The sequence below is a fragment of the Streptomyces sp. NPDC040410 genome (genome assembly GCF_055595715.1).
In genome coordinates this window covers 1-57,671 of record NZ_JBVIVK010000021.1, presented here as the reverse complement: position 1 = coordinate 57,671, position 57,671 = coordinate 1, and the positions used below count along the sequence as shown (strand labels likewise).

The 57,671-nt window shown below is 68.8% G+C and carries 48 protein-coding genes and 8 pseudogenes (1 of these 56 running past the window's edge); 44 read left to right on the top strand and 12 right to left on the bottom strand.

The features are described from left to right. Together ACZ562_RS31450 and dapE are read left to right on the top strand one after the other, a co-directional pair. Positions 1–18, top strand: partial view of an amino acid permease gene (locus tag ACZ562_RS31450; protein ID WP_471186056.1) — the 3' portion only. The gene continues 1,383 nt to the left of window position 1, outside the view; 18 of the gene's 1,401 nt are visible here — the last part of the coding sequence; its start codon lies beyond the left edge, outside the window; its stop codon occupies positions 16–18. Then, a complete protein-coding gene (gene dapE, locus ACZ562_RS31445) occupies positions 15–1,070 on the top strand; it encodes a succinyl-diaminopimelate desuccinylase (protein ID WP_471186053.1) in 1,056 nt (351 codons plus the stop codon). The genes ACZ562_RS31450 and dapE overlap by 4 nt, the downstream gene beginning before the upstream one ends. On the opposite strand, the gene ACZ562_RS31440 is transcribed toward dapE, so the two are convergent. After that, on the bottom strand, positions 1,048–2,592 hold the full coding sequence (locus ACZ562_RS31440) for a PucR family transcriptional regulator (RefSeq protein WP_471186050.1): 1,545 nt from the start codon (positions 2,590–2,592) through the stop codon (positions 1,048–1,050). The genes dapE and ACZ562_RS31440 overlap by 23 nt on opposite strands. A gap of 126 nt (positions 2,593–2,718) precedes the next feature. Here ACZ562_RS31440 and ACZ562_RS31435 point away from each other — a divergent pair, with 126 nt between their 5' ends. Both ACZ562_RS31435 and menC read left to right on the top strand, forming a co-directional pair. Beyond that, positions 2,719–3,483: a chorismate synthase gene (locus ACZ562_RS31435; RefSeq protein WP_471186048.1), complete on the top strand. Its 765-nt coding sequence runs from the start codon at positions 2,719–2,721 to the stop codon at positions 3,481–3,483. Beyond that, entirely contained in the window at positions 3,480–4,589 is a 1,110-nt protein-coding gene (menC, locus tag ACZ562_RS31430; RefSeq protein WP_471186045.1) for an o-succinylbenzoate synthase, read from the top strand. The genes ACZ562_RS31435 and menC overlap by 4 nt, the downstream gene beginning before the upstream one ends. A 673-nt stretch (positions 4,590–5,262) precedes the next feature. On the opposite strand, the gene pdxR is transcribed toward menC, so the two are convergent. Next, positions 5,263–6,672 carry a MocR-like pyridoxine biosynthesis transcription factor PdxR gene (pdxR, locus tag ACZ562_RS31425; RefSeq protein WP_471186043.1) on the bottom strand — a complete coding sequence of 470 codons (1,410 nt, stop codon included), beginning with the start codon at positions 6,670–6,672 and terminating at the stop codon, positions 5,263–5,265. Positions 6,673–6,790: 118 nt separating this feature from the next. After that, positions 6,791–7,127: pseudogene (locus tag ACZ562_RS31420) on the bottom strand (amino acid permease C-terminal domain-containing protein); the annotation flags it as partial. Between the two features lie 1,018 nt (positions 7,128–8,145). On the opposite strand from ACZ562_RS31420, the gene ACZ562_RS31415 reads away from it, so the two are divergent. The 3 genes and pseudogenes from ACZ562_RS31415 to ACZ562_RS31405 form a co-directional block, all read left to right on the top strand. After that, positions 8,146–8,472, top strand: a complete 327-nt coding sequence (locus ACZ562_RS31415; RefSeq protein ID WP_471186040.1) for a hypothetical protein — start codon at positions 8,146–8,148, stop codon at positions 8,470–8,472. A 265-nt stretch (positions 8,473–8,737) separates the two neighbouring features. After that, the gene (gene ddaH, locus ACZ562_RS31410) at positions 8,738–9,586 is read left to right on the top strand and encodes a dimethylargininase (protein ID WP_471186038.1); all 849 of its coding nucleotides are present in this window, start codon (positions 8,738–8,740) and stop codon (positions 9,584–9,586) included. Between the two features lie 281 nt (positions 9,587–9,867). Beyond that, positions 9,868–10,218: pseudogene (locus ACZ562_RS31405) on the top strand (transposase); the annotation flags it as partial. A 74-nt stretch (positions 10,219–10,292) separates the two neighbouring features. Here the strand turns inward: ACZ562_RS31405 and ACZ562_RS31400 are convergent. Both ACZ562_RS31400 and ACZ562_RS31395 read right to left on the bottom strand, forming a co-directional pair. Further along, complete coding sequence (locus ACZ562_RS31400; RefSeq protein ID WP_471186183.1) at positions 10,293–10,673, bottom strand: hypothetical protein; 381 nt, start codon at positions 10,671–10,673, stop codon at positions 10,293–10,295. A 12-nt stretch (positions 10,674–10,685) separates the two neighbouring features. Then, positions 10,686–11,603 (bottom strand): annotated as a pseudogene (locus ACZ562_RS31395) (IS701 family transposase); the annotation flags it as partial. Positions 11,604–11,804: 201 nt separating this feature from the next. On the opposite strand from ACZ562_RS31395, the gene ACZ562_RS31390 reads away from it, so the two are divergent. The 5 genes from ACZ562_RS31390 to ACZ562_RS31370 are packed head-to-tail and all read left to right on the top strand — an operon-like array spanning position 11,805 to position 15,972. Then, positions 11,805–13,202 (top strand): ATP-binding protein, encoded by a 1,398-nt coding sequence (locus ACZ562_RS31390; protein WP_471186037.1) that lies wholly within the window; start codon positions 11,805–11,807, stop codon positions 13,200–13,202. Further along, positions 13,199–13,633: a roadblock/LC7 domain-containing protein gene (locus ACZ562_RS31385; RefSeq protein ID WP_471186034.1), complete on the top strand. Its 435-nt coding sequence runs from the start codon at positions 13,199–13,201 to the stop codon at positions 13,631–13,633. The genes ACZ562_RS31390 and ACZ562_RS31385 overlap by 4 nt, the downstream gene beginning before the upstream one ends. Beyond that, on the top strand, positions 13,630–13,992 hold the full coding sequence (locus ACZ562_RS31380) for a DUF742 domain-containing protein (protein WP_471186031.1): 363 nt from the start codon (positions 13,630–13,632) through the stop codon (positions 13,990–13,992). The genes ACZ562_RS31385 and ACZ562_RS31380 overlap by 4 nt, the downstream gene beginning before the upstream one ends. Then, positions 13,970–14,566 carry a GTP-binding protein gene (locus tag ACZ562_RS31375; protein ID WP_471186028.1) on the top strand — a complete coding sequence of 199 codons (597 nt, stop codon included), beginning with the start codon at positions 13,970–13,972 and terminating at the stop codon, positions 14,564–14,566. Before ACZ562_RS31380 ends, ACZ562_RS31375 begins: the two co-directional genes overlap by 23 nt. Further along, positions 14,563–15,972, top strand: coding sequence for a cytochrome P450 (locus tag ACZ562_RS31370; protein ID WP_471186025.1), 1,410 nt, complete (start codon positions 14,563–14,565; stop codon positions 15,970–15,972). The genes ACZ562_RS31375 and ACZ562_RS31370 overlap by 4 nt, the downstream gene beginning before the upstream one ends. Positions 15,973–16,824: 852 nt before the next feature. Here the strand turns inward: ACZ562_RS31370 and ACZ562_RS31365 are convergent. Next, complete coding sequence (locus tag ACZ562_RS31365; RefSeq protein ID WP_471186023.1) at positions 16,825–17,097, bottom strand: hypothetical protein; 273 nt, start codon at positions 17,095–17,097, stop codon at positions 16,825–16,827. A gap of 804 nt (positions 17,098–17,901) precedes the next feature. On the opposite strand from ACZ562_RS31365, the gene ACZ562_RS31360 reads away from it, so the two are divergent. From ACZ562_RS31360 to ACZ562_RS31345, 4 genes are read left to right on the top strand one after another with little or no spacing between them, the layout of a single operon-like run. Then, positions 17,902–19,122 carry an aminotransferase class I/II-fold pyridoxal phosphate-dependent enzyme gene (locus ACZ562_RS31360; protein WP_471186020.1) on the top strand — a complete coding sequence of 407 codons (1,221 nt, stop codon included), beginning with the start codon at positions 17,902–17,904 and terminating at the stop codon, positions 19,120–19,122. Further along, positions 19,119–20,564 (top strand): class I SAM-dependent methyltransferase, encoded by a 1,446-nt coding sequence (locus ACZ562_RS31355; RefSeq protein ID WP_471186017.1) that lies wholly within the window; start codon positions 19,119–19,121, stop codon positions 20,562–20,564. The genes ACZ562_RS31360 and ACZ562_RS31355 overlap by 4 nt, the downstream gene beginning before the upstream one ends. After that, a complete protein-coding gene (locus tag ACZ562_RS31350) occupies positions 20,561–21,016 on the top strand; it encodes an MMPL family transporter (protein WP_471186015.1) in 456 nt (151 codons plus the stop codon). Before ACZ562_RS31355 ends, ACZ562_RS31350 begins: the two co-directional genes overlap by 4 nt. Positions 21,017–21,021: 5 nt before the next feature. Continuing rightward, positions 21,022–21,741, top strand: coding sequence for a lysostaphin resistance A-like protein (locus ACZ562_RS31345; RefSeq protein ID WP_471186013.1), 720 nt, complete (start codon positions 21,022–21,024; stop codon positions 21,739–21,741). A gap of 138 nt (positions 21,742–21,879) precedes the next feature. Here the strand turns inward: ACZ562_RS31345 and ACZ562_RS31340 are convergent, their stop codons facing one another. After that, entirely contained in the window at positions 21,880–22,653 is a 774-nt protein-coding gene (locus tag ACZ562_RS31340; protein ID WP_471186011.1) for a hypothetical protein, read from the bottom strand. A gap of 175 nt (positions 22,654–22,828) precedes the next feature. On the opposite strand from ACZ562_RS31340, the gene ACZ562_RS31335 reads away from it, so the two are divergent. The 18 genes and pseudogenes from ACZ562_RS31335 (at position 22,829) to ACZ562_RS31250 (ending at position 37,990) form a co-directional block, all read left to right on the top strand. After that, on the top strand, positions 22,829–23,761 hold the full coding sequence (locus tag ACZ562_RS31335) for an arginase family protein (RefSeq protein ID WP_471186009.1): 933 nt from the start codon (positions 22,829–22,831) through the stop codon (positions 23,759–23,761). A 207-nt stretch (positions 23,762–23,968) separates the two neighbouring features. Further along, the gene (locus ACZ562_RS31330) at positions 23,969–24,913 is read left to right on the top strand and encodes an ABC transporter substrate-binding protein (protein ID WP_471186007.1); all 945 of its coding nucleotides are present in this window, start codon (positions 23,969–23,971) and stop codon (positions 24,911–24,913) included. Between the two features lie 186 nt (positions 24,914–25,099). After that, complete coding sequence (locus ACZ562_RS31325) at positions 25,100–25,267, top strand: hypothetical protein (protein WP_471186004.1); 168 nt, start codon at positions 25,100–25,102, stop codon at positions 25,265–25,267. 117 nt (positions 25,268–25,384) lie between these two features. Beyond that, the gene (locus ACZ562_RS31320) at positions 25,385–25,567 is read left to right on the top strand and encodes a hypothetical protein (RefSeq protein WP_361764094.1); all 183 of its coding nucleotides are present in this window, start codon (positions 25,385–25,387) and stop codon (positions 25,565–25,567) included. A gap of 285 nt (positions 25,568–25,852) precedes the next feature. Then, positions 25,853–26,152, top strand: a complete 300-nt coding sequence (locus tag ACZ562_RS31315) for a transposase family protein (protein ID WP_471186001.1) — start codon at positions 25,853–25,855, stop codon at positions 26,150–26,152. Between the two features lie 115 nt (positions 26,153–26,267). Beyond that, complete coding sequence (locus ACZ562_RS31310; protein ID WP_471185999.1) at positions 26,268–26,738, top strand: ISAs1 family transposase; 471 nt, start codon at positions 26,268–26,270, stop codon at positions 26,736–26,738. A 422-nt stretch (positions 26,739–27,160) separates the two neighbouring features. After that, positions 27,161–28,129 (top strand): endonuclease/exonuclease/phosphatase family protein, encoded by a 969-nt coding sequence (locus ACZ562_RS31305; RefSeq protein ID WP_471185997.1) that lies wholly within the window; start codon positions 27,161–27,163, stop codon positions 28,127–28,129. A gap of 75 nt (positions 28,130–28,204) precedes the next feature. After that, positions 28,205–29,809 carry a hypothetical protein gene (locus ACZ562_RS31300; protein WP_471185996.1) on the top strand — a complete coding sequence of 535 codons (1,605 nt, stop codon included), beginning with the start codon at positions 28,205–28,207 and terminating at the stop codon, positions 29,807–29,809. Positions 29,810–29,987: 178 nt separating this feature from the next. Next, a pseudogene (locus ACZ562_RS31295) lies at positions 29,988–30,310 on the top strand (helix-turn-helix domain-containing protein); the annotation flags it as partial. A 594-nt stretch (positions 30,311–30,904) separates the two neighbouring features. Next, positions 30,905–31,063: a hypothetical protein gene (locus ACZ562_RS31290; protein WP_471185995.1), complete on the top strand. Its 159-nt coding sequence runs from the start codon at positions 30,905–30,907 to the stop codon at positions 31,061–31,063. 1,372 nt (positions 31,064–32,435) lie between these two features. After that, positions 32,436–33,437 (top strand): beta-ketoacyl-ACP synthase III, encoded by a 1,002-nt coding sequence (locus tag ACZ562_RS31285; RefSeq protein WP_471185994.1) that lies wholly within the window; start codon positions 32,436–32,438, stop codon positions 33,435–33,437. 892 nt (positions 33,438–34,329) lie between these two features. Beyond that, positions 34,330–34,602: a methyltransferase domain-containing protein gene (locus ACZ562_RS31280; RefSeq protein ID WP_471185992.1), complete on the top strand. Its 273-nt coding sequence runs from the start codon at positions 34,330–34,332 to the stop codon at positions 34,600–34,602. Next, positions 34,569–35,219: a spore germination protein GerW family protein gene (locus ACZ562_RS31275; protein WP_471185990.1), complete on the top strand. Its 651-nt coding sequence runs from the start codon at positions 34,569–34,571 to the stop codon at positions 35,217–35,219. The genes ACZ562_RS31280 and ACZ562_RS31275 overlap by 34 nt, the downstream gene beginning before the upstream one ends. 6 nt (positions 35,220–35,225) lie before the next feature. Continuing rightward, a pseudogene (locus tag ACZ562_RS31270) lies at positions 35,226–35,499 on the top strand (transposase); the annotation flags it as partial. 97 nt (positions 35,500–35,596) lie between these two features. Next, a pseudogene (locus ACZ562_RS31265) lies at positions 35,597–36,070 on the top strand (IS110 family transposase); the annotation flags it as partial. 549 nt (positions 36,071–36,619) lie between these two features. Further along, positions 36,620–37,003, top strand: a pseudogene (locus ACZ562_RS31260) (IS110 family transposase); the annotation flags it as partial. Between the two features lie 13 nt (positions 37,004–37,016). After that, a complete protein-coding gene (locus ACZ562_RS31255) occupies positions 37,017–37,274 on the top strand; it encodes a hypothetical protein (protein ID WP_471186188.1) in 258 nt (85 codons plus the stop codon). Positions 37,275–37,519: 245 nt separating this feature from the next. After that, on the top strand, positions 37,520–37,990 hold the full coding sequence (locus tag ACZ562_RS31250) for a signal peptidase II (RefSeq protein WP_471185988.1): 471 nt from the start codon (positions 37,520–37,522) through the stop codon (positions 37,988–37,990). 876 nt (positions 37,991–38,866) lie between these two features. Here ACZ562_RS31250 and ACZ562_RS31245 read toward each other — a convergent pair. Further along, positions 38,867–39,667, bottom strand: a complete 801-nt coding sequence (locus ACZ562_RS31245; RefSeq protein WP_471185985.1) for a hypothetical protein — start codon at positions 39,665–39,667, stop codon at positions 38,867–38,869. A gap of 143 nt (positions 39,668–39,810) precedes the next feature. On the opposite strand from ACZ562_RS31245, the gene ACZ562_RS31240 reads away from it, so the two are divergent. Both ACZ562_RS31240 and ACZ562_RS31235 read left to right on the top strand, forming a co-directional pair. Continuing rightward, positions 39,811–43,197 carry an ATP-binding protein gene (locus ACZ562_RS31240; protein ID WP_471185983.1) on the top strand — a complete coding sequence of 1,129 codons (3,387 nt, stop codon included), beginning with the start codon at positions 39,811–39,813 and terminating at the stop codon, positions 43,195–43,197. A 158-nt stretch (positions 43,198–43,355) separates the two neighbouring features. Next, the gene (locus tag ACZ562_RS31235) at positions 43,356–44,363 is read left to right on the top strand and encodes a 3-oxoacyl-[acyl-carrier-protein] synthase III C-terminal domain-containing protein (RefSeq protein WP_471185980.1); all 1,008 of its coding nucleotides are present in this window, start codon (positions 43,356–43,358) and stop codon (positions 44,361–44,363) included. Positions 44,364–45,019: 656 nt separating this feature from the next. On the opposite strand, the gene ACZ562_RS31230 is transcribed toward ACZ562_RS31235, so the two are convergent. The 3 genes from ACZ562_RS31230 to ACZ562_RS31220 all read right to left on the bottom strand — a co-directional run bounded on the left by ACZ562_RS31230 (position 45,020) and on the right by ACZ562_RS31220 (position 49,904). Further along, positions 45,020–45,922 (bottom strand): hypothetical protein, encoded by a 903-nt coding sequence (locus tag ACZ562_RS31230; protein WP_471185979.1) that lies wholly within the window; start codon positions 45,920–45,922, stop codon positions 45,020–45,022. A gap of 1 nt (position 45,923) precedes the next feature. Continuing rightward, positions 45,924–46,970, bottom strand: coding sequence for a 3-oxoacyl-ACP synthase III family protein (locus ACZ562_RS31225; protein ID WP_471185977.1), 1,047 nt, complete (start codon positions 46,968–46,970; stop codon positions 45,924–45,926). Positions 46,971–47,123: 153 nt separating this feature from the next. Continuing rightward, positions 47,124–49,904 carry a helix-turn-helix transcriptional regulator gene (locus tag ACZ562_RS31220; protein ID WP_471185974.1) on the bottom strand — a complete coding sequence of 927 codons (2,781 nt, stop codon included), beginning with the start codon at positions 49,902–49,904 and terminating at the stop codon, positions 47,124–47,126. A 209-nt stretch (positions 49,905–50,113) separates the two neighbouring features. Between ACZ562_RS31220 and ACZ562_RS31215 the strand changes: the two genes are divergently transcribed. The 8 genes and pseudogenes from ACZ562_RS31215 (at position 50,114) to ACZ562_RS31180 (ending at position 55,547) form a co-directional block, all read left to right on the top strand. Continuing rightward, complete coding sequence (locus ACZ562_RS31215) at positions 50,114–50,326, top strand: hypothetical protein (RefSeq protein ID WP_471185972.1); 213 nt, start codon at positions 50,114–50,116, stop codon at positions 50,324–50,326. Positions 50,327–50,610: 284 nt separating this feature from the next. Next, on the top strand, positions 50,611–51,681 hold the full coding sequence (locus ACZ562_RS31210; protein ID WP_471185970.1) for a hypothetical protein: 1,071 nt from the start codon (positions 50,611–50,613) through the stop codon (positions 51,679–51,681). Positions 51,682–51,979: 298 nt separating this feature from the next. After that, positions 51,980–52,134 (top strand): annotated as a pseudogene (locus ACZ562_RS31205) (NF041680 family putative transposase); the annotation flags it as partial. Between the two features lie 95 nt (positions 52,135–52,229). Beyond that, positions 52,230–52,682 (top strand): redoxin domain-containing protein, encoded by a 453-nt coding sequence (locus ACZ562_RS31200; protein WP_471185967.1) that lies wholly within the window; start codon positions 52,230–52,232, stop codon positions 52,680–52,682. Between the two features lie 203 nt (positions 52,683–52,885). Beyond that, positions 52,886–53,380 carry a hypothetical protein gene (locus ACZ562_RS31195; RefSeq protein ID WP_471185964.1) on the top strand — a complete coding sequence of 165 codons (495 nt, stop codon included), beginning with the start codon at positions 52,886–52,888 and terminating at the stop codon, positions 53,378–53,380. Between the two features lie 319 nt (positions 53,381–53,699). Continuing rightward, a complete protein-coding gene (locus ACZ562_RS31190; protein WP_471185962.1) occupies positions 53,700–54,290 on the top strand; it encodes a TetR/AcrR family transcriptional regulator in 591 nt (196 codons plus the stop codon). Continuing rightward, positions 54,280–54,915, top strand: a complete 636-nt coding sequence (locus tag ACZ562_RS31185; protein WP_471185959.1) for a hypothetical protein — start codon at positions 54,280–54,282, stop codon at positions 54,913–54,915. The genes ACZ562_RS31190 and ACZ562_RS31185 overlap by 11 nt, the downstream gene beginning before the upstream one ends. A gap of 116 nt (positions 54,916–55,031) precedes the next feature. Beyond that, complete coding sequence (locus ACZ562_RS31180; protein WP_471185957.1) at positions 55,032–55,547, top strand: transposase; 516 nt, start codon at positions 55,032–55,034, stop codon at positions 55,545–55,547. Between the two features lie 108 nt (positions 55,548–55,655). On the opposite strand, the gene ACZ562_RS31175 is transcribed toward ACZ562_RS31180, so the two are convergent. Further along, complete coding sequence (locus ACZ562_RS31175) at positions 55,656–57,122, bottom strand: FG-GAP repeat protein (RefSeq protein WP_471185954.1); 1,467 nt, start codon at positions 57,120–57,122, stop codon at positions 55,656–55,658. Positions 57,123–57,671: the final 549 nt, after the last annotated feature.

Sequence of the window (57,671 nt, the reverse complement as noted above, 5' to 3'; positions counted from 1 at the left end):
GGGCAGGTGCAGGCGTGAGTGCCCTCGATCTCACCTCCGACGTCGTCGCCCTCACCCGCGCCCTCGTCGACATCCCCTCCGAGAGCGGCCAGGAACACCTTCTGGCGGACGCCGTGGAAGCCTTCCTGAGTGCCCTTCCCCACCTCACCGTCGACCGCATCGGCAACTCCGTCGTCGCCCGCACCGACCTCGGCCGCTCCCAAAGAGCGGTCCTGGCCGGGCACTTGGACACCGTCCCGGCCGCCGGGAACCTGCTCTCCCGGCTCCACAAGGACCGTGTGCACGGCCTCGGCGCCTGCGACATGAAAGGCGGCGTCGCCGTCGCACTGCGCCTCGCGGCCACCGTCGCGGCTCCCACCCGCGACCTCACCTACGTCTTCTACGAGTGCGAGGAGGTCGAGGGCGACCGCAACGGGCTGCACCGGATCGCCGGCCACCGCCCCGAACTCCTCGCCGCCGACCTCGCCGTCCTCATGGAACCCTCCGACGCGGGCATCGAGGCCGGCTGCCAGGGCGTGCTCACCGCCGACATCGTCGTACGCGGCGAACGCGCCCACACCGCCCGCTCCTGGATGGGCGTCAACGCCGCGCACCTCGCCGCACCCGTCCTTCAGCGCCTCGCCGACCACAGGCCCGAGCGCGTCGTGATCGACGGGCTGGAGTACCGCGAGGGGCTCAGTGCGGTCGCCGTGCACGCCGGGGTCGCCGGGAACGTCGTACCCGACGAGTGCGTCATCACCGTCAACTACCGTTTCGCTCCCAGTCGTTCGCCGCAGGGCGCGGAGGAGTGCGTACGGAAGCTCTTTCCCGAGTACGAGGTCCACGTCACCGAAGTCGTGCCGGGCGCCCTTCCAGGACTGGAGCGGCTCGCCGACCTCGTCACCGCACTCGGCGCCACGCCCCGCCCCAAGCTCGGCTGGACGGACGTGGCCCGCTTCACCGCCCTCGGGACGCCTGCTCTCAACTACGGCCCCGGAGACCCGACGCTCGCGCACACGGCGGGGGAGTACGTCCCGGTGGCCCACCTCAGGGAGTGCGAGGCGAGCCTCAAGCGGTGGCTGAGCCCCTGAGTCCAGCCAGCGTCCTCAACTGCAGCCACAGCACCAGCCGTTCGTCGGGATCGTCGAGGTCGATCCCGACCTGGTGCTGCGCCTGCTTCAGACGGTAGCGGCAGGTGTTCGGGTGCACGGCGAGCAGCTTCGCCGCGCCCCCCATGTCGCAACCCGCGTCGAACCAACTGATCAGGGTGCGCGCGTAGTCGGTGCCGTGCGTCCCGTCGTAGGCCAGCACGCGCCGCCACGCCCCGGCGCTCAACTCCCGCCGCTCGCCCAGCACTTCCGTCAGCCGCAGCAGCGTCACACGCGGGCGCACCTCGTCCACCGTCGCCACTGGCAGCTCTGGCCCGAGCACGCGCAGCACCAGATCGGCGTCCTCCCGCGACCCCACGACCCCCGCCGGCCCGGGAACCACGTCACCCAGTGCCGCCCGCACGGCCACCCGCAAGGCGTGTCCGGCCCGCGTCACGATGTCCTCGGCCAGCCGCTTGTGGCGCGCGCCCGGTGCCGGAAGGACGGCGTACACCACCCCGTCGACCAGCACACACGCGTGCCGCCCGTAACGCGCCTCGCACTGCAGGCGTACGACGTCCAGCAGGCGCAGCGCGGTCTGCTCGGCGTCCGGCAGGCTCGCGGCGTCGAGTACGAACGCGGCCACCCGCGCCGGTCCTTCAAGTCCCAGGCGCTGGGCGGCCGTTGCCGCATCGGCCGTGCCCTCGAGCAGACGGCGCAGCAGGTCGCTGTTCTGGTGGCGGGCCAGCTCCTGCGCCGCGCGGGCCCGCAGGAGGAGCAGCGCCGCCGTGGACGCGCCCTGCGTGAGGGTCTCCTCGGCGTCAGGCGCGAGTGTGCCGTCGTCGACCACCCAGACCGAGCCGAGCGTCTCGCCGCCGGCCCGCACGGCGACCGCGAGGCGCGGCAGGTCGCCGTCGAGCAGCGCGGGCAGCCGTACGGGCCCCGCAGCCGCGAACAGCACCCGGTATTGCTCCGTGTTGGCCGGGCTGACCGGCACCTGGCGGCCGAGGATGCCCTGTCGCCGGTCCTCGTCGACCGGCTGGCCGGGGACGGTGGAGTAAGCGAGGATCCGCTGGCGCGGATCCTCCACGGTCGTCGCCCCGCCGGTGGCTGCCGCCACCGCGCCCGCGAGTGCGAACAGGTCTCCGAGGCCCCCCGCCGTCGGTGCGGGCCGGGCTCCGATCGCCGAGGACAGCAGCAGGTGGACGTGGTGCCAGGCCGCGTCCTCGTCGACCGAGAGCAGCGCGATGCCGTGTGCTTCGGCCTCGTCGGCCGGACCGTCCAGGCCTCGTACGACGAGACCGGTCATCCCGGCCTCCGCGGCCACCCGGACGAGCGGCCCTGCCGCCGCCGCCCGCACCCCGACCGCGAGCAGCAGCGCACCGGGCGCGTGCGGCAGCGGGGCGTGGGCGTCGTACAGCACCGCCTCGGTGACCGGGGCGGCGAGCCCTGCGGGGGCGGTGTGCCGGCGCAGCGAGTGGCCGCCGATGACGTCCAGGAGGTCGCCGAGGGTGCAGGCGTCCATGAGGCTCCTCGATGCGGGGACGGCGGATGAGCCGGCCCGACGGATTGGCCGATCTCGAAACGAAGGTACGCATGCCTTGTCCGTTCGCACAATGTGTGGGCATCACCCGATGGCGAAACTCGACCCATGACGCCCGGACTGAGCATCCGCACCGTGCACGACGTCGCCGGCCTCACGGCCGTAGCCAACTACTTCAGCGACGTCTGGCAGACCCCCCGCACCGCCCCGCCCTACCCGGCCGAGGTGCTGCACAGCCTCGTCCATGCGGGCGGCGCCGTCCACGCCGCCTCCGACGGGACGCGCGTCGCGGGAGCGGCAGTCGCCGTATTCGGACCGCGGCAGGACACGTACTCGCTGGTCACCGCCGCCGACCAGGGCCTCGGGTACGCCGTGAAGCAGGCTCAGCGCGCCTGGGCCCTGGAGCTCGGCGCCGGCACCATGCGCTGGACCTTCGACCCGCTGGTCGGCCGCAACGCCCGCTTCAACCTGGCCAAGCTGGGCGCCGTCGGCACCGAGTACAACATCGACTTCTACGGCCCCATGACGGACGGCCTGAACGACGGCGACGAGAGCGACCGGCTGACGGTGACGTGGGACCTGACGGCGCCGACACCGTCGTACGAGACGGGCGATCGCGAGACCGCGCCCGCCACCCACCAGGCGCCCGACGGCGACCCCCTGGCCCGCCGCGACCTCGCCGACCGGCACCTCTGGTGCCGTGTACCGCACGACGTCGTCAGGCTCCGCTCCGCCGATCCCGTCCTCGCCCTGCGCTGGCGGCACGCCGTGCGTGAGGTGTTCACGGAGGCCTTCGCACAGGGATTCAGGGCCACTGGGATGTCCAGAGACGGCTGGTACACGCTCGCCCGCACTCCGGAGGAAGCCTCATGAAGCTCGAACGCGTGGAGATCGTCCACGTTGCGATCCCTCTCGTCACCCCGTTCCGTACCTCCTTCGGCACGATGACGACGAAGGACACCTTCCTCCTGCACGTCGTCACGGACGAGGCCGAGGGATGGTCGGAGTTCGCCGCCGACCCCGAGCCGCTGTACTGCTCCGAGTTCGTGGCAGGCGCGGAGCTTGTGCTGCGCGACTTCCTGCTGCCGCGTGTCGCCGCCCTGCCACACCTCACCGCGGCCACCCTCGCCCCCGCGACGGCGAAGATCAAGGGCCACGAGCTGGCGAAGGCGGCCCTGGAGACGGCGGTCCTGGACGCGGAGCTACGTGCGTACGGCATGCCTCTCGCCACCTACCTGGGCGCGGTGCGCGAACGGGTCCCCGCCGGCGTGTCGGTCGGCATCCACGAGTCCGTGTCGGCCCTCCTGAACGACGTCGAGCGCTATCTCAGCGAGGGCTACGTCCGCATCAAGCTGAAGATCGAGCCGGGCTGGGACATCGAGCCGGTACGGGCGGTACGCGAACGCTTCGGGGACGCCCTGCCACTCCAGGTCGACGCCAACACGGCGTACACGCTCGCGGACGCCGAGCACCTGCGCCGCCTCGACGACTTCGGACTGCTGCTGATCGAGGAGCCGCTGGAGGAGAACAACCTCCACGGCCATGCACAGCTTCAGCGGCGCAACACCACCCCCGTCTGCCTCGACGAGTCCCTCCACAGTGCCCGGGACACCGCTTCCGCGATCGCGATGGAGGCATGCCGGGTCGTCAATGTGAAGCCCGCGCGCGTGGGCGGCTATCTGGAGGCCCGCCGCGTCCACGACGTGGCGCACGCACACGGGGTGCCGGTGTGGTGCGGCGGCATGCTCGAGACCGGAATCGGCCGCGCCCCGAACCTCGCCCTGGCCGCCCTTCCAGGCTTCACCCTCCCCGGCGACACCTCGGCCTCCTCCCGCTACTTCGTCGAGGACATCACCGAGCCCTTCGTCCTGAAAGACGGCCACCTGCCAGTCCCGACCACCCCAGGGATCGGTGTCGAACCGCTGCCGGAGGCACTCCGGCGCTTCACGAGGGAGCGGCGAGACCTGTACGTGAGCTGACCCGCACCTGGTCGGAGTCACCGCCACCTTGGATTGCTCCCGTGCTCTTGTCTGGCACGCCCCAGGCCCTCGCCGTCTACGCCCTGCCCGTCGGGCGCCGTTCGCCACGGCGGTCTCACGCCGATGCCGTTTTCGCTGGCGCAACCCGGGATGGCGGCGAACGTGCTCGGGGACTTCCCGGGCACACCAGTGATCGAGCAGAGAGCTGTCCCCACGCGGGGGAGCCTTCCGCGTGGGGACAGGTTTAGAGGGCAGCCGTGATGTGTACGGTGACCGTCACTACAGGGATCGCATCGCCTCTTGTCTCTGTTTGGCGGCTGCCAACCGCAGAGGAGGTTCGATGTAGTCGGACCAGCGCCGGCACGTCCTTGGAGTCTCCCTGCAACCGGTTGTCCTGGATCGCAGCCACCCAATTGCCCACGGAACCGGTGATCGTTGCCTGTTGGGCACCGGCCCCTCGCAAGGCTAGGGCGGGTGCCGGGCTGACACGATGTCCACTCGTCACCTCTGTGACGTGGCCACTTCCGGGCGCCGGTGCTGTGGTTGGCGTCCTTGTCGGGCCTGATCGCTGCGGGCCGGCAGTGTCATCCGCTCGGGGGATCAGGGCCGGCCCCCCTTCTCGCGGCCGATGGGACAGCGTGGAAAGGCCTGGCCGGGCTGAAAGGACCCTCTCTCAACTGACGGCTTGGAGCTGTTCGTCGAGAGCCTCACGGATCGCTGATACCGAGGCTTGAATGCCCGTCCTGGGAAGGTTGTGGTATCCGAGGACCAGTGCTGGTGACCGTGATGCACCGTCGAAGTGAAAGTGACTCGCCCCCTGCACGAGCACCGAGCGACGTCGGATGCCTTTCACCAGTGCCGTCTCATCAACAGTGGGCGGTAACTCGACGTAAAGGCTGCTCCCTGACACGGCTCCAAGCACCACGCACTCGGGCAGGTTGTGGCGGACGGCTTCCTGCACCGCCTCCTGTCGTTCCCGGTATTGGGACCGCAAGCGCCGCAGGTGGCGGTCCAAGAGCCCCGAACTGATCATCTCAGCGAATGCCAGCTGAGTGAGGGAATCAGACCCCATATCCCACCGTGACCACGTCTTCTTCGCCACGGGCAGGAGCCCGACGGGCAGAGCCAGCCAGCCGATGCGTATGCCGGGCAGCAGAGAGCTGCCGGCGCAGCCGACGTAGATCACGCGCTCTGGCTGCAGAGGTTGCAACGCCGTCTGTCGTGGACGTTTGTCGTACCAGAATTCTCCTCCGCAGTCGTGTTCGATGACGACGCGGGCACCACTGGCGGCCCACCGCAAGAGGGCCTCTCTTCGATCTCTGTCGAGAGCCACACCTGTCGGGAATTGGTGAGTCGGCGTAACGAGTATGGCTCGGACGTCCATCCGCGACAGTGCTTGCACGTCGAGCCCGTGGCGGTCCACCGGAACCGGCCGGGGGCGAATACCGTTATCTCGGATCGTCTGCCAGTGATTCTTGTGGCCAGGGTCCTCCACGGCGAGCTCCCGGATACCGAGCTCGTTGAGCAATTCGCAGACTACCGCGACGCACTGCGTGACTCCGGACGTGACGAGCAAACAGGATTCGTTCGTCACCCGGATGCTGTGCATGCGTCCGAGGTAACTGGCCAGCGCGTCCTGGAGGATGTGGACTCCGCCGAACGGCGGGACGTCGAAGTCACTTCGTGCTGCCCCCACCAAGACCCGGCGATAGCAATGGAGCCAGTCACGCCGGGGGAAGTTGGCGGTGTCGGCTTGTCCGGTGCGCAGGTCCCAATGGACCGGAGCAACCTTCTCGTCTGCGCGTCCTGGCATCGTGGGAAGTCTCGCCGTAGGGACATGGGCGACGCGTGTTCCCGATCCCCGGAGCGAGCTCAAGTAACCTTCGGCCGTCAGCTGTTCATATGCCAGATAAGTGACGGTCCGTGACACACCGAGGTCGATCGCCAACTGCCGGGTGGAAGGCAGTCGCGCTCCAGGTGCCAGCACGCCCTCCGAGATTTGGCGCCGGATCCCCATTTTGATCTGGTTGGTGAGCGGAAAGCCCGAATCGCGGTCAACGGTGATCGTGAGATGCCACGGCATGGTCTTGATTACTTTCGGCTCTCGTCAGGGTAGCTGCAGACGAAGACTCGCCCCTCCGGAATTCGCGCGGTGGTGTCCTGCTCCGGGAGGCAGAGGTCGGGCGTGAGTGAAAGGGCGGTCAGATTTGCGTGGTTCCGGCTGCGGGACGGGAGCGGTGGCGCCCGTAAAGGATGTAGATGGCCAGGCCGACCACGATCCATCCGCCGAAGGGCAGCCATGTGATGACTTCGAGGCTGAGCATCAACCACTCGCATAGCAGCAGCCCGATGGTGGCCGTGAGCGAGGGCCAGCGGTGCCCGGAACGTTCGCGCCATGTCGGGACGGGTACGTCGCAGAACGATGACCGCAACATTGACGAGGGCGAAGGCGAGCAACGTGTCGATGCTGGTGGCGTCTGCCAGCTGACACCGAGGGACCGGAGCGGCAAGTACGCCGCAGAAGAGCGAGACGATCACCCCGATACTGATCAGCGTGAGCTGCCGTATGCCGAGGGTCTGGACCAGGCTGCCGCCCTCGCCGTGACCGCCGTCAGCGATGAGTTCCTCGACGGGCTTGCGACGCATGAGGGCTGTGAACGTGTTGCGTCTCGGCCCATGGTGTCGCTCGTGACGGGGAGGGCACGATTCGGCTGGTGCGCCGTGGTCCATTGCAGGGCTCCGTAGAATATCGGACGGCCATGCGGCCGCAGAGGTTGCTGCGGTCCTTGCCGTGCTGGCGCCGGGCGGCGCACCGCCGCACCCGGATATCCCCCGATCCCGCGACGGAAGGTCAAGGGACGGATGGGGGCACGGAATTCGCAGGATGATGGACAGGCGATTTACCGGAGGAGCTCGCGGGTTGCGGAGGAGTGAGGTCATCACCTGGGCCCCGACGCCGCACAGCTGTTGATCCGGTGTACGGCAGGAAGCGTACGGGCTGCGAATGGCCACACGTAATGCACAATCGTTGCCTGGTCGGCCCAGATCGCTGCACGAATGCCGAGTATGCGAAGGATCGTTGCGCCGAGAGGCGGGTGGGCCGCCAAAACCGTGCGATCGCCACTCGTGCCACAGGCAGCGCCACGGAATGCCGATGCTGACCACGAACACCGCGTCCCAGAGGCAAGGGCAAGTTGCCGGCCGGACGGCCGGTGCTTCGATCGCAAGGCACGCGAGCGGCACAAGGTCCGATTCTCCGAATCGCATGTGCCCTTCGAAGCACCGCTGATCGGCGAAGCCGAGCAAGGCAACGGCTCGTCCTGCATCGGGTGACGCCTTCGATCACGTGCACATCGGCGCCCCCTAACGAGGCATCACAAATCGGACCGGGCGCGCGCAGCCTCCCACCAATGAATCGGCTACCTTGCACCGCCCCGGTGACGGTGGGCAGCGGTCGCACATATCCCTGCCCCGTCGCCTCGGCTCGCTGCTCACAGGTCCAGACGGCAAGCTGGGAGCGGGATGAGAATCCCAGGTTGGCCACGATGCGTATGACGTGGTTCCCCGCTGTGCACTGGGCTGTCACAGGCTGGCGGCGATCAGGTCCTTCGGCTCCGCGTTGCTTTTGATTCGCCGGTGCTGGGGCGGGCTTGCGCCGATTGCCCGACAGTGGCGGCACACCTGGGAACGGGCCTTCCCCATCTTCAACTGCGAGATCGGCGACAAGGACACGGAGCTGCTGGTCGACGCCCGCATCCACGGTCACGCCGCCCTGCCCTACAGCGACTGGGGCCGTTCGCCGCAGCCCGTGGTGGAGATGTGCTTCGACGTCCAGCCGTCGCCCTACCGACGAACACTGGACGAATCCGGGCGGCCGCCGTGAGCCTCGCACGGGTTGCTGCCGAAGCAAGGCGGTGAAGCGCAGCCAGGTCAGCTGCGGCCCCAGGGCGTGCACTGGTGCTGAACCTGGGTTCGGGTCTGGCGGGGACTGTCTGGCCGCCAGCCACTCAACCACGGCGGGCGACCCTGGATCGCGGCATCGAGCGGCGTGAGGGGCAACAAGCCTCAGGTTCGAGGCGTTCTGCGCAACATATCGTCTGCTGTGCGCAACTTTCAGCGCTTGTCCCGGACTTCGCGGAAATCATACTGTGGTCGGCACGCTCGGTTCCGCGAAAGGAATTACCTTGCAGCCAACCCGAAAAGCTACGCCGCGCCGTTATCTGGTTTGTCCGCCAGAGCACTTCGACGTGGTGTATTCCATCAACCCGTGGATGGATACAGATGAGGCCGTCGACCGCGAACTCGCCCTGACCCAGTGGCACAATCTCGTGTCCATATTCGAGGGACTCGGACATCGGGTGGACCAGGTGGCGCCGGTGGCCGGACTGCCGGACATGGTGTTCGCCGCGAATGCGGCGATGGTCATCGACGGAAGGGTGTTCGGCGCCAGTTTCTGCAACTCGGAACGGCAGCCGGAGGCGGCTCACTACCGGGCCTGGTTCGAGGAGTCAGGATTCCCGGTACAGGCGTCCGCGTCGGTATGCGAGGGTGAAGGCGACTTCGTATGGGTGGCCGGCACGCTGCTCGCCGGCACCGGTTTCCGCACCGCTTCGGCTGCGCACATCACCGCGTCCAGGTACTTCGATAAGCCGGTGGTAAGCCTGACGTTGGTGGACCCGCGTTTCTACCACCTGGACACAGCACTGTTCGCGCTGGACGACAAGAACGTCGCCTACTATCCCGACGCCTTCTCATCGGCCAGCCAGAAGACCCTGACGGAGATGTTCCCGTCAGCGGTGATTGCGACCGAAGACGACGCGACGGCATTCGGACTCAACTCCGTGTCGGACGGCAGCAACGTGGTGATTGCGCAGGACGCCACCGGCCTCATCAAGGCCGTTGAGGAGCAGGGGTACCAGCCGGTCCCAGTGGACATGTCGGAGATGCGCAAGGCCGGCGGCGGCGCCAAGTGCTGCACGTTGGAAATCCGCGAGTAGCGGACCATGTGCCCTGCTCCCTGCCGGGGAGGCGCCGCAGTGTGTGGACTGTGGGCGCCAGCGGTCGGTACCGGCGGGGAGCAGGCAGGCCGGGCGGGCCGCCCACCTGGTCGGGCGGCCCGAGCCGTCTCGGGCAGCGGTCGCAGGCCCATTGCCCTTGAGCGATTCCAACCCGGAGGATCGCCTGGCTCCACCAATCGCCAGCGGGCCCCGCCCCAGAGGCCGGAAGGGCCTTGTGACTGCGGCGTGTGGCGAAAGTGGATCTTGATCGTGAGATGATCTTGGCGCGTGGAGATCTGGCAGACGAGCAATGGGCAGTGCTGGAGCCGCTGTTGCCCACGGGCAAGAATCCCGGCCGACCGCCGATATGGACAAGGCGGCAGCTGATCGACGGCATACGGTTCCGGGTCCGCCCCGGCGTCCCGTGGCGGGACATGCCGCAGCAGTACGGGCCGTGGGGCCGGGTGTACGACTTGTTCCGGCGCCGGCAGCGGGACGGCACCTGGCATCGGATCTTCACCGAATTGCAGGCCCGGGCCGACGCCGAAGACCTGATCACCTGGGACCTCAACGTCGACTCGACTCTGTGTGTGGAACGGGCTGGGAGGGCCACTGCTGGCCACCGCCAGCGGAGGCGGGCCGTGCCAGGCGTGGTTGCAGGCCGTTTCCTTGAGGGCTACTCCGGATCCACTCGTGACTGGGCCTTTCAGGGGCCGTCAAGCTCGGATACTGCGTCCTCAACCATGCCGGGCAGGACGTAGCCCTCGTCCCCGTCCCACGGGATCTCAACGTCCCCTATGTGCACGTGCCACTCGGCTCCTGGCAGAGCACGGCGCAACTCGGTCACAGAGTCCAGTACATGGCCGATCACGGGCAGCACTCGGCTTTCGGTGAGCGGCAATTTGGTGGACCCGGCCACAATCTCGTCCGGCTCGCTCCAATCGCCCCTGTCGTACAGGCAGAGGTCTTCCTCGTCCTGATACGGGAAGGACGACATGCGGGCCGCAGCGATGCGCTCGACGGCGGCTGTCTCAGCCTCCGTCAGTGGCACCGCCCTGCTCGCGCGGTAGTGGAGAGAGATGCTCATGGCCCCGACGTCGGCCGGGCGGATCCGCAGGGCGACGAACCGCGAGTGCATGCGCTTGAGGCCGCTTCGGCCCTTGCCCGGCCGGGAGCCGTCCCGCCAGGACACCGGCACGTGCGGCCGTCCGGCCGGCTTCGATGACCAGGTCCTTCATGGTCTGCGCAGATTCGGGTTCTGCATTTGCGGTGGCCGGCCGGTGCCCGCATGGGCGGGCTGGACCAGCCGGGCACCGGCGGGGTGGGCGGTATGGCGGGAGGAAATCCCCACCGCATAGGGCAAGGCGCCCTCCTCCAGGCCCAGGCGGAAGGCGGCGGCATCACCGTATCCGGCATCCGCGACCACCAAGGGAACCTCGACGCCCCATGACCGGGCCTCGTCGATCATGTCCAGGGCCAGCTGCCACTTCTCCACATGTCCCGCCTGTGCGGGAACGCCGCAGCGTCCGCGGCGGGCGATCTTGTCCACATCGGCGTCCGGCGAGGCGGGATCCCAGGATGCGGGCAGGAACAGCCGCCAGTTGACGGCCGCGGAGGCACAGTCATCGGCCAGGTGCACGGAGACGCCCACCTGGCATTTGGTGACCTTGCCCGCGGTGCCGGTGCACTGCCGCGACACACAAGCCGAGGCATCCCCGTCCTTCAAGAAGCCGGTGTCGTCCACGATCAACGCTTCCACGCCGATCGCGTCCTGCATCCTCCAGGCCAGCCGGGCCCGTACATGCGCGGGATCCCACGGGCTGGAGGTGATGAAGTGGGCCAGCGCCTGCCGGTTGCCGTCCTCGCCCGGACGGGCCGCTATCGGCTCCACCGACTTACGCCGCCCCTCCAGCAGCAGCCCGCGCACAGACGCCTGCCCCCACCGCCGCTGATCCGCACGGATGCAACGGACGGTTACCGGATGGTAGCGCTTTGTTGAGTTCGATTTGTTACACAGGGCACTTGATGGCTCCCCTCGGACCGAGGATGATCGATCATCCCGCGGCCCCGAAGGGACGCGGGAGATCCCTGGCCTCACCAGCGCCACGGTGCCGCGCCCGGCCTGGCCGATCGAAATCCGATGGGCCCCACAGGGCCGACTTGCCGCTTGTCCCGTTCCCTCCGGGAATGCCTTCTCTCCCCCCTGTATGAGGACTTGATGACACGACACATACCGGGGGCGGTGTTCTGGTGCCTCGCCACGGTCACGTTCGTCGGACTGTTGCTGCTGGTTCGCCAGTACCGGATCACCGCCGCCCTACGCCGTCGGCTGAGGCTCCACGAAGCTGACCTGCTCGCCCGCGAGGAGGAGATGCGGCACCTCGCCGAAACGCGGCTCCCCGCACTGGTGGAGGCGTCCCGCGATGCCGGTACCACGCCCGTGCCCGGACCACTCGACGCGGATCTCGCCGCAACGACGTACGGGAAGAACCTGCAGAAAGTCGTCGACCAGCTCTCCGGGGTCGGCGAGGCCGCACAGTTGCGGGCGGACAAGTCCGCGAAGGCAACCCTGAAGGCGACGATGCGCGCCCTTCAGGCCCTGGCCAGTGAGCAGCAGCTGTCGATATCGGAGATGCAAGGCCGGCACGACGACCCCGATGTGCTCCAGGACCTCTTGGAGGTCGACCACGCCAACGCGCAGTTCGGCCGGAGGGCTCAGGCCGTCGCCGTGCTGTGCGGCTCATGGCCCGGACGGCAGCGGGCCGCGTCGCCGTTGCTCGACGTGGTACGCGGCGCGACGTCAAGGATCCGGGACTACCGACGCATCAAGGTCCACTCGCGGGTGGACATGGACGTGGTGAGCAGGGCTGTCGAGCCGGTCGTCCTCGCGGTCGCGGAGCTGTTGGACAACGCAGCGCGGCACTCCCAGCCCAACACGACGGTCGAAGTGAGCATCCAGCCGGCTCACAACGGCGTCAGCATCGTCGTCGACGACGCCGGAATCGGCTTGGACGGGCGCGAGAACGACGAAGCCGCGCGGCGTCTGTCCGGCCGAGAGGACATCGACATCCACCGACTCGGCGACCCGCCGCAGTTCGGCTTCGCCGTGATCGGTGTTCTTGCCGCCCGGTACGGTTTCAGCGTCTCCGTGGACACCCAGTCACCCTACGGCGGCGTGCGCGCCGTGCTGTTCCTCCCCAACGCCCTTCTCAACCGGGTGCGCTTCATGGGGCCGCCGATCCCCGTGCAGGGGGCCGGGACTCCGCCCGCCTCCTCGTCCCACTCCTTCGTCGAACCCGAGGCCGAAGCCGCCGGGGACCCGGCAGCCCGAACGGGTACTGCCGCCGAGGCAGCCGCCCGCCCCGGGCCGTCCGGGGAATCGTCACCCTTGCCCGAAGCGGACGCGGCGGCACCGTCCACCGCGGGAGTCCTGCCCAAGCGCCGCAGACGCACACCGCTGCAGCAGGAGCCCGGTGACCCCACGGCCCCGGCCCGCTCCGGTCCCCTGCTTGTCCGCCCAGTCGCCGAGACCGCCTCCCGTATGGGCGCATTCGCCCGCGGTACCCGCTCCGGCCGTGATGCCTCCACCGACAGCGAAGGGAACACCGAACAATGACCGACCAAGTGACCAACGAACTCGGATGGATGCTCGATGAGGTCCTGAAGGTCCCTGAAGCCCGCCACGCGATCCTGCTCTCCGCGGACGGCATGCTCCGCGCCCACTCCAAGGACATCGACCGCGACGAGGCCGAGAGGCAGGCCGCGGCGCTGTGCGGGTTGCAGTCGATCAGTCGGAGTACGGCCGAGTTCTGTGCGCATGAGACGTCGCCGTGGCAGCAGACACTGATCGAGTTCGTCGACGGGTACGTCTTCCTGGTGGCGGCCGGCTCGGGCGCGTATCTGGCGGTCTCCGCGAGCCAGGACGTCGACATGGAAACCGTCACCTACAGCATGCACAAACTGGTCGACCGGCTCGGCAAGGAACTGGCCTCTCCGCCGCGGCTGCTCTCCGCGGCCGGCACGCCAGACGGCACCGGTACGGAATGACCCCGCCACGACCGGGGCGTGACCGAGGACTCGTCCGGCCGTACGTCGTCACTGAAGGCCGAGCTCACCCGACGCGCAACACGGTGGACCTGGTCACGCTGGTGATGGCGGTGCGCAACCGTCCCCTGAGCGGGCTGAACCCGGAGAAGCGGCGGGTTGTGGAACTGTGCGCAGGAGGGGCCCTGTCGGTCGCCGAGGTGGCCGCCCACCTCGCTCTGGCAGTGAGCGTCACCAAGGTTCTGCTCAGCGACCTCATCGACAGCGGCCATCTCACCGTCCGGCCTCCCGTGCCCAAGGCACAACTTCCCGACGCCAAGCTCCTGCAGGAGGTGCTCCATGGGCTCCGCTCCCGTTTCTGACCCGGTCTACGTCGCCGACACGGTCACGACCGCGGTCAAGATCCTGGTCGTCGGCCACTTTGCCGTCGGCAAGACCACGTTCGTCGGAACCCTCTCCGAGATCCGCCCCCTGCGCACCGAAGAAACGATGACGCAGGCCGGCGAACTCGTCGACGACCTTGCGGGTGCCCCCGACAAGACGACGACAACCGTGGCAATGGACTTCGGCCGCCTCACGCTCAGTGAGTCCCTGGTGCTGTATCTCTTCGGCGCCCCTGGGCAGAAGCGTTTCACCCGATTGTGGAAGGACATGCTGTCGGGCGCACTCGGCGCCCTGGTGCTGGCGGACACCCGAAGGCTCGACCATTCCTTCGACATCATGGGCCTGCTGGAAGAGCACGGCGTGCCGTACGCGGTCGCCGTCAATCAGTTCGAGGGCGCGCCAGTCTTCCCGGATGCGGACATCCGCGAGGCCCTCGACCTGCTTCCGGAAACCCCGCTGGTCGCATGCGACGCGCGGGAAGCCACGTCCTCAGCGGGAGCGCTGATCTCCCTCGTCGAGTATCTGCAGACCCGCACCCCTTGGGAGCAATGATGACGAAACTCCGGCCCACACCCGAGGCGGTACCTCCTCGCGGCTGCCCTGCACACGCAGATGCGCGTCCGGTGGAGCGTTTGTACGGCGTGGAGTTCGCCGCCGACCCCATGGCGTCGTACACCAGGCTGCGCGCCCACGGCTCCGTCGCGCCCGTGGAGATAGCGCCCGGGGTAAAGGCATGGCTGGTGACCGGCTACGAGACGGCGCTGGAGGTGCTGCGCAGTCCGGAGCGCTTCTCCAAGGACCCACGGCGATGGCGGGCCCTCGCCGACGGGACGGTGCCGGCGGACAGCCCGGTCGTGCCCATGATGATGTATCGGCCGAACGCCCTGTGGACCGACGGACAGGAGCACAGCAGGCTGCGTGGCGCGATCACCGACAGCCTCGGCCGCGTCGACCCAGATGCGCTCAGGGGGTACGTGGAGCAGAGCGCCGACACACTCATCGACCGGATCGGGCCCAAAGGTCGGGCGGATCTGCTCTCCGAGTACGGTGCCGTCCTGCCCCTGCTGGTCTTCAACCAGCTCTTCGGCTGCCCACCGGCCATCGGGGACAAGCTGGTCGAAGGCATGTCCGGGATTTTCGACGCCGATGCCGACTCCGAAAAGGCGAACGCGGTCCTGACCGAGGGGGTCGCCGAGCTTGTCGCCCTCAAGCGGAGAGAGCCAGGGCCGGACGTGTCGTCCTGGCTGATGGCGCATCCGGCTCGGCTCACCGACGAGGAGATGATGCACCAGCTGGTGCTCCTCATGGGCGCCGGCACCGAGCCCCAGCAGAATCTGATCTGCAACGGGCTGCGGCTGCTGCTGTCCGACGACCGGTTCGCAGGTGACCTCGCAGGCGGCAGCATGCCCGTCGACGACGCCATCGACGAGGTGTTGTGGACCGACCCCCCGCTGGCGAACTACGCCATTCACTATCCGCTCCACGATGTGGAGCTCGAGGGAAACCTCGTACGCGAGGGCACCCCACTCGTGATCAGCCTGGCCGCCGCGAACACCGGCACCGGTCTCGCCGGCGACCGCCGGACCGGCAACCGGGCGCACCTTGCGTGGAGTGCGGGCCCGCACACCTGCCCGGCGAAAGGCCCCGCCCGGTTGATCGCCGCAGCCGCCCTGGAGAAGCTCCTCGACAGGCTCCCTGACATCGAACTGGCCGTTCCGGTCAAGGACTTGCAGTGGCGGCAGGGTCCCTTCCACCGGGCCCTGGCCGCCCTGCCCGTGCGCTTCCCCACGATCCGCCCCGCCGACCGGCCGTCCGCAGGAGGCGAAGGGACGGCGAACCCGGTCCTGTCGTCAGCGATCCCTCCGGCGTCGACATCCACGGTGCAGGAACCCGGATCCGGGGAGACGCCCCGACAGCGCTGGTGGAACTCCCTGGCAAGGCGGAGGCACGCGCGTTGAACCACGACACCGTCGCCGACGGGCGCCCTCCATGGCGTCGCGGCCGATAACGAGCACTCCTTCGGCAGTGGCTTCCGTCTGGATCGGCACGCGGATCGGCTTCCGCCGGGCGGGTTTCCGGGCCACGCTGCCCTCGTGTTCCATGGGGCCTGCGCTCTAGCGTACGGATTGGGTCTGGCAATGGGCCGTCCCTTTGCGGGCACGACTGGTCGGTGGAGCCGACCGCCGCGCGGGGGAGCGGTTGCGTGCCCACCGTTCGAGGTGGGCGACGCGGTAGAGGAGTTTCGGCGCCGCGCCTGTCGACCGAGCGCGGGAAGCCGGGGTCGTTGGCGCGGGCGTAGCGCAGGGCGGCGAGGGTGATCTTGCGGCAGGTGGTTGTGGGCCTGGCGCAGACCCACCAGCTGGTCGTCCCTGTTCCGGCCAGGTCCGTCGGCACGTCGTCGCGGTGGTGTCCGGGTCTCGGCGTGGTCCTGCTGGGTGGGGAGGGCAGGGTGTCCGGCCGTCGCCGGGCCGGTGGGCAGGGGCGGCTTGGCATCCCGGGACGGCGGTCCTCCTCGAACGGGATGTCGAGATAGTCGATGTCGGTGATGTCGACGTCGGTGATGTCGACGTCGAGGTTGCCGGCGCGTCCGTAGTCGCGGAAACAGATGTCCCATAGCCCTTCGCCGACGATGCCGCGTAGTTGGGTGTCGTCGGCGCCTTGCTGCTGGGCGTCGAGGAGGCGGCGGGCGTACTCCGGCGGCAGGTGGACCGTGAGCCGCGCATGCGGGGTCGTCGGTCGTGCCGATCGGCGCGGTGCAGCCGAACCTCGCCCGGGTGTCGATCGTGAGCCCGGAGCTGGTGGCGGCCCTCTTACGGGCCTGTTGCCGGACACGCGGCTGCCACACCTTGGCGACCTCGCGCTCCAGCGCCGCCCTCAGCGCGGGGCGGGGGGCGGGGGTGCTTGGCATTCCCCACGCGGTAGCGCTCCACCTGCCGCTGAGAGATGCCCAGACGCTGCGCCGCCTTCGTGGAGCCCTTCTCCGCGTTCACCAGCAGCCGCGTCTGGGCGGCCGGGTTCTTCGGGGGCGGCTTGGTGACGTGTTCATAGTCGGCGCGGTCCAGGGCGTCGTCGATGTCCCCCACAGCCCTACTCCCCTTCGTCCAGGACGGCGTCGCCGCCCTTGATGTGGCGGGCGGGGTTGTAGCCCTGCTCCATCAGTGGTTCGCGAGCCTACAGGCTGCGATTCCCACGCCGTAATGGTGAAATCCTGCATGTGGGGGGATATTCACTGCGTGATTCAGCCGGGAGTGGCCGAAACGTGCTTGCGGTAGAAGATTGGCATTAGGACGGCTCGAGCGAGCCACGCGCTGGCCAATGTGAGGCGGGTGTCTTCCTCCGCCGACGGAGAGTTTCGCTGGCTGGTAACACGGCGTATGTGGAGCCAGAGGTCCATATCCGTCTCCGACGTCCCTTGGACAGCTCTCTGAAGTGTTAAATCCAGATGGATTGTAGGTATACATCAAGAGGTCGGTTGACATGATTGGCCGGGCCTGGTTACGGTCCAGCCGTCACGGGGCAACAGTTTTCCGATCAGGGGGTTTGGGCGCTCGCTGCTGACTTCTCAAATTTTGCATTCGAGCGCGAATTGCCGGTCGGGATGCACAATGGCTGCGTTCCCGGCCCTCGCGTGCCGAGAGATCGCATGTGCGCCGTGACCCTGCGTTTGAGGGGTGGCCGGCGCCCGATGCACAAGCTCTTCTTCTCCCTTACGGCGAACAGTCCGTCCATCCTCGCCGCGTGGGCGTATCCGGTTTGGCCATCACCTTCACCACCTCATGCCTGCCTGCCATTTTTGTGAATGTTCTTCACTTTCGCACGGAAAGCCTGCAGCAGGTCATGCCGGTCCGTGTTGTATGCATGCATCCTAAATGTCAGGGGAATTTTTCGTGAATGCGATACCAAGAACGACCGATATATTTTCACGGTTCGAGGCCTTCACCACCGCGAACGACCTGATCGAAACCGGGCTTTACCCCTTCTTCCTGCCGTTCGACGGCCACGAGGGCACCACCGTGCGCCGTGGCTCCCGCGAGCTGATTATGTGCGGCTCCAACAACTACCTCGGGTTGACCGCCGACCCCCGGGTCCGCGCCGCCGCCCGCGATGCCGTTGACCACTACGGCAGCTCCTCCACCGGCTCCCGCTTCCTCAACGGCACCATCGACCTGCACCTGGAACTGGAGGAGGAACTCGCCAGCTTCCTCGGCAAGCCAGCCGCCCTGGTCATGTCCACCGGCTACCAGACCAACCTCGGGGTCCTCGCGGGACTGTTGACCCCGCGCGACTACGTCCTGATCGACCGGTACGCGCACGCCTCCATCGTCGACGGTTGCCGCCTCAGTGGCGCCAAACTCCGCTGGTTCCCGCACAACGACGCCGGCGCCCTCGCCGCCGCCTTGGAACGCCTGCCCGACGCCGCCCCACGACTCGTCGTCGTGGACGGCGTCTACTCCATGGAGGGCGACCTGTGCGACCTGCCGGCGTTCACCGACGTCTGCCACCGCTACGGCGCCCGGCTGGTCGTCGACGACGCGCATGGACTCGGTGTGCTCGCCGGGGGCCGCGGCACCGCCGCCCACTTCGGACTTACCGACGAAGTCGACCTGATCACGGTCACCTTCAGCAAGTCCCTCGCCTCCCTCGGAGGCGCGGTCGCCGGCAGCGAAGAGGCCATCCACTACCTGAAGCATCATGCGCGCAGCCTGATGTTCAGCGCCGCCATGACCCCGGCGAACACTGCCGCCGCCCTCGCCGCCCTGCGGATCCTGCGCGACGAGCCGCACCTGGTCGACTCCTTGAATGACAACGCCGAATACGTCCGCCGTGGGCTGGCCGCCGCCGACGTGCGAACGGGGGAGAGCACCACCCCGATCATTCCCGTGCCCGTTCCCAGTGCCACGGAGACGCTGGCGGCATGGCACCGGCTCATGGACCGTGGCGTCTACGTCAACCCCGTCTGGCCGCCAGCCGCCTCTCCCCGGCTGCGCACCAGCTTCATGGCGACTCACACCAACCGCCAATTGGACCTCGTGATCGACGCGTTCGCCGCGGAAACCCCGCTGCTGCGGCCCCGCGAGGACACCATGGCCGGGTCAGCGAGCGCATGAACCGAATGGACCTGGCAGTGGCGGGAGCGGCCGCGGGCATGTCCCCGGTGGCCCTTACCGCCCACGGCGGCGCACCGAAAGCCTGGCTCACCGCCCTCGTGGTGGCAGCAGCCGTGAGCGGCGGTGTACTGACCGCACGCCGGGCCGGCCCTTGCGGCACACACACCGCCGTCGTGGCAGGTCTGCTGGTCCTCGGCATGGCCGTGCCATACCCCCCTCCGCAGGCCTCAGCCACGGCACTCGCGGTCCTCGCCCTGTGTACCTGCGCAGCCGCTCTGGTCGCCACCTGCCTGCTGCGCCCGGCGCCGGACACCGCCCCTGCCACCGCCCGCCGTCTTGCGGCCCAAAGCAGCGTCCTGCTGCTGGCGGCCTGTGCAGGCTGCCTCGCCGCCACACTCTGGCTCGCCGAGGCGCGCGCCGCCGTCGGCGTCCTTGCCTGCACCGGCACACTCCTGCACCTCGCCCGTTCGGCAACGCCCACCCGTTCTTCCTCACGAAGGAGCCCGCACATGTCCCGCGTACGACTGGCAGCGAGAGCGCTACGCCTGGCGCTCAGCAAGGCACATGCCGACCCCACGGCGGACTATGACGCCGCCAGCTCGGACTACGACACCTTCTTCAGCCCTGTGATGGGGAGGCACTCGATCGCCGCGCTTGCCGCTGTGCCCGTCGGTCCCGGCGACACAGTCGTCGAGCTGGCCTGCGGCACCGGCCACCTGACCGCGGAAATCGTCCGTCGGTTGCAAGGCAGCGGCGCCCTGTACGCGGTCGACAAGTCGCCCGGCATGCTCCAGGTCGCCAAGGACAAGGTGCTGCCGCTCGCCGCGGCCGCAGCGGGCCTGCGGGTCGAGCTCTCCGAGGGCGACATGGAGAGCTTCATACAGTCCCGCCCCGCGGCCAGCGCCGACCTGGTCGTTGTTGGCTGGGCCATCTGCTACACCAAGCCGTCCCGGCTGCTCGCCCAGATCGAACGGGTGCTCAAGCCCGGCGGCAGGGTGGTCGTCATCGAGACGCGCGCTGACGCCCACCGCGCGCTCACCGAAGGGCTGGAACGGATCTTCGCCGACGACCCGTCGCTGCTGACCGCGCTGATCAGGGTCACCCTGCCCAAGGACGCCGCCACAGTGGCCCGTTGGTTTGTCAAGGCGGGACTGTCGGTCGACACGCAGCACGACGGAGCTCAGCCCATACCCGCCCGCACGCCGGAGGAGGCCGTCGAATGGGTCACCCGCTCGGGCGCCGCCGCCGGCTTCAAGACCGCGGTCGACAGCGGCCGGGAGCAGCTCGTCCTCGACCGGATCACCATGGGGCTCGGTGAAATCCTCGCACGTCAGGGAGTCCTCGACATCCAGCACACCTTCGTAGTGGTCACCGGGACCAAGCAGGCCGGCCGTCTGCCCGCCCGCCGCAGGAGCACCGGCGAGGAGACCTCGGTCGTATGACGAGCCAGACCGCTATCCAGCGCTTGCTGTGGGCCGTCGGCCTGACCGTGCTGATCTTCCACCACTGGGGCGGCGAAGCGATCATCGACGACCTCCCGATCTTCCTCTCGGTGCTGATGATGGGGCTCGGCATGGACTACGAGATCTTCCTCGTCACCCGGGTACGCGACCTCGCCCGCAGCGGCCTCACCCAGGAGGAGGCCACCCTTCAGGCGGTCGTGGACACCGGACGCGTCATCAACGCCGCCGGACTGGTTATGGCTGGCAGTCTCGGCACGATGGTCCTGTCCTCCACGCTCATGCTCCTGCGGTACGGAGCGGGCCTGGGCCTCGCCGTCCTGCTCGACGCCACCCTGATTCGGATGCTCTTCGTGCCCGCCATGCTGTTGTTCTGCAAGTACAACTGGTGGCTGCCGTCCTTCGGCCGCGCCCAGCGCAAGACACTCGGGTGACCGCCGTGCCGACACGATACCGGGCCCCTGCTCGCGGCGCGGCGCTGGCCGGACTGCGTCGTCACCATGCCACCTTCCCGCTTGCCTCCGCCGCCGTCCTCTTCGGGGTCCTGGCCGCGGTGCGGGTGGCTGGGGCATTCGCCTTCCCGCTGATGGTGCTCTCGGTCGCGCTGAGCGTGGCCGTACTGCTCGTCCTGCCCCGTGACCAGTGGTCCGCGGCCGGCCTGCGCCGGTTCACTGCCGGATCCGCCTTGGCCTGCACGGCCTTGGTCGCGGTGGTCTACGCGCAGACGTACGTCGCCACCCGGACCGCCTTCGGAGACGGCGACGACAACTGGACCGTCTGGGTCCCCCGGCTGTTCGAGGACCTGGTGCCCGGGATGCCGCTGCTCGGCACCCTGACCATGCTGATCTCGCTGGGCATTGTCGTCCCCCTCGTCGAAGAGATCTGTTACCGGGGCGTGCTGTACCGCGCCGCTGAGCAGCAGCGCGGCACCTACGCGGCCATCGTCGGCACCGCCGCTGCCTGGTCGCTAGTCCATCTTGGGGACTACGGACTCAACCCGCTCAATCTCCGGGTGATCTGCGGAGTCCTGCCCTCCGTCTTCCTGATGGGCCTGGCGCTCGGCGTCTGTCGCGCGCTGACCGGCTCGGCCCTCGCCTGCGCCATCGCCCAGGGGGCCTGCAATCTCCTGCTCCTCGCCGCCGTCACCGGCAGGCTCTAGCCGCGCCGGGCCTCCGGCCACGCCGCCCTAACCACCGCAGCCCCTCCCGTCGATGGGACACGCCATGGCATGCCACCTGTTCACCTCAAAATCAGTCACCGAGTGCCAACTGCGGACTGCCCGTCGCGGCCAGTTGCATCACCCGGTCCCGCTGGGATATCGCGGTGTCCAGCGCCCGCCGGCGGCGTAGGGCGTCCACCCAGCGGGCGGTCTGCCCGACGGTGCCGTAGCGGTCCACCCCCAGCCGCAGGTCCCGTACCCCTGCCGCCAGGCGGTCGTCCAGCAGCATGGGGGCCTCCGGGTGCTGCGCGATGCGCACACCCGGTGCAGCAGCCCTGCCAGTTCACCCCGCCGGTGGCCCAGTGCGCCCTCCTGGCAGTGACCGTCGTAGACCCCGAACAGCCACAGGACGAAGTCCGCGAGCAGGACACGACCTCTGCCCGCCGGGGGATCCGCGGAGAAGGTGCCGATGTCCTGACGGACCAACTTGCCGCGCAGTTCCTCGGATCCGATACGAAACGTTTCGGCCCAGGCCGCCGTCTGGGCATCGATGTCCGCGTGGCCTGAGTGGATCGCCGGTCGGCTGGTTACTTCCTTTGCGCGTCTGGGGGTGTCACCGGACAGGCCCCTCTGGAACGCTGCCAGCCACATGCGGGGATCGTAGCCTCCCACCAGCTGCTGGATTTGCGGTCTGTAGACGTTCATGGCATCGGGGTAGGCCCCCGCGGTGACGTCGTCGACCACGCTCTGGAAGATGTTGCGGACGTCCGGACTCGCGACCTGCGCCGCGATGTCCCGCACCGTCAGCTCCAGGCCGTTCTCCTGCAGGTAGCGGGGTATGTCGATGTTCGGCTCATGCAGGGCGACGGGGAAGACGATCCGGCAGAGGACATTACGGACGAACAGTCGCACCGGTCAGCGACCGAAACCGCTGACGAATCGAGGTTAAGCCCGAGGAGTGGGGGCTCAGACGCACGATGTCGACGCCACCGTTGACATCAGAGCCACGTCAGATACTATCTGCCGTGGCGTATCTTAGAACGGGTCTCCTGTCCCCTCGATAGGAAAATCCCGTCAGGGGTATTCCGTGCTCAAGGCTCCGATAGCCTCCTTCCTCAATGCCGATATAGTCACCGACACGGCTAGAGTTGAGACTCCTTACGCATTCGTAGGCGTACCTTTTGGTCCGCCATACAGTCCACAGGACCTGGCGTCGTGCGCAGATGCGGCTGACGCCGTCCGTGCGCTCACGCACCGCATGGAGTACCGGCACATCGCGACTCACTATGACTTCGACTGGGGCGGGCCGCTGTTTCCGGACGGAGTGTCGACGGTAACCGACTGCGGCAACGTGATAGGCGACCCGCGTGATCCCGACGCCATTTCGGACCGAACAGCCGAGATCTTGACGCCACTGGTCCAGCAGGGCAGGACTCCGCTGGTACTGGGCGGACTGGACGCCGTGCCGCCGATGGTCGTGGCCGCATTTCGTGGGTACGAGCATGTCAATGTACTGCACATCGATGCGCACTTGGACTTTCGGGATGAGGTGGGCGGGGTCACCCACGGGTACTCCAGTCCCATTCGGCGCATCCGAGAGTTCGACTGCGTCAGACGCATCGTGCAGGTCGGCCTACGTGCTGTCGGCTCTGGGCGGCCCCAGGACGTCGCTGACGCGAAGGCCGCCGGGAACGAACTGATCACGGCATGGCAGGTGCACGAGCAAGGTATCGGTGTGGTCTTGGACAAGCTGCGTGCCCCTGGTCGTTGGGTGATCACCATCGACTGCGACGGGCTGGACCCGTCCATTGCTCCTGGCGTGGGGTGGCCCGAGCCGGGCGGGCTCACGTTCCCGCAGGTGAGGAGCCTCGTCCATGCATTGGCAGGCGAATCACGCATCGCCGCAATGGTCTTCACGGAGTATCAGCCGGCCCGGGACATCCAGCACACCACGGCACTGACGATCACACGTCTGCTCATGAATGTGATGGGTCTCCAACGATCCGTCACTTCTCACTGACGACGCTGACGCAGCTTCTCGTCCTTCTTTCACGCCACTTCCGCGGCAATTGCCCTCAATGAGGCGCTCGGATCCGACGAGCGCTGGCCGGTGTGTCTCTTGAAGCAAGGTGGTCGCAGGCTCTCCCTCAAAGAGGACAGGAGCCTGTCGGCCGTTGCTTCAAGGGAGCAACGCGGGGGCCACAACACCATTTACGGAGAGATCGTCATGAATCAACGGTTCACTTTGACAACCCATCTGGTAACCGGAGCCCTCGTGGCCTCGAGCACACTGGTGCTCGCGGGATGCGGAGACCAGACGGATAGGGCGGGTGGTGCTGGCGCGAGGTCCACAGAGGTCGAATCCACCCTCTTGTTCAGCAAGCTGCCGGAGAAGTATCAGGACTCTAAGGTCATCAAGGTCGGCTCCGACATCAACTACGCCCCTCTCGAGTTCAAGGACAAGGATGGCCAGGCGGTCGGCATCGACCCGGACCTGGCTGAGGCCTTGGGCAAGCAGCTTGGTGTGACGTTCCAGTTTCAGGACAGCACGTTCGACAATCTCATCCCGTCGCTTCAGACTGGTCGCTTCGATGTCCTCATTTCCGGCATGGGCGACACCAGAGCGCGCCAGACCGGCGAGGACCACACCGGCAAGAAAGTAGGCCCGGGGGTCGACTTCGTCGATTACTTCGCCGCCGGTACATCGATCCTGGTACAGAAAGGCAACCCCAAGGACATCACGTCCTTCAACGAGCTGTGCGGCAAGATCGTCGCCCTTCAGCGCGGCACCACCTCCCACGATCTTGCCGAAGCCCAGGCAACGTGGTGTCAAGTAAAGGGCAGGGGCAAGCTCACGATCCAGGCCTTCGACAAGGACACCGACGCTTTGGTCCGGCTGCGCCAGGGTGCCTCCGACGCCGACCTGAACGAGTTCCCGGTCGCCGCGTACAACGCCAAACAGTCGGGCGGCATTTACGAGGTCGTCGGCGCCATGGCCGAGCCTCGACCCTACGGCATCGTCGTACGCAAGGACAACACGCAATTGCGCGATGCCATCAAAGCCGCACTCGACGCAATCATCAAAAACGGCGAGTACAAGAAAATCCTGGAAAAGTGGAATGTCGCCGACGGTCGTGTTCTCCGAGCAAACATCAACAGCGGCGATGACTGAGACCCCCGCCAGACAAGAAGGTGTCAGCATATGACTGAGTCAATCGGCAGGGCCCGTCCAACGGGCCGCCGGGCGCGTTCACCGGCCACAGGTCTACCAGCTCTGGCCGGATGCCGCTGCAGGCCATCAAAGGCCATGCCAGTCCGCCACTACGGCCGTTGGCTCAGCGCGGTACTGGTGCTGGGTATGGTCACCCTCATTGGGATCGCATTCTCCAACGCAGACGTCAACTGGAGCGTGATCCCGGACTACGTGCTCTTCGACACGATCGCTAAAGGTGCAGCGGACACTTTGCTGATCACCGTACTCTCCATGATCATCGGCGGGGTGAACGGGCTTCCTGTGCCGATGTGAGGGCCCCGCGGTGGGGTTATCGCCCGCTATTACCCCGGGCTCACTGAGCGGGGCTTCGCGCGGTCGTACCGTTCAGTTCGGTGGTGGTGGGAGGGGGTGAGTTGCTTGGATCGGCGCATGGAGAACTCGATCTGGGATGCGTTGCTGCCGGTGGTTCGGGAAGAGGTGGACGAGCTGATCAGGGGTGGTCGGCGGCTTCACGCGGTGAAGCTCATCCGGGAGGCCCACCCCGGGCCGCTTCCTCGACTGCCCGACGCTGTGGAGGTGATGTGCGAGCGCGCGGCGGAGCTGCGGTGCTGACACGGGTGTCGGAGCCCTGTGCAGCGAGTCCGTGGGTCCAGCTGCGACGCGGAACCCCGCTGGAGTCCCGATGGTGGATACCCGACCGGCAGGCCCTCAGCGTTCTCGTGTGAGGCCCGGTCCGTGGCGATCCGTCAGCTTGGTTGGCCCCGGAACGTAGCAGGCACGGGCTTCCAAGATCATGGAGTTCTCGACGCCTCATGATCCGACGGGAAGACCGTGCCTGCCGAAGCATCATCGCCGATCCCGCCTGCTTTTGACCAACTCCGTCAGCATCCTGAGGCCGTGCCCGAGGAAATCCCGGCCCTGCTGGAGCGACTGGCTGAGGTGCCCGACCCTCGGGACCCGCGCGGCGTGCGGCACACCCTGGTCGCCGTGCTCGCGCTCACCGCGTGCGCGGTTCTGGCCGGGGCGACCTCCCTGCTGGCGGTCGGCGAGTGGATCGCTGACGCCCCGTCCTGTGTCCTGAAGCGCCTTGGCATACGGCCCGATCCGCTGTTCCCGAAGCGATGCACGCCTGCGGAAACGACAGTACGACGGCTGCTGGGCCGCATCGACGGCGACGTGTTGGACCGGGCAGTGTGAGGCTGGCCGACCGGCGCCTCGGCGCCGACGGCCGGCTGCGCGCACTGGCGGTCGACGGCAAGAGCCTGCGCGGAGCAGGCAGGGCCAAGGGCCGGAAGGTTCACCTGCTCGCTGCATGCGACCCCGTCCGCGGCTTGGTCCTGGCCCAGCTCGACGTGGCGAGAAGAACAATGAGATCACCTGCTTCCGGCCTCTACTCGAGACCCTCACCGACCTGGCGGGCGTGGTCGTGACCGGCGACGCGATGCACACTCAGCGCGAGCATGCGACATACCTGCTCGGCCGCAACGCGCACTACGTCGTGATCGTGAAAGGGAATCAGAAGAAGCTCCGCAAGCAGCTCAAGTCCCTTCCGTGGAAGCAGACTCCGCTGCAGTCACGCACCCGTGACACCGGGCATGGCCGGGGTGAGATCCGCCGGATCAAGGTGTGCACGGTGAACAACCTGCTCTTCCCCAGCGCACGCCAGGCCGTTCAGCTCAGGCGCCGCCGGGTGAACCGCAAGACTGGCAGGTACTTTCACCCCTCGGTGGAGGCGATCGCCGAAGTCACCAGCCTGCTCGCGCACGGCGACAGCAGGCGGTGAACCCAACACCGGTGGCTGGTGGGCCCGTTGGCCGGGACTGAGCGACACGGTCGAGCGGTGCGCGCCGGTATGACACACAGGCTGGAGGACCACGCGTACAAACTGCACCTGAGCTTCCCTGCTGCCCCGGGCCGTCGGGGGCCGGGTGAGCGAGCCGACGGCGGAGCACGGCCCGGACGCCTGGCGGCAGCCGTTTGCCGAGCGGGTCTTCGAGGCCGCTGGTCGAGGGGAGTCGTGGGCCAACATCTCACCGGTCTGCCATCATGTCAGCTCCGCGAGCGAGCCGACCTGCCGGAACAGGGACGCTGTGAGCGGCCGAGCCGCCCGCTCCCGCCTTGCGGCGGGCGGTCGCAGTGGTCTTCCGAAGTCCATTGCGTAATTCCACGGATGTGGAGCCGTGCCGGGCGACGTACCGTACTCCGATGCGGTTTGCGACCTTTAACGTGCTGCACGGCCGGACGCTCCAGGACGGCAGGCCTATTTCCGTCCCGTCCTCGGATGCCGGGCTTCCGCTGGCTGAGGCCGTCGCGTCGCTGGGCGCCGATGTCTTGGCGCTGCAGGAGGTCGACCGTCTCCAGGAGCGGTCGGGTCACGTGGACCAGGCGGGCGTCGCGGCCGAAGCAGCGGGGGCACGGGACTGGCGGTATGCGTCGGCGGTCCATGGAAGGGCGGTGCCGGGCAGGGGGTGGGTTCTCGACCCGGCCGAGGCGGGGCTGCGGGTATACGGCCTGCGGGATGCGGCGGCACAGGGGGACGTGCCCTCGCACGGCATCGCGTTGCTGTCCAGGCTGCCCGTGCGGGAATGGAGGGCCAGGCGGTTCGCCCCGGCTCCCTTTGGCCTGCCGCTTCGGGTGGCCGGGAGGCCCGGACTCACCCTGGTCCGCGACCAGCCACGCGCTGCTCTCGCCGCCGTGATGGCAGGAGAGCAGGGGCTGTTGACGGCGGTGGCAGTGCATCTTTCGTTCGTCCCGGGGTGGAACATCCGGCAACTGCTTGCCGCCCGCGACTGGATCGCCGACCTTCCGCGGCCCCACGTCCTGCTGGGTGACTTCAACCTGCTAGGCCCGATCCCCAGGGTCGTACTCAGTGCGGCCGAGTTCGTCGCCCCTGTGACCCGTGGGGCGCGGCGAGGGCGGCTCGGCACGCAGGGACCGGCGCTGTGCGCCGGGTCGTGCCTGCATGGCGGCGTTGTCGCGCAGCCCACCCGACGGTCGGTGCTGGGTGACTGGCGGGACCTGGCCCGTGTAGCGACGTATCCCTCGCACCGTCCTGCGGTGCAGTTCGACCACGTACTCGCGGCGGGGACATGCCGGTGCATCCCGGTCGGCACGGGTGCGCCGCAGATGCCGGTGTCGGATCACCGGCCTGTTGTCATTGATATGCCGTGGTGATTTCTCCATGGGCCGCAGGTGGAAGCGGGAGTCATCCCTGGATTGTCCGGCCGTGCGAGGCCGAGGGGAGAGGTTGTGGCTGAGGAGTGGCTTCACCAAGAGCGCGACATATACGTGGAGGAGGGGCTGGCCCGGTGGGGCGAGGAGTTTGGTCTGCGGGTACAGGAACGAGGTGGCGGCCTCGCCCCGGAGACTGACACGGGAAGGGGCATCGTGCGCGGCGGGTTCGAGCCCTGCTTGCTGGCCGTTCTCAGGCTGTCGGTGCACAGCGAGGCAGATGTCCGTTTGCCCTCTTGGTTCCAGGAGGCGCTCGCCCGCACGGGTCACCTTGCCCGCGCGGCTGCGCTGGTGTACGCGACCAACGGCGGTGTGCGCGAGCAGGACGACAGGCTCCTGGCACTGATGAAGGCCGCGGCCAGCGCAGGAGACCTGCGGGGAGCCCAGGCACTGGCCGAGTCGATTCCCGAGCGGCAGCTGCGGGACCGGGCGCTGGTCGCCCTCGTGCCGGCGTGGGCCCGTGCCGGTGAACGCGGCAAGGCTGTCGCTCTTGCAAAAAGGATCCGCTACCCGCACAACTGGGGGAGAGCCTGGGCCATGCTGGCGAAGGCGGTGGCGGACAACGGTGACGCCCACGAAGCCCTCGGGTTCGCCGCTCGCGCCGACGAGTTGAATTCTCACGGCGGCGACGGGGTGTGGTCGCTACATGTCCTCGCCCTCCTCGTGGAGGTGGCCGCCGCGACGGGCGACCATACCTGGGCAGCCGCGCTCGCCGACCGCATGGAGTCCTACGTCCGGTCCAAGCCCCATGGCGAAGGCTGGGTACGGCCCGGGCCCCTTGCAAAGGTACTCGCCTCCGAGATCCTCCGAGGAGACCTGGGCCGGATCGACGCACTCCTGCGCCGCTCACCCAGATCACCCCGCGAGGCCCGCAGACCGCCCTGCGCCACCCTTGGAGGAGACCCGGACCTGATTGTCTTGTCCGATTCCTCCAGAGGCCCCCTCGACGCCGCGGTCATGACAGACGTGTTGAACGCGGTCGCCGAAACCGCAGACCAGGAGGTGGCTCTCGCCCTGGCTGGCCGGGCGGAGACACTGCTCCACCCCGACGACGGCTACCATCACGGCACTCTGCTAAGGGCCGTGACACTCCTGCTGGCCCGGCGGGGGCAAACCGAGCGGGCCATGGCCCTCGCCGAATGGATCGACGCCCCCCATCTGCGCGCGGGGCGGCAGGCGGACGTTGTCCGGGAGCTGGCCCGCTACGGCGACACGGTTCGGGCCGAGGCCCTCGCCCACGCGATCACCGACCGCTGGGCACGGGCCAGAGCGCTGATCGAAGTGGTCCGCGAGGTGGCCCGGCGGGGGGACACGGTCCGGGCCGAGGCCGTCGCCCACGCGATCACCGACCGCTGGGCACGAGGCGAGGCGCTGGTCGCCATCGTCAAGGAGCTGGGCCGGCACGGCGATCTGGGCCGGGCTGAGGCCGTCGCCTCTTCGATCGCCTACCGCAAGACACGAGCCCGCGCACTGGCCGCACTCGTGGAGCTGGCAGAGCCGTCCGACGCCCGCAGGCTTGCCGCCCAGGCCGTGGTCCTCGACAGCTGGCTCACTGTCATGCCAGAGGCGGAGCGGGTCGCGCCCCGTGCCATGGCAACTGTCGCCGATCAAACAGCGAACTGATCCGCAAAGGGCGGAGGGCCGCGCTGGAGCAGGTCGGGCAGGGATGCGGGCGAGGACGGGGGAGTTGCTCCCACTGATGCGGAACACATTGCTGACTGTTGTGGATGCGCTGCGGCCGTCAGCTAAAGGCTGTCCCGTAACTGCCGGTCACGGGTGAGATGATCTTGCTGTTTCTGGTGTGATCACGGCGCCGGAGCCGTCCTGGATAGCCCCGTTCACCGGTCTGAGCCCGCGTCAGTTCGGCAAACTCGTCACCGCGCTGCGGCGCGAGAGTGCAGACCCCGTCCGCAAGGGCCGGCCGTGGAGCCTGCCGCTGGAGGACCGGGTTCTGCTGGTTGCTGCGTATGGCGGACCAACCTGACGCTGCGGCAGCTGGCGCCGCTGTTCGGGGTGTCGAAGTCGGCCGCTGACCGCATCATCGACCACCTCGGCCCCGCGCTCCCGCTCCAGCAGCGCAGGCGGTTCCGCAAGGACACCGTGCTGATCGTGGACGGCACAGTGCGCCGCGAGGCGCCTGATGACCGGGCGGAAGTGAAAGGACTCCGCCACCGGACTGTCGCAGCAGTCCGGTTGAAGCTGAGGGCAGCCTGATCTGGGAGACGCCAGTGAGGGTGGGAAGCCGCCCTGACAACGCCGGGACGTGCTGGCACTGCCAGACGGTGCGGGTCCGGCAAGCGAGACGAGAAGGTGTACGCAGGAACCAGTGGCAAAGCTCCGTAAGCGACGAATCGGCTCCAATCTGGTGGATATGGGCCGGGATGCAGTGCGTGACCACTCCGGTGGTCAACTCCGAAGCCGCGTAGTGCCGTCGGTGGGGAGGCCACGATGAAGGACTGCGGCGTAGTCGTGGCGATGCTGCCGGAGCAAGAGCTGGGCACCTCCCTCGTCGACCGGTCGTCGAGTGAACGTGGGAACTCCCCGGTCGCCCTCCGGGCCAGCCAGCCAGGCTGGTCCAGGGCAGGCCCGTCGCCGGCCGAGGGCCGCGGGATGGGGTGGAGGTCCCGTAGTAGTCCGAGCGCACGGGAGGCGCGCACATGGCGAAGGGGACCAGCAAGTCAGCAGTGAGGAGACTGAAATGCCAGGAGGATTTCGCCGGTGAATACCGACGAACTGGAATCGGCCCTTTACTGGGGCGAGCGCCGGGTACTGGGGATTCAGACCAAGCTGCACCAGTGGGCCGGCGGTGATCCTCACCTCCGGCTTGCCGGTCAGTGCGAGCATCGGCAGCCAGGCGAGGGCGAGGGTCTGGGGTGACGTCGTTGACGTTGACCGCGGTGGTGATGACCTTGAGCGGAGTGCCGCGCGTCCGTCACAGATCAGGTGGTGTTTTGCTGCCCGCCTTGCGCAGGCCGACCGGCGACGGACCGGTGTCGGCACTCCCTGGTCTTGAGGGCTACCGCAGTGGCGGCGGCCCGCTCCGCCCCGTCGGCCAGAAGGTCACCTCGACGCGTTCCGGAGGCACCGGGACTGGATGGGTATCGGCCGGCAACAGGATGGCTGGCTCCTGGGGCCCTTGTGTGTCATAAGCGGGCTCGTGAGAAGCGCCAATCGGCGCGGGAACAATGGTGATTCGCTGAGATGACCTGCGCTTACAAAACCGTCGGTCGGGCTTAATCAAGCGATATTCAGGCAAGAACGGGGACTCCGTACCCAGAGGTGCAGAGGATAATTTTTCAGGAAGCCGAAATGGCAACACCTGCCGGAAGCGATTCTGGAAGGTGACCCGATCGGCGGTTCGCTGCCTACACCACACTCTCAATCCGGGCGTGGCGGACAGCAACCCGCCGAAGTCCTGGGGCATCCGGCCGGTAGCCGTGCAAGGCGGCGAGGAGCCCTGACGAGCGAGGCCGTCAGCCTCGGACATTCGGACTCTGGGACCGTGCCGCCGGGGGGCGGCGCAGTGATCGTACGTCAGCTGTCGAAGCGGATCCGCACGAAGGAGCAGGCGATGAGCGAACCCGCGAGAGCACCCCTCATGCAGGCGAGCCGGACGCCCACGAGCATGGGAGCCGGCGCCTGTCCGTGAGAGATTCCTTGGAACGCGCCGAGCAGACGGCGATCGGGGTGGATTCATCACCCTCGCCCCTGACACCGACCATATCCCCGCAATGGGCCCGTTGTCTGGCATGGTCGGCGTGGTCAAGGACAACATCCATGTCCCGGGGTTGCCCCCACGGCCGGCACACCACCCTGCGGGACTTCGTCCCGACGAGCGACGCACTCGCAGTGCGGCCGCTGCGCGACGCCGATGCCGTCATCCGGGGCAAGGCCAACTCCAGCAAATGTGCAACGGAGGGCCGTGGTTCTGGAGACCGCGGCGGTCTGGCCGCTCGCCGACCCCGGCCCATGCCGAGTTCCTCGACCTCGACCTCGCCCCCGACACCGGGCACGTGGGCACCTGGGCACCGGCGACGGCGCGGCCAACCTGGCCACGCTCACCGAGCCCGGACCCGGGCCGGTACGCCCTCGTGGTCAGCAGAGGCGGCGGCTTCAGCTGGTCCGCGCTCGTGGTCCAGGCCTCCGCACGGTCCCATTCCCGCACATCCGCAGCCGACAGCCGACAGCCGACGACAAGAGACGAGGGACGTACTCATGAAAGAGCAGACCAGGCGTGGGCAGGCCCGGCATGGGTAGGGCCGCCGTCATCGCGGGGATCGGCTCCCACGTCCCCGAGCGGATCGTCACCAACGACGAGCTCGCCCAGACCCTCGACACCTCCGACGAGTGGATCCGCAGTCGTACCGGCATCTCCACCCGGCACGTCGTAGCGCCCGGCACGGCCACCTCCGACCTCGCGGTCGAAGCGGGCGCGAACGCCCTCAAGTCGGCCGGCGGACCCGATCCCGGCCTGCTGGTCCTGGCCACCACCACGCCCGACCGGCCGTGCCCCGGCACCGCCCCGGACGTCGCGACCCGGCTCGGCCTCGGACACATCCCTGCCTTCGACGTCTCCGCGGTGTGCACAGGCTTCCTGTACGCGCTCGCCACCGGGGCCGGCCTCATCGCCTCCGGGCAGGCCGAACGCGTGCTGGTGATCGCCGCCGAGGCGTTCACTACCCTGCTCAACCCCATGGACCGCACCACCAGTGTCATCTTCGGCGACGGCGCCGGGGCGGTGGTGCTGCGGGCGGGCGACCCGGACGAGCCGGGTGCCGTCAAGGCGCTCGACTTGGGCAGCGACGGCTCAGGACGGGACCTCATCACCGTGCCGGCCGGCGGCTCGGCGCAGCGCTCGACGGGCCTTGAGCCCGAACCCGGTGACACTTACTTCCAGATGGAAGGCCAGCGGGTCTACAGGAACGCCGTCCTGCACATGACGGCCTCCTCGCAGAAAGTCCTCAGCGAGGTCGGCTGGCAGGTGTCCGACGTGGACGCCTTCGTCGGCCACCAGGCCAACCTGCGCATCCTGCACGCCGTCGCGGACCGGCTGAAGATCCCCCGCGAGAAGGCCGTGGTCAACGTCGACCGCGTCGCCAACACCGCAGGCGCCTCCATCCCGCTGGCCCTCGCCCACGCGGCCGCCGACGGCACGCTGCGCCCCGGCGACCGGGTCCTGATGACCGCCTTCGGCGGCGGCCTCACCTGGGGCTCCGCCGCCGTGGAGTGGCCGGACATCGAGCCCGCCTGAACCCCACAGCACCACTCAGGACACCCTCACAGCGCCTTCGCCTCGTGACTGCCCGACCGTTCGGCAGGCACCGAGAGCGGCGAGGGAGCGAGCGAGCGGAGGCGAACCTGTGACGGTGCGACAGGAGAACGCCGACCCGCGCCGCACGCTCGCCCTCTACGAGGAGGCCATCCGGCAATTCACGCTCGCGGCGCGTCGCTCTCGACGTCCTGCCCGCCATTGCCTACCGCCGATGACCCCCACCAATTCCGAGACCCTCACCCCGGGCATCACCGTCGACGGGCACCGTCGTGCACGTCGACGCCACCGATCCGGCAGCCCTACTTGACCTGCCCGCCTGGTGCCACATGACCGGCCACCACCTCGGACCAGCCACCGACGACGCGAACCGACCGGTGTACACCTTGTGGCTGGCCGGCGACGCCCGACCCACCCGGCCGGACGCACCCTGGCACCGGGCCGAGGCAAGCCGTTGAGCGCCGCCGCGCATGCGGCGAACGGCTGGCGTAAGCGGCCAGGCAAATTCCCAGGCCGGCAGGGAATCCACACCGCCGCGCCCTGCGGGCGTCCCGGCGCTCATATGCCGGTGCGGCGTCAGCTACTCCCCCGGTCGATGGCGCGCAGCCGTGCGAGCACCGTCTCCAAGCCGTCCTGGATCGCGGCCAGCTGGGCGGCGGGCATGCCCCGAACAGCTCCAGGGCCAGCCTTTCGCGCCCCCCGCGCAACCCGGCGGTCAGGGTGCGGCCCGACTCGGTGAGGGACACCAGCGTGGCGCGTCGGTCGGTCGGGTGGGCGGCGCGAGCAACGAGACCGTCGGCCTCCAGGGCGTCCAGCAGGCCCGTGACATTGCGCGGGGTGAAACTTTTCGCACTATCCGCCGGAGGTGAAGCGCGTGCTGGCGATTGAGCCAGAACCGCGCCTGCGCGCGCTGGCCCAGCAGGCCGCCCGTACAGCCCCGGTGCAGGTGAAGGTGACCGGCGGAGGCGCCGAGCAACTACAGGTCACGGACGCCTCGTTCGACGCGCCCTTCGTCTGTCTGACTCTGTGGTCGGTGGCCGACCCGCACACCGCGCTCGCCGAACTCCACCGCAGCTCCGCTTTTTCGAGCACGCGGGCGCCGACTCACCCGGCATGCGCCGGGTGCAGCGCGCCGTGGACGCCATAATATGGCCCCTGCTGATGGGCGGCTGCCACACCCGTCGCGACACCCAATCGGCCATCACTGGCGCCGGGTTCACCCTCACCTGGGTGGAGAAGTTCGCCTTCCCCAAGACCCGTATGCCGGCGCCTGCCGCCACCCACATCCTCGGCCCTGCCGAACCGCAGCCTGAAGGGCACCCGATGACCGCGCCCGAGCACGAGACCGCGCCCGCACCCACGCCCGCGGCCCTGCAGGACACCAACCTGTCGGCCGCCCACGCCTCCGTCACCCTGCTGGAACGCCTGGCCGACAAACTCGGTGGCCGCGCCTCGGTGACCGCCGTGTACGGCGAACCCGTCACCGCCGACGGCGTCACCGTCATCCCCGTCGCCAAGATCCGCTTCGGCTTCGGCGGCGGCGCCGGACGCGAAGTCGGCACCGCCAAGACCGGAGAGGGAGGAGGAGGGGGAGGGGGAGCCGAGGCGAGACCACTCGGCTTCATCGAAATCCGCGACGGCACCGCCGTCTACAAGCCCATCCGCGACCCGTGGCCCGATATCGTCCTGCCCCTGGCGGCCCTCGTCATCGGAGGCGCCGTACCCAAGCTCCTCCGCGCGCTGCGTCGACGAGGACGCCCGTGACTCACGATGCGCCGCCTATCCGTCCCGTCCGGACACCCCGAGTCGGCGTTGTTCGTAGCTGACGTGTTCGCGTCGGTGCCGCGCAAGGATCAGCGGGCGAAGGGTGACTGCTATCTGCCGGGACTGATGCTGGACGGCCGACGTAGGTCGATCCAGCCGATGGCGGAGCGGCTGCCGGATGGCAAGGAGCAGAACCTGCAGCAGTTTCGTGAACCAGTCGACGTGGGATCCGGTGCCGGTGCGGCGGCGGATCGCGGAGCGGATGGTGCGGCAGAGGGGCCTTGCCCTACAAGGCACCATCACAGTGCTGACCGACCACCCAGCCCGGCGTCGGATACAGCCCCGGCCGATGAAGGAGCCGAGTGACCGTCACCAGCATGCCCCGGGCGACCCTGCCCGCGCAGCGGGCAGCACAGCCCGCAGAGGAGGTGATCATCGGGGTCGACACCCACAAGGACGTGCCCGTTGCCACAGTGATCACCGTGCTGGGCGCACTGCTGGCCCATCAGGAGTTCCCGACCACCGCTGCCGGATACCGCCAACTCCGCGCCTGGGCACGCTCCTTCGGCACCCTGCACCGGGCCGGAGTGGAGTGCACCGGATCCTACGGAGCCGCCCTGGCACGCTTTCTGCGGCAGGAGAACATCAAGGTCATCGAGGTCAACCAGCCCGATCGTGCCATCCGGCGCAAGCGAGGCAAGACCGACGCCGCCGACGCCGCTGCCCGCGCCGTCCTGTCCGGACGCGCCACCACCACGCCGAAGACGGGTGAAGGCTCGGCTGCCGACCTGCGCGTCCTCAGACTGGCCAAGAAATCGGCCGTCAAGGCCCGCACCCGGGCGATGAACCGGCCAGCGGGCCCTCCTGCGGATGCCCGACGAGGGCCCGCGCCAGGCCGCAGCATGATCCGCCGCTACATCATCTAATGGGCAGTGAAAGGCGGTTACTCCGTGGCTGCCACCATGGGCAGGACCAAGGTCCATACATCATCAGGGCAGACAGCCCCATCGCCAGACTGACCTGGTCCTGTACCCCGGGACCGGCCACCGCCCGCCGTGCCAGTACGTCCTGATGGGCGAGGCCATGCCTGAAGTGCAGTGGGTCCGTTCGAGCCCTTGCAGCGACGGGCTGGTGCCAGCTTCCACCGGCGGCGTCACATCCAGTCAGATGATCGGATCGTTGTTGTTCGTGTGGTCCAAGCCATCCGTAGGGGTCACCTCTCATCGCGCCCGGAGCCGTTCGAGCACTGGCCAAGACCGAGGGCCCCTGCGGACCGCTGGGGTCACGAACGGCTAATCGGATGCTGGGCCATCGAGCCCTTCCATTAGGGAGACGCGTGATCCAGCACGGCTGCGACCAGCAGCAATGCACCCCGAACCAAAAGGACGCGAGAACACATCATGCACGTGTACTGCGGGATCGACTGGGCCAGCGATCATCACGATGTCGCCCTGGTCGACCACGACGGAGCCCTTTTAGCCAAGGCCCGGATCCACGACGATGCACCGGGCCTGCAACAACTGATCGACCTGCTCGCCGCCCACGGCGACACCGGAGAGGACCCGATCCCGGTGGCGATCGAGACCTCCCGCGGCCTGTTGGTGGCCTGCCTGCGCGCCACCGGACGCCCCGTCTACGCCATCAACCCGATGGCCGCCGCCCGCTACCGTGACCGCCACGCGGTCTCCCGCCGCAAATCCGACCACCTGGATGCCATGGTCCTGGCCGACATCCTGCGCACCGACGCCGCAGCCCACCGGCGACTGCCCCACGATTCCGAGCTGGAGCGTGGCGGTCATGGCACGCCGGGTCAAGAACCAGCGCCTGGCTGCCGTCGGCTACGTCTGGGCCTTCGCGGCCCTGACCGCCTCACCCGGCGCCCGAGCCCACTACGACCGCCGCAGAGAGGCCGGCGACCGGCACACCGCAGCCCAGAGAAACCTCTTCAACCGCATGCTCGGCTGCCTGCACCACTGCCTCACCGTCCGCACTGACTACGACGAGGCAATCGCCTTCCTCACCCTCAAGGCACCCGACGTCGCTGAGGCCGCTTGACAGATCAACCGCATCGGATGTCTGGCGAAACCATCACGCCGACGACCAGCGCCTACGCGCCGTCCTCGACAGGGCAAATGTTGCCTGATCCGGCACTAGCTCAGCCGATCGACCCCACGGCGGCAAGGGGCATCCTGCGACGGCGAAGGGGCCGATAGTCTCAGGGAATCTTGGTTCGGATATCGCTACACACGGAGGCCATGATGATGCGGTTGGAGCGGGGTTCAAGCCGACTGTACGGCGTGATGCTCATACTGGCGGCGGTAGTCCTGCTCGCGGACCAGCTCACCAAACTGTGGGCGGTCTCCGCGCTGTCCGACAGCGAGCGTGTCGCCGTGATCCCGCCTCTGATCCATTTCCGGCTGCTGTACAACCCTGGCGCCGCGTTCTCCATAGGCATCGAGGCGACATGGGTGTTCACCCTGGCGGCGGCAGCGGCAGTGGTCGGCATTCTCTACACCGCACGCCGACTGGCCTCGGCGGGCTGGGCGCTCGTGCTGGGCGCGGTGCTCGGCGGTGCGATATCCCACCTGGGCGACCGACTCTTCCGCGAGCCCGGCCTGGCCCGCGGGCATGTTGTGGACTTCATCGACTACGGCCCGTTCGTGGGTAACGTCGCAGACATCGCGCTCGTCTGCGGGTGCGCTGCGTTGGTGCTGCTCAGCCTGCGTGGTGTGGAGCTCGCTAAGGTGCCGGGCGAAGAATCCGCCTGGTAGGACTCCGTTAGGTTGCTCTGGCTCTTGAGTTTGGGCTGGTGGTGGGTGTTCTGAGCAGGGGGCGGTGTCAGGTGGTGCTGGTGCCGGTCCAGCAGTGCAGCAGGTCCTGGATGGCGTCGAGGATCTGGTAGAGGGTGAGTTGGCTGTATCGGCTTTTGGGGCCAGGCGGATTCGGCCCCTCAGGGGAGAACAGGCACGGCTGGCCAAGGAGTATCCCTCGACCGCACACCGCCAGCTCTTGTTGACCACCGAGACGACCTTCGCGCTCACTATCAGAGCATCCTGGTCGCGAGCGGCTGTGTCGCGGAGCTAGGCCAACTCGCCACCGTGCCCGACGCAGAGGGGTGCCGGCGAGCACTCCAAGGAGCGTTTGGGGTGCAGCGGCCTGCAATGGTTCACGTGTATCCGCTTGGCCGATGCCTGGCGTTGAAGACAGTGGGCGGACGGACCGCTCTGATGCAGCCCCTCCGCGAAGACGAGTACACGCTTGTCCTGCTCACCTGTGTCTGGGATTGATCCGGCCTCTCACTCTCGCGGACGCGAGTGCAAGGGATCTACCTGCGCAGAAAATGGGCCAACGGGTTGGAGAACCCCGGATGCCTGATGGAACACCCTCTACATGGACGCCGCCGTCAAGGAACTGGAAGCTGGTGGGCTGACGATCTCACCGGAGATCCGCTCCCGCTCTCTCCACTCGCCCATGAACACATCAATTTCCACGGCCGGTACCCGATCATCCACTCCCACGGCGCGGCACTCTACGCCCGCCGCGCGACCCGACCGCCCCCCGAGGAATAGCCCCGCACGCAGAATTCGGAAGCGAGCACGATAAAGGCGCCCGATTCGCCGGGCGTGTACTCGGGCGCCTCAGGAGGTTCAGCAGGTGGTCAGGTTTGTGGCTCCGATGGTGCGTGCGAGCTGGTTGCCGAGCTTGCCGACCTCGGTGGCGCTGTCGCCGGTGACGTGGAACATCACTCCGTGGAGGAGGCTGGTCCACACCATCGCGTCGGCGCGGGACAGGCAGAAGTGCTGGGAGTCGTTGAACCAGGCCGGTTGGAGGTCGTGTTCCCTGCCGAACGCCGACAGCACCTCGACCGGGGTGGCTGTTCCATTCAGGGCCAGCGCCTCAGCCAGCGCGCGCGGGGACGTGGATGCCCACATGGTCGGCGCCGCATTCGACCTGCCTTGCAAGGTGGCGTTCTGGAACACCAGCTTCTCCCACGACTCCGCATAGACCTCGTCAGGGTTCTCCCCATCCACGACGGCCGGCTCGCTGCACCTCGGAGGCCGCAGATCCAGGCTCAGCGGCATGTAAAGGGTGTTAAGCAGCACGACAGGAAATTCCGGCGCAGTCCAGGGCTCGTTGTCCATGTCACGGTAGAACCCGCGCAAGTCGGCAACCGTCCGCTGGAAGCCGTAGGCGCCGTGCAGCCCCTCCAGCAGACCGTCGTCATCGTGACCGCAGAGGGCGAGGTAGCGGCGGTACGCCTCGGGGTAACGCCAGCCCAGGGCGGCAAGGCCGCACAGCTCCTCCAACTCGGCGATCTCCGCTTCGGCGGCACCCTTCACGCGCCGGGACCAGTCGGGACGACAGCTGTCCACATACTCGGCCAGCCGGTCGATCATGTCCTCCGCCGTGCCCGCCCGCGGAAGCCCTCTGCGCGGTTCCTGCCTCATTTCTCCTCCTTCAGCCCCCAAAGTCGGGTGGCTTCCTGGCTCGCCCTGCCGAAGGGGGCACGCCTCGGGTATTCAACCGCGCGCGCCAACCGACCAGTGACACGTGGAGTCGAAGCCGCGTGAGTCAAAGGAACCGTGCCCGGATGCCATCCGGCCTCATCGAGGATCTCGCCCGAATTCGCGATGACATCGAAGTCCCCCTTGACCAGGACACTTTGGCCGGATCCGCGGAGGTGATGACACTGCTGGACGCGTTGACGCTCGTACCCGATCCGCGCCGCAGGCAGGGCTGCCGCTACTCCTTCACCGGCCGGTTGTCGGTCACCGCAGTGGCGGTCATGTGCGGCGCGCGCTCGCTCGCCGCGATCGTGCGCTGGGCACGCGGCGCCACTCCCGCCCTGCCCAGCGCCCTGGGGCTGACCGGCGGGGAAGTTGGCCGAGTGCACCCCTGCCGCGGCGTTCACCGACCACCAACGCCGCCTCGCGGCGTAGCTGCCAACCCGAGGAACTGTCCAAGATCCTTGACATGGCCCACCACGCCGACAGGATCGCCGACGAGCTCGGTTGGTGAATCACGCATATCCACCCAGAGAGTATCGCTCAGGTGGACATGGGCTGGCGTCGGTAGCGGCCACTACCTAGATTCCCTGGTAGGGACTAGGTATCGCTACTCTGTCGGCCCGGAAGGCCAGGACCGAGACTTCTGGCTGGTGGACGTACGGATGGGGTGGATGGGTTCTTCGACAGGTGCGGGCGCTACGCCGCGAGAGACTGCGGACGCCGGCCTGGTCGGCCGTCGCGCCGAGCTGACGGGGCTGCGGCAAGCCCTCGCCGCGGCAAGCGCCGGGATGCCCCGTGTCGTCGCTCTCGTCGGACCGGCGGGGATCGGCAAGACCGCGCTTCTGACCGCGTTTCTGCGCGGCGCCGAAAGCGACCCGACGTCCCCGATCCGAACGTTGGTCGCACGGGCGGACGAGTCGGAGACCGTCCTGGAGTTCGGGATCGTGGACCAGCTTCTGTTCCTGCCAGGGGCAGCGCTCCCCGACCAGATCGCCCCGCTCGTGCGCTTCGAACCGGGGGGTCTCGACCCGTTCGTCGTAGGCGCCCGCCTGCTCGACGTTCTCGCGTCTCAAGCCCGCGACGCGGTCACCGTTCTCGTCGTGGAGGACGCCCACTGGGCGGATACCGCCTCCCTTCAAGCGATCGCGTTCGCCCTGCGGCGCACCCGCGGGCTGCGTCTGCTCACCGTTCTCACACTCCGTGACACCGAGATCGACCGCCTGCCGCCGGGCGTACTTCGTCTCGTCCAGGACGACGGATCGGGGCTGCGAATCGACCTGTGCGGTCTCGACCTCGGTGAAGTGGGCCAACTCGTCGCCCAGCACCGGCGGGAACCGGTTCCGGCCGCGGTCGCGGCGCGGTTGCACGCACACACCGGCGGGGAACCCCTGCTCCTCAAAGCCGTCCTCGCCGAGCTGACCCCCGAGGCGTTCGCCGACCCCACCGACCGACCGCTTCCGGTGCCGGTCAGCTACGGCGAGATCGTCCTGGCCAGGCTCGGCCGCTGTGGACCCGACGTGCGGTGTCTTGTCGAGGCGATGGCGGTCCTCGGCGGACACGCACGGCTCGACCACGCAGTCGCTGTAGCCGGCCTGGAGCGTCTCACCCCGGACATTCTCGACGAGGCGGCTCAGGCCGAGCTGTTGTATCGGGTGGAGGCGCCGTCAGGGGATGAGCTGTGGTTTCCCCACGCGTTGACCCGCGCGGCGGTCTACCACGACCTGACACTCGCCCGCCGGACGCTGCTGCACCGCCGGGCGGCGGCAGCGGTTGACGACGACCTCGGCGCGTTGGAGCACGAGGTGGCGGCGTGCGTTGGTTCCGACGAGGAGCTCGCCGTGCGACTTGCCGCCTTTGGTCGTCGGCGCATGGTCGCGGGCGGTTCCTGGACGTCGGTCGCTCGTGCCATGTTCGCGGCCGCTCGGGTGAGTGCCCTCCCCGAGGCGCGGGTGCGCCGTACGGTCGAGGGGATTGACGCGCTGATCGTGGCCGGCGACATCCGCGGAGCTATGGGCTTGGCGCTCCCGAACAGGCTGCCACCCGGCCCGCATCTTGACTACCTGACGGCTCGGCTGGCCAAGGACACGGGTGACTTCGGTGCAGTCGGTGCACTCCTCGACCGGGCCTGGGCGGCGCTTGGGCCGGAGCCCGCCGTGGCGGATCCCGACCTGTCGGGGCGGCTCGCGGCCTGTCAGGCATTCGTCGCCTTCACCTCTGGTCATCCGGCACCGGCGCTGGAATATGTGCGCCGGGCTCCCGTTGACGTGCATCACACCAGCCCTGTGGCCGCGCCCTTCCTCAGATCCGCTCAGGTACTGTCCCACGCCGCGCTGGGGGACTTCGAGGCGGCGCTGTCGGCGTTCGCCGACTGCCCGTCGGAGAGCATCTGGCCATTCGCGTTGGGAGGTGCCGTCCGGCTCTGGGCAGACCACGTCGTGGAGGCTCGCCGCGACCTCACGAAGACCGTCGCGATGGCGAGGCAGCAAATCATCGGAACCCTTTCTGTTCGTGTCTTTGTGTACGCGTTGTTGTCCGAGGCGGAATACCGCTCGGGCGACTTCGATGCCGCCATCGCCCACGGAGAGTTCGCCTCGGTAGCCGCCGAGGACCACGGATACACCTATCTTGCCGGGATGGCTCGGGCGGCAGCCGCGGCACCATACATCGCCCGCGGTGACTTCGAGCAGGCCGAGCGACATATCGGCGCAGCTGAGGCGATAACCGGAGGCGATCCGTTGAGTTCCTGGTTCGTGGCCGGCGCGCGTGCGCGGCTGGAACTGGCAAGAGGCGAACCTGTACGAGCCGAACGGGCGCTACGGCCGGTGGTCGAGCAAGGCCCGGAGCTCATCGCCGAGGTGGGCATCCACCCCTGGCTGCTCCTCTACGCCGAGGCCCTTGCCGCGATCGGCCGCGACGACGCGGCAATGTCCGTTGTGGACCGAGCGGAACGAGTCGCCCGCGCCCGAGGTCTCACCTCACCGTTCGCCACGATAGGCCGACTGCGCGGCGAGGCGGCAGCCCGGGCAGGGCGCGGTGCGCAGGCCCTCGCCGCCTTCGAAGACGCGGCCCAGATGACCTCGGCGGTGCCGGCCGCGCCCGAGCGCGCGCGGCTCGAACTCGCCACCGGGCGCTTCCTGCGTCGCACCGGACGCCGTCGTGCCGCCCTGGTACGGCTGGAGTCCGCGCGTACCCAGCTCCGCGACATGGGGGCCCGGGCGTGGCTGCCGGCCTGCGAGGCGGAGTTGCGCGCCATCGCGGAAAACGAAGCGCACCCGCTCCTGACCCCACAGGAGCTGACCGTCGCGCGGCTTGTCGCCACCGGGAAGACGAACCGCGGGGCGGCCGACGCGCTGGGGCTGAGCCGTCGCACCGTGGAAAACCATCTCGCCAACGTCTTCGCGAAACTGGGCATCCGATCGCGCGTTCAGCTTGACCCCGAGCTACTCGGGGCGCGCCACCCATCCGAGTAGTCGCAGTGGGTAAGGCCCACTCTTCCGGACAGTCGATGGTTCTTCGACGATCGTGCAAAGTTGTCGACCCGGTGAAGCGTGGTGGTCTCTGGGGATCGCCGCGCTGAGAGAGAGCCATGAAGATTCTTGGTGTAGCTGGAACCGTGCCTTCGCGGAGGGTGTCCAACGAGGACGTCGTGGAGATGATCCGCCACTACTCCCGCGGCGGTTTCAGTGGCGACCTGCCCACGACGTTGAAGGCCATCAGCAGGCTGCTCGGCAGGAGCGGCTTCGAATCGCGCAACTGGCTGGCCGATGACGAGTACCCGATGACGCTGTTGGATGCGACGTTCGAGCGTGCCCTGACCCAGGCGAACATCACCAGGAGCGATATCGACCTGCTCGTCTACTCCAGCGTCGACCGTGGCTTCACCGAACCGGCCAACAGCACCTTCGTGGCCAAGGCGCTCGGACTGGCGTGTCGCAGCTTCGACATCACCGATGCCTGTATGGGCTGGGTGACGAGCCTGGACGTCATCAACGACGCGATGAAGGCGGGCGCCGTCAGGCGGGCGGTCGTCGTCAACATGGAGTTCCCCGCGATCGACGGCAGTGCCGTCGTGCCACGGAACTTCACGCTGGGCTCGTCCGCCGAACTGGCGTACAAGTTTCCCAGCTTCACCCTGGGCGAGGCGGTCACCGTCACCATCCTCGGCAACGAGGCCCCAGACAACTTCGCCTCCAGCTATGTCAACCGTCCCGACCTGAGCGACCTGTGCGCCATTCCGCTGCCGCCCTGGCAATCCTTCTGCACCGACGCGGACACCGCGCGCATCGCACCAACGGGAGGAGAATTTCAGTTCATCTCCTACGGGCGCGAGCTGCACGGCGCGGCCGCGGCCGAAAACGTGAACGTATTCCACCAGCACGGGGTGCGCGGAGGAGAGATACACCTGGTATTTCCGCACACCTCCTCCCCGAACCAGTGGGCGCGGTTCGGGGAGGAGGCCGGCATCGGTGACAAGCTGCACAGCATCGGCCACAAGACAGGCAACATCATCACCGCATCCGTGCCCCTCGGCATCGTCGACGCCGTCGACCAGGGCATTCTCACCAGAGACCAGGTCTGTCTGGCCTGGGTCGGCAGCGCCGGAATGGTCTTCTCCGCAACGACCTTCACGTTCTGAAGTCCGCGTCCGCCGCAGCCCAATCGCTAGTGCCGCGTCAGCCAAGGTTCGCCCCGTCGCGACGCCCGGCACGCCCTCTCGCCGCACCGGCCGAAAGCCCAAGTACGTCCAGTACGAGGACTTCCGGCCGGCACGCCGAGAGCACGCACCGGACGCCGCTCCTTGACGGGCGAACCTTGGCTGACGCGGCACTAGTTGGGCAGAATGCCTGCGGACAGATTGTCTGTGGGGAGGTAATCCCTGTGCATCGCAGCTGATCTGAAGGAGAGCACAGCCACGGGGGAGTACGAGTACGGCGCCGAGACCACCGCCCCCGCTGCGGCGATCGTATCCGGGCGAAGTCGGCGACCCAAGGGCTCCGGAGGCGGAGCGTACGAGCCGATGGAGTCAGCCTGCCTGCGGACCTCCGGCCCGCGGGAGCTTGGACCGATGGACCGCGCGTCCACCGATCGGCGTACCCCCACGGCCGCACGCCTTGTGGCGGTCAAGTCGATCTGATCGTCCTGCCCATGGCCTGGAGACACGACGAACGTCGGCATGGTGAACGCCTGGCGAAGGCGTCCAGCGGCGATACGGCGCAGTGTCCAGTGCCCGGCGACACCTACCGGGTGACCTGCACTCACGACGCCACTCTGCGCAGACGCCTACCCGAACTGTCACCTCGGCATCCGGTAGGTGACGCAGGCAGCGGTCGGGCCGGAGCCGACCGTGACGAACACGAGTTGGTCGTACCGGGCGGTGCGGCCGGTTTCGAGTGCGTGTTGGTAAGCGAGGATGAGGGCCGTTGTGTGGGGTTCGCCGTCCCCGGCTGTCGGGGTGATGACGGCGTCGGTGCCGAGGCCCAGCCGGTGGGCGAGCGCGGTACCGATCCCGGCCGGTGAGCCCGAGGTGAGCAGCAGGGTGCGGGTCACGTCGAGGCCTTCGGCCGCGACGTGGTGGTCGACCAGTTCGGCGGCCAGGTCGGCCCAGCGTGTGAAGCCGTCCGGGCTGAGCCGCGGCACGGTGACCGTGTGCCGGTCGTGCGGGTCGGCAGGGTCGTAATAGCCGCTGCGGTCCGGGCCGGTCTTGGCGGCGAGAGCGGTCCGCGTGGCGCCGAACCCGGTCCGTTGGCCGGGGTCGTGTGCCAGCAGCATCGCGGCCCCGCCGACCGCGTACGGAAACCCGGGAACGCGATCGGAGCGCCCCGACGGGTGAGCGTCGGCTGTCACCACCAGGACATGCTCTGCGCCACCGGGCGCGGCGAGGAACGCCTGCGCGGCCTGTACCGCGTTCAGCGGGCCGCAGGCGCCGTTGCTCAGGTCGAACGACAGCGACGGCCTGGCCGACCCGCCGTCAACATAGTCGAGGTTGATTGCCAGTTCGGCCTGGATGAGCGCGGCGAGCGCGGGCTCGTGAATGTTGTCGTCCCGGAACACTCCGGTATTGATCAGCACGTCGACGTCGTCGGCGCCGAGCCCGGCGCGGGCGAGGCAGTCCCGTCCGGCGGCGGCCGCGTGCTGGACCGAGCCGGGCACCGCCGGGCTGCTGCTGGTCCCGACCGCGCGGATGACGACAGCCATCTCATGCCCCCAGCGACGAGATCGTGGCCGACAGGAACCCGGCGACGAATCCGGACGCCAGGGGGATCATCAGGTACTTCGCCGGCAGTCGGCCCCCACCGGTTCGCAGGTGTTCGTCGAGAACGACGAAGTGTGACGTCGACGCCGTGTTGCCGTACCGGTCCAGGACCGTCAGCATCGGCGGCAGCGTCCCGAAAGCGGCCTCGCCGGCCTGCCGGACCCGCCTGGTGAAGTTCACGCTCACCTGGTGGGCGATGACGTAGTCGAACCGTTCCTCCGCGAAGCTGCCGCCGTTCCTGGCCAGGTGCTCCTGGTGCAGCGTCGGCCACAGCCGCATGACGTTGCGGTGGTGCAGCCCCACGCTGTCGGAGTACATCGCGACTCCCGGGCCCTGGCTGCTCGGCTTGGCGATGCACAGCCGCGAGTACCCCGCGCAGGTCATCACCTCGGCGTGATGGATGCGGTCGGCCGGTGAAGGCGACGCGTCCACGATCACCGCGGCGCCGGAGTCGCCGACCGTCAACGACGCGAGCTGCGGGTCCCGCAGGCCGCCGATCTCCCGGACCGCGGTGTCCGCGATCGTCGTGACGCACTCGCCGCTGACGACGAGGCCGGTGCGTACCGTGCCGGCCTTGATCATGCGATCCAGCAGCGTCACCGCCGTCATCATCCCCGCGCAGGCGTTCATGATGTCGAAATGGATCGCTCGGCGGGCGCCCAGTTCCTGGCACAACAGATACGCCAGCGACGGTTCCCACTGGAGCCTGTTCGGCCCCACGTCCCGGGTGATGGATGCCGAGATCACCACGTCGAGGTCGGCCGCCGCGTACCGCGACCGTTGCAGGCAGCGCCGCGCGGCGTTCAACGCCAGCGTCAGGGAGTCCTCATAGGACTCCGGGCTGCGGTCACGCTCCCGCCGCTGCCGGATACCGGTCAGCGACGCCAGATCGACCGGCGGCCGATACGTCATCCGCGCCACGACCTCCGCGGTCGACACCGAGGTAGACGGCAGATACACCCCGAGCGACTCGAAACGGGAATGGATCACGATGACGTCACCGGGTCGCTCGACAACCCCTGGGCAAACCTGGGCATGGAAGCCTTTCCGCACTGTGGACGACAACGTCGATTGACCGACAACTCGCGATCACTCGATTGAGGTTCGTTGTCAGCAGCTGCGGAAATGAAGTGTGGTTGCCACTCAGATGTCGACCGGCAGTGCTGAGGGGTCTCTGAGTAGCCGCCGTCTGAGCTCAGTACGCGTCCGTATGCCGAGCTTCGAGTACGCCCTTGAGAGGTGGTTCTCCACGGTGCGGTGGCTGAGGCTGAGCGCGTCCGCGACCGCGCGGTTGCTCAGTCCGTCGACCACCAGCCGGGCAACCCTGAGTTCTTGCTGGGTCAGCGCGGGATGGCCGTCGGTGTCGGCGAGGCCCACCAGCTCGGCGTCGCAGCGGGCCAGCCAGTGCGCGGCGCCGAGCGTACGGAACCGGTGCCGGGCGGCATCGAGCGTGCTGCGGGCGCTGCTAAGGCGGCCCGCTCGGCGCAGGGAGACTCCTGTGGCGAGGTCCAGTCGAGCTACCTCCAGGGGCTGGGCGCAACCCCGCGCCGAGGGACGCGCCGCCTCGAATGCGGCGAGTGCCTCCCGATCGCGTCCCGCCCGGGCCGCGGCCTCACCCCGCAACCGGCCAACGGTCACGAGTGGCGTGACGAGGCCGCGTAGACGCGCCGCCCGCTCCGCGCGCTCCACAGTGGACGCCGCGGCCTCCTCCCGGCCGAGGGCGGCGAGGGCCTCGGCATGCAGCAGCAGCCACGGATGGATGCCGATCTCCTCGGCGAACGGCTGAGCCACGATCGGTCGCAGGGCGCGCTCCGCGCGGTCGGCGTCGCCACGGGCCAGCTCCAGCCGGGCCCGTGCGCCGGCCGCGAACCATTCGCTGAATGGCTCACCCGCCGCCGCTTCGGCCGTCGTGACCAGTACCTCGGCGGTCTCGAAGTCCCCCCGATCGATGACGGGCAGCGCTCCCACCGCGCGGGCCATCCCGGCGTAGCGGACCTTGCCGTCGGCGTCGCGGTCGATCGCGGCGGCGAACTCGGCGTGCGCCACGGCCGCCTCCCAGTTGCCCAGTCGGTACTCGGCATCGGCGAGGACCCCGTAGGCGAAGAGCACAACGGGCATGGCGAGCGTTCCCCGCCGATCGGTCAGGCTCACCGCGGCGGTCAGGTCCGGCCGGGCCGCCGCCGGATCGTCGGACCAGAGCCGGACGATCCCACGCAGACCGCGGGGCAAGGGGCCGTCCGCCGGGTATGCCGCGAGAGCCTCGAGTGCCTCGGTGAACGCACCCTGCGCCGCCAGCGGGAGTACCTGGGTGACGAGTAGGTACGGCGCCATCGGGTTGGCCGTCGTATCGGCCGCGGCCGGTACCCGACGGCGCCACTGCCGCGCCTCGGCCTGACGGCAGGCGCTGAACAGCGTCGCCGCGCGGACCAATGCGATGCGAGCGACCAGGCTGAGATCGTCCCCCGTCGGCTCCGGTCCGATTCCCTCATAGGCCCTTTCCAGAAGGTCGGCGGTCGTACCGCGCGCGCCGACACTCATGCCCAACCGGGCGGCCAGGTAGTCGCGGTGGGGACCTGGGGGCAGCTGCGCCGCGCTCTCCGCCACCGCCGCACCCCGGACGTCACCGCCCAGCAGAAGCGCGTCGACACCCTCGACGGTGCGCCGCAGCCGCGCCGCGGGATCGGCACCGACCCGGGCGGCCGCGAGGAGGGCCCGGGCTGCCGAGGTCCACGATCCGCTCGTCGACAGAACGCGCCCGCTGAACGCGTCGAGTCGGGTGGCGAGTTCCTCGTCGGGGCCGGAACAGGCCGCGACCTCGTGTTCCAGGCTGGACAGCTCGTCCTCGACCAGCTCCGCGGCCCCGCGATGCAAGGCGACCCTGACCACATGGCGCAGGTTGTTGTACACGGCGGCCCCGACCAGCGCGTGCTCGAACCACAACTCGTCCCGGACAGGCGTCTCGACCTTGCGCAACAGCCCCGCCGCGGCCGCCTCGTCGAGCAGTTCCGGCGGCAGCGGATCCAGACCGGCCAGAGCCGCGGCCTGGTCGAGACGCGCGTAGGTACCGAGCACCGACACGGCCTCGACCAGTCGGCGCACCTCGATGCGGCAGCGGGCCAACCGCGCGAGCACGATCTCGGCGTACGTTGTCGGAACCCGCAGGAGCCGGTTGCCCGGCTGCCCGAAGTCCTCCGAGGCCAGCTCAGCGAGGGCCGCCTTCACCAGCAGAGGCTCACCACCGGTGTGCGCGTGCAGCATCGCCGCCTCGGACACCGACAGCGGCCGCCCCTGCCGTACCGCAAGCAACCCCACCTCGCGGGGGTCGAGGCCGCCGAGTTCCAGCCTCAGCCCGAGGCCCGGGTCGTCAATAATGCGGCCAAGCCCGGCCGGCAGCTGGTCGAACTGCTCCGGGCGGAGCGTGAAGAGGACACATAGCCGCAGCCCACCGCTCCGGCGCAGTACGAACGTCAACGCCCGCAGCGACGCCGGATCGGCCCACTGAGCGTCCTCCACGACGAGCACGGCACCGCCCCCGGGCCCCGCTTCCCAGGTGGTCAGCACGTCGAGGAAGGAGGCGCCCGCGACAAACGGGTCGAGCCGGGCCGGGCGCAGCTCCGCGACCGGTCCGAAGACCGTCGGCAGGTCGACCTCCATCTGGCGCAGGAGCTGCCCCAGGACACCGAGCTCCAGCACGGTCTCCGACTCGTCCGCCCGCGCCAGAAGTACGCGTACCGGGCCGTCCAAACCGGGCGAGGCGAGGAAGTCGGAGAGCAACGCGGTCTTGCCGATCCCGGCCGGGCCCACCACCGCGACCACCCGCGGACCGCTCGACACCGCCTGTGCCAGCGCCGCTCGCAGCGCCGACAACTCGCGTACCCGGCCGACCAGTCCGGACTTCGGTGCCCGCTTCCCCGTATCGGACACCGAAATACCGAACATCGAAAGCCACCCGCCAACCCACGTCCATCCCGAGCACCGCCCCGGCTTGCGACAGGAAGGATAGCGCCACCCAGGAATCACTTTGACCCGAAAGGACCCCAGGTGGGAGGCGAACTTGACGGTACGTCGGTGTCTCGCGCCCGCCGTTACGGGTCCGCCGAGCCCGATCTCGCCAAGACCCGTGCCGTGCGCGCATGGGCGCAGCAGAAGGGTCTGCCGGTGGCGGCCTGTGGCCTGCGTTTCCCCGCGCCTGTGGCGACGGCATCGACATACGCAGCGACCTCGGCGGGCTCAACCTGTCCCTCGCGCCCAAGGTGTTCATCGAATGCGGCAACATGCAACTGCACCGACGCCAGGCACTTCACCAGTCCGTCGTGGCGCCGGCACGCCGCGGAAGGTATCGCTGATGCCGTCGTCGCCTACCTCCGCATGCCCAGCCAGCTTTTGCGCTCTCCTTGACGATCGGTGCTCGAAGACGCCCACCCGAGGACGGCGACCTGCCGCGCTGGCGGACCGCCGGCATCACGGTCCGCTATCCCGCCGACGTGCGGACGATCTGACGCGTTGTCGGCGCCGGCCAGGGTGGTTGCGATGGTGGACGCCGGGCCGCACCGCGTCGTGGACGGGACCCAGGCCGGACTGCTGTTGCTGATTTCCCCGGTTGATCATCCGGGTCTTAGGATTGCTGCTCGTGGACATGCCCGCGCGCCTGGTCGCGACCGCCGCCCTGCCGTTTGCCCGCCGCCTGCTCAGCCACCCTGAGGGCCGGCACCGTACGCCGGACGGGCTGCTGGTGGCGATGCGGGTGGAGGACCGCATGCGGGTGTACAACGTCGACCGGTTGCTGGCTGGGGACAGCGCACCGGTGGCCGACTTCCCGACGCCCTGGGCGAGCTGGTATAGGAACTACGGCAACACGTTCCTGCCGGACCTGTCCGCAGCGGTGTTCAGCGAGGACGACAGGGTCCGGGCGGTCGACCCGGCGGGGGGCACACGGTGGGAGTGGTCGCACGCGGAGCACCCGTGGGGCCCGTTTGACGGAGGCGCGGTCCTCGCCAGCTCGGACGGTACGCAGGTGTGGGCCGTGGTGCCGGGGGTGGACGCGGAGGGCAAGGAGGGCCAGGATCTGGTGGTGCTGGCCGCCGCCGACGGGCAGCTGCTTGGGCGCACGACGCTGCTGGATTGGCGCGAGCCGCATCCGTTCCCGCTCGCGCACCCGGACGGGCGGCACGTCGGCGTGAACTTCATCGAGCAGGACCAGTCCTACTTGTTCTGGGCGGTGTTGGAGGCCGACGGCACGGTCCGCGCCTGGCAGGTGCCCTGCGACGAGGAGTACGTCGTCGACGTGCGCGCCGACGGCCGGCTCGTGGCCTCGTACAGCGGCCAGGGGTACTTCGTGGCGCAGCGCCGGTTCCCCGACGGCTACGTCCTGGGGGAGACGGACAACCAGGAGATGCGCGCGCTCCTCGACGGCGAGAACGAGATGGAGAATCACGACGGTTACTGGCGGTACAACTGGGAGGGGCTCGGCGCCTTCGTCGACGACCGGACCGTCCTCGCGGCGCTCCGAGGCCCGGACGACGCCATGTCGCACTGGCTGCTCAAGACCCCGGCCGACCAGGAACAGGAGTGGGCCGGCCTGGTCCGGGGGCGCGTGCGGTACGAGCCCGAACCGCCCGACCTGCACCACGTGCGCGCGCTGGGCGACGGGACCTGGCTGACCGCCGACGAGCAGTCGATCCAGCGGTGGACCCTGGCCTGAGTGTCACGGCCCACCCCCGGGGTACGCCGGCCTCCCGCGATCCGGACTACGCGGCCAAGAAGGCCCGCGTCGAGCATGGAGTCCACCCTCGAAGGCGAGATTGACCCGGCCGGTGCCGGCAGCGGCAACAGCCGCAACGGGGCCCCAGGTCACCGTCAAGTCCCACAAGGTCACCACGTTGGTCGGTATGTCCGGAGCGAGCTCCTGCGCGAGCCACATGGGCCCCTGCCAGAAGGTGGTGTCGTAGCGCTGCGAGGTCGTCCCGCTGCCGTCGTGGCGGGGGAACGGCGCCGCCCCTCCCACCAGAGCTGGTCCCGGCAGGCCACTCGGCTCGAAGAACCGGCACCCCGCCACCCGCTACGAAGTCGGCAAACCGTCAGGCGGCCCGAGACCAACACCGAACGCGACCGGAGCAGACCATCGCGAGAGCTAAGACCGTGTCCTACGTCGTGAGAATCCTTTCGTGCGGCGGCGCCTCTTATACATGTGCCCGCGATCCGCAGGCACGGAACCGGCACAACGCTCACGAGTGACATGGAGTCCCCGCAGTGGAAATAAAGATCGGTCAACGCCTGCCTGCCCTCGTCTTCCGTGGCGACGGCGGTGCCCCGGTCGGCATCAAGGAGCTGCGCACCGGCCAGCCGGCGGTGCTGTTCTTCATGCGCGCACACAACTGCATGGTGTGCATGCGCCACGCCGGTACGCTCGCCAGAATGGGCGACGTGCTGGTCGAGCACAAGGTTCTGCCCATCGTCGTCGTGCCTGGTACGGCTGCCAACGCCGCGTCGGTGCGACGTAAGCTCGGCGGCGCGGTCCAAGTGGTGTGCTCCGACGCCGTCGCCGCCCACCAGGCGGTCGGCCTCGGCCGCACCATGCTCATGCAGCACAGTGGCACGTTTCTCGTCGACGCCGATGGCGTCCTGCGCTACACCAAGAGCTCCGGCATGCCGACCGGCTCTTTCAACCGGGAGGAACTGCTTGCCGCGCTGGCGCGGCTGTAGGGGGTCGTACGAGACCGAGAGCAGGAGGAAGAGCGGGAACCGCGCCGCGACCGTGGCCCCCCGTTACCGTCTTGCCGGCTCGCGGCGCTGGACCCGCCCGGGCAGGAGGACGTCTTGTGGGTCCACCTGCCCACCCGCCGCGTGACGCCCTGACCGTCGATCCGCGCGGGCGCTGCGGCGCCCGCGCGAAGGAGGCCCGCCACGTGCCGGTTCCGATCCTCTGCCACATCTGCCACGGGGGCTGCTACGAGCCCCGGGGTCCGGGGTCCTACGCCTGCCGGTCCTGCGGCGGCCGGGCCACCGAGTCGACGTTTCCCGTGCAGAGCGACGAACGGCTCGTCGTGCTCGCGGGCGTGCTCCAGGCCCTCACTGTTCCGGACAGCCACCAGGTGATCACCCCCTCCCGGCGGTGCCACGCCCCGCACCTGGGTGCGAGCCTGATCCTCGCCCTTCGGCTCAACCGGACCCATCCGGTGTACCGGCACGCCGAGGACGTCCCCGTCGCCGAAGGCCTGCTGGCCGTCCTGGACGCCGACGAGCACGGCCCCTGGGTGCTGTCTACCGAGCAACTGGGCGTCCTCACCAGGGCCATGGACGTTCGCGACGCACTGCTGCCCTCAGCTACCCGACGGCATCCCGACTTCGACGCCGAGCTCCGGGCCGCCCACCTCCGGAGCCGGCGCCCTCCCGCCACCTGAGCCGCCCGCCGGCAGACCGCCGCCCCCACCGCAGGCCGCAACGCCCGCCGACCCTCCGCGCACGCATGACATCGCAGAACTGCGATGTCATGCAGCCGCCGGGACCGAGATCGGCGCGGTGCTGCTGCCTCACCGTCTCGCTGCCCACAACTCGCCATCAGGGTGAGGAATGTGATCTGACACGCGGTGGTGACGACAGCGGCCGGATACGGGGCAGCGCAGTCTGCACGCAAGATCGATCCCAGCGCCGCTCACGGCTTGACAGGTCCCGCTCCCTCCCTTCAAAGTAAGTGAACATTCACTTTGAAGGGAGGTTTGGATGGCGCGCCCCAGTCAGAAGCCTGCGATCCACGCCGCAGCACTCGCCTGCTTCGCGGAGCGCGGGTACGACGTGACGCGTACCCGGCATATCGCGGAGCGGGCCGGGGTCTCCGAGTCGGCGCTCTACCGGCACTATCCGTCCAAGGAGGCCATCGCCCAGGAGCTGTACGCCGAGGCGGTCCAGGGTTACGCACAGCTGCTCGGCTCTGTCGCGGACGGACCCGGCACGCCGCTGGAACGGCTCGCCCTGGTGGCCCGCGCGATGCTCGCCGCCTACCGCGACCAGCCCCACGCCTTCCTCTTTGCCCTGTACAACACGGGCTCCCTCATGCCCCGACTCCCTGAGGGCAGTGACTATCCACTGCATGCCATCGAGCGACTGATCACGCAGGCCCAGCATGAGGGAGAGGTCAGGGACGGCGCGTCCAACCTCCTGGCGGCCGTCTTCGTCGGCTGCATCCTCCAACCGATCACCGTGGCAACCCTGTCCCGGCCCGGAGTCCTGGACCTTCTCACCACCACCGCGCACGACCACACCATCGAGGAAGCGGCAATCGCCGCCGTCAGGAGTCCCTCCCATGCCGTCTGAACCCACCAGCGCCCGCCCGCGCTCCCCGCGCCTCGCCCGGTTGGAGCGACTGGTCAGCGGCCGCAACACGCTTATCGCCTTGGCCTCCTTCGCTGCCGTCATGACGCTGATGACCATCGCGGTCACCCGCTTCTACGACGCCCACGGCGTCGGCATCCTCAACCTGCTCGGCGCCCGCAACGCCGCCGATCCCCGCAGCGGCGGCTACAGCGCCGACACCGCCTACAACTGGCTCAGCACCTACGGCGCGTCAGGACGGCGCGACCACCTGCTGATCCTGCTGCTCGACCTGCCGCTCATGACCTCCTTCGCCGCGTTCGCCTCGATCACCCTGCTCTGGGCCGCCCCCCGGGCCGGACGCCGCCTGCGCACTGCATTCGTCCTGGTACCACTCGCCGCCGCCGGCTTCAACCTCGCGGAAGACCTCGGCCTGACCACCCTCCTGCTGAGCTACCCCACCCGCCTCGACGCCCTGGCCACCACCATCAGCGCTGTCAACGGCCTCAAGTCGCTCTGCTACGCCGTCAGCCTGCTCGCCGCCGTCGCAGTATCCGCAGTCCGCCTCCTCACCGCACGTGGCAGGCGCTGCCGCCTCGCCGTCCGCCCTGAACCGGCGCAGCACTGACGGCCCTCGGCGCGTCAGCCGGCGCACGGGCCGGTACCCGACCGACCCGCCACGCCCCCGCTGGCACCTCCCACGACACGGTGTGGATCACGGACTCGACCCCGGTGCCGTGCGGGATGTCCCGCCCCACGGTCAAGCGCTCGGAACTGGCGGACCGGGCCAACTACGGCTACTGCGCGTCGCATTCGCGGTTCTTCTGGGGGCAGCGGCTGTACCTGGTGCACCCCGGCCGGGATGCCGGTCCTGTGGGCGCTGGCCGATCCGAAGCTCGGCGAGCGCGAGGTGCTGGCCGCGATGCTGGGCTGGTGCGCGAGCGGCCGGGCCTGCTGCTGATCAGCGACAAGGGCTTCGCCTCGAAGACCTTCGAGCGGTCGCTGTCCGCACAAGGCATCACGCTGCTGCGGCCGTCGAGGAAGAAGGAGATCCTGCGGCCCGGCGAGCCGATGCTCAAGAAGGTTCGCCAGCTGATCGAGTCGGTCAACGACACCCTCAAGGGCCAGCTCGACCTGGAACACACGGCGGGCGCACTTTCGAGGGCGTCGCTGTCCGCGTCGCTCAGCGCATGCTGGCTCCCTGGCCGCCGCGATCTGGCACAACTTCCAGACCCGGCCAGGCGGTCAGCCGCTCACTGACCGCCTATGACCACTGACCGCATTCGGAAAGACTCGTCTCTAGACCGATCCACCTCGATCACCAAAACGACAGCGGGGCAGCGCCCCGGCACGGGGCTGGACCGCCTTTCACTTCCGGCCGCTGCCGGACTTCGGCACCGGGAGGTAGTACGCACCGGTGCCGGTCACCCCGTCGGGTGTCCCGGGCAGCACGCAGTAGCCACGCAGCGACCAGTTCGAGGTGTCGGTGAAGCCGACGAGGAGTTCCGCACGGCCGTCGGAGTCGAGATCCGCCGGCACGACGTCCGTCGCGAAGGCGTCGCGCTCGTCTGATCGGGCGGGCAGGCCGCAGGTGACGCGGGTGACGGACCGGGCGTCCGCTCCCGTCAGCTTTCCCGTCCCGTCGCCCCGCAGCACCACCACTTTGCCCGCGCGCTCGGCCCGCCCCACGTCCGCGTACGGGGCCGTGGTCACCACGTCGAGCGCGCCGTCGCCGTGGACGTCACCCAGGGCGACGGCGGAAGCGAACGAGGCTTCGTCGTCGATGATCGGTCCCGCCACCTCCTGGCCCGCCACGGACGTCACGCGGGTCACGTCCAGGCCCTCGGCGCTACCGGGCACCAGGGTGACGGATCGGCGCTTGCTCCAGTCGGGGCCCGTTGCCGCGACCAGGTCGTCGACGCCATCCCCGTTCAGGTCACCCACCTTGATCTGCCGGCCGATGTCCAGGCCCTCGCCCGCGGCCCCCTCCACGGTCACCGGCCGGGCCAGGCCGTCGCGCGCGCCTTTCGAGAAGAGGAGGAACCTGTGACCAGGCTCGCCGTCGTACTCAACGGAGGCCGTGGCCAGAAGGTCGGTGACGCCGTCGGCGTCGACGTCCCCGGCAGCGAGGTCGTACGGCACCCAGCTTTCCAGGTCGTCCTCGTCCGCAGGGTGCTCGCCCGTGTCCAGCCCGCGCTCGTCCGTGCGCGCTGCTCCGCTGTCCCGCGTGAACGGCCCGTAGAAGACGATCCACGGGTTGGCGACGTCCTGGTGGCCGTCCCCGTTGAAGTCGCCGGTGACCATCGCTCCGTGGAACGGCCGATACTCGGCCGCGGCCTCGCCGGCGAGGACCGTGCCACCGGAGAGCCCCCGGGGCCCTCCCCACACAACGGTCAGCAGGCCCCGGTCCACGCTCTGCTGGACGTCTCCGAGCTCCTCCTCGGGCGCCGCCACCAGCAGGTCGGTGTAACCGTCGCCATCGAGGTCCGCCGAGGCCGTGCGCCGGCCGAAATCGTCTCTGACCTCGGCACGATCGGGCACTCCGGGCGAGTTCTGTGTGATGACCTGCGTCGTCACCCGGTGCGAGGCAGAGCCGTACGCGACGGCGACGTATCCGGCGTCATGCCGGCCGTCGACCGAGCCCCGCGGCGCGGGCAGTACGAAGTCCCCGTACCCGTCGCCGTTGAAGTCGGCCCGGCTCGCAGCCGGCACGGCCGCGGTGTCCCCCGGGGCGGTGCCCTCGGGCTCGATGCCCGCGGGCGCGGAGGGTCCCAGGAGGCCCGCGACGGCGACCGTCACCGCTGCCGCCGTCGTCGCTCGCCGTGCGTGTTTCACTGACCGACTCCTCTGTCCCCTGCACCCCGGACGAACGGCAGTGCGGAAACGCCTGCCGTCCCCGGTGTGACCCGCAGGTGACGGGGAAGGTTGCGCGCGGTCGACGGGTTCCCACACCCGTCGGCGTGCCGCGTCAGCGGACGTGCCCGTCATGGCTTGACCTGGAGCGCGCTCCAGGTCCTACGGTCTTGTCCATGACCGGCGGACAGTCCCTCCCGCCGGACCGGGCACCAACCCTGACCATCGCCCAGGTCGCCGAGCGCACCGCCTCTCTCACGACGCACTGCGCTACTACGAGAGCGCCGGCCTGATCGAGCGGGTCGGCCGGACCACCGGCAGCCAGCGGCGGTACGACGCGGCCGACCTGGCCCAGGGCCTGTCCGCTGGATCAGGCCGGAATGGCGGGGCATGGCACGCCCATCCGAGCGGATGCATCCGGGATCCTGCTGCTGCTCTAGGGAGCGTATCGAGTCGTGATCGATCTGCGGGATTCGCCTTCATGGTGGGGCCTGGACCGGTAGACCTTTTACGTGACGCGAGTGCAACTAA

Coding starts and splice junctions, on each gene's coding strand:
- ACZ562_RS31440 (WP_471186050.1), bottom strand. CDS start 2,592: ATGGACGCCTGCACCCTCGGCGACCTCCTGGACGTCATCGGCGGCCAC.
- ACZ562_RS31435 (WP_471186048.1), top strand. CDS start 2,719: ATGACGCCCGGACTGAGCATCCGCACCGTGCACGACGTCGCCGGCCTC.
- menC (WP_471186045.1), top strand. CDS start 3,480: ATGAAGCTCGAACGCGTGGAGATCGTCCACGTTGCGATCCCTCTCGTC.
- pdxR (WP_471186043.1), bottom strand. CDS start 6,672: ATGCCGTGGCATCTCACGATCACCGTTGACCGCGATTCGGGCTTTCCG.
- ACZ562_RS31400 (WP_471186183.1), bottom strand. CDS start 10,673: ATGAGCATCTCTCTCCACTACCGCGCGAGCAGGGCGGTGCCACTGACG.
- ACZ562_RS31390 (WP_471186037.1), top strand. CDS start 11,805: ATGACACGACACATACCGGGGGCGGTGTTCTGGTGCCTCGCCACGGTC.
- ACZ562_RS31385 (WP_471186034.1), top strand. CDS start 13,199: ATGACCGACCAAGTGACCAACGAACTCGGATGGATGCTCGATGAGGTC.
- ACZ562_RS31380 (WP_471186031.1), top strand. CDS start 13,630: ATGACCCCGCCACGACCGGGGCGTGACCGAGGACTCGTCCGGCCGTAC.
- ACZ562_RS31375 (WP_471186028.1), top strand. CDS start 13,970: ATGGGCTCCGCTCCCGTTTCTGACCCGGTCTACGTCGCCGACACGGTC.
- ACZ562_RS31370 (WP_471186025.1), top strand. CDS start 14,563: ATGATGACGAAACTCCGGCCCACACCCGAGGCGGTACCTCCTCGCGGC.
- ACZ562_RS31355 (WP_471186017.1), top strand. CDS start 19,119: ATGAACCGAATGGACCTGGCAGTGGCGGGAGCGGCCGCGGGCATGTCC.
- ACZ562_RS31350 (WP_471186015.1), top strand. CDS start 20,561: ATGACGAGCCAGACCGCTATCCAGCGCTTGCTGTGGGCCGTCGGCCTG.
- ACZ562_RS31330 (WP_471186007.1), top strand. CDS start 23,969: ATGAATCAACGGTTCACTTTGACAACCCATCTGGTAACCGGAGCCCTC.
- ACZ562_RS31325 (WP_471186004.1), top strand. CDS start 25,100: ATGGTCACCCTCATTGGGATCGCATTCTCCAACGCAGACGTCAACTGG.
- ACZ562_RS31320 (WP_361764094.1), top strand. CDS start 25,385: ATGGAGAACTCGATCTGGGATGCGTTGCTGCCGGTGGTTCGGGAAGAG.
- ACZ562_RS31310 (WP_471185999.1), top strand. CDS start 26,268: ATGCGACCCCGTCCGCGGCTTGGTCCTGGCCCAGCTCGACGTGGCGAG.
- ACZ562_RS31305 (WP_471185997.1), top strand. CDS start 27,161: ATGCGGTTTGCGACCTTTAACGTGCTGCACGGCCGGACGCTCCAGGAC.
- ACZ562_RS31285 (WP_471185994.1), top strand. CDS start 32,436: ATGGGTAGGGCCGCCGTCATCGCGGGGATCGGCTCCCACGTCCCCGAG.
- ACZ562_RS31275 (WP_471185990.1), top strand. CDS start 34,569: ATGCGCCGGGTGCAGCGCGCCGTGGACGCCATAATATGGCCCCTGCTG.
- ACZ562_RS31255 (WP_471186188.1), top strand. CDS start 37,017: ATGGCACGCCGGGTCAAGAACCAGCGCCTGGCTGCCGTCGGCTACGTC.
- ACZ562_RS31250 (WP_471185988.1), top strand. CDS start 37,520: ATGCTCATACTGGCGGCGGTAGTCCTGCTCGCGGACCAGCTCACCAAA.
- ACZ562_RS31245 (WP_471185985.1), bottom strand. CDS start 39,667: ATGAGGCAGGAACCGCGCAGAGGGCTTCCGCGGGCGGGCACGGCGGAG.
- ACZ562_RS31240 (WP_471185983.1), top strand. CDS start 39,811: ATGCCATCCGGCCTCATCGAGGATCTCGCCCGAATTCGCGATGACATC.
- ACZ562_RS31230 (WP_471185979.1), bottom strand. CDS start 45,922: ATGGCTGTCGTCATCCGCGCGGTCGGGACCAGCAGCAGCCCGGCGGTG.
- ACZ562_RS31215 (WP_471185972.1), top strand. CDS start 50,114: ATGGGCGCAGCAGAAGGGTCTGCCGGTGGCGGCCTGTGGCCTGCGTTT.
- ACZ562_RS31190 (WP_471185962.1), top strand. CDS start 53,700: ATGGCGCGCCCCAGTCAGAAGCCTGCGATCCACGCCGCAGCACTCGCC.
- ACZ562_RS31185 (WP_471185959.1), top strand. CDS start 54,280: ATGCCGTCTGAACCCACCAGCGCCCGCCCGCGCTCCCCGCGCCTCGCC.
- ACZ562_RS31180 (WP_471185957.1), top strand. CDS start 55,032: ATGTCCCGCCCCACGGTCAAGCGCTCGGAACTGGCGGACCGGGCCAAC.